The organism is Pseudomonas sp. WJP1 (assembly GCF_028471945.1).
GTDB lineage: Bacteria > Pseudomonadota > Gammaproteobacteria > Pseudomonadales > Pseudomonadaceae > Aquipseudomonas.
The window spans coordinates 5,107,253-5,164,923 of the sequence record NZ_CP110128.1 but is presented as its reverse complement, the minus strand read 5'-3'; the positions used below and the strand labels follow the sequence as shown (position 1 = coordinate 5,164,923).

Below are 57,671 nucleotides of genomic sequence, written 5' to 3'. Positions count from 1 at the left end.
CTTCGACGTCGCCACCAGCCAGCGCTTCAGCGACTTTGCCCGGCAGCAGAAAGTGACACTCAACACCCTGGTGCAAGGTGCGTGGGCACTGTTGCTGCAACGCTACAGCGGCCAACGCAGCGTGGCGTTCGGCGCCACGGTGGCGGGGCGTCCGGTGGACTTGCCGGGGGCCGAAAGCCAGCTCGGCCTGTTCATCAACACCTTGCCGGTGATCAGCAGCCCGGACGCCATCGAAAGTGTTGAGCAATGGCTGACGCGTTTACAGGCGCAAAACCTGGAACTGCGCGAGCACGAATTCACCGCGCTGGGCGACATTCAGCGTTGGGCCGGACGTGCCGGCGAGCCGCTGTTCGACAGCCTGCTAGTGTTCGAAAACTTCCCGGTCGCCGAAGCCCTGCAGCAGGGCGCACCGGCTGGCTTGAGCTTCTCCATCCCACAGAACCACGAGCGCACCAATTTCCCGCTGACCCTGGCGGCCACCGCCGAAAACCAGCTCAGCATCCACTGGAGCTACCAGTGCAGCCACTTCAGCCGCGAAGCGATTGCACGCATGAGCGAGCACCTGGCCGCGCTACTGGCGGCAATGGTCGCCGCGCCACAGGCGGCCTTGAGTGAGCTGGACCTGCTGACTGCCGCGGAACGCACCCAGCAATTGCTGGAGTGGAACCCGCCGTTCAGCGCAGAAGAAAACCCGCTGTGCGTGCATCAACTGATCGAGGCCCAGGCCGAGATTCGTCCAGATGCCACGGCGCTGATCTTCAACGACCTGGAACTGAGCTTCGACCAGCTCAATCGCCGCGCCAACCAGTTGGCCCATCGCCTGCGCGCCTTGGGCATCGGCCCGGAAGTGCGGGTCGGCCTGGCCATGCAGCGTTCGCCAGAAATGATCATCGGCCTGCTGGCGATCCTCAAGGCCGGTGGCGCCTACGTGCCGCTGGACCCGGCCTACCCGGCGGAGCGCCTGCGCTACCTGATGCAAGACAGTGGCATTTCCCTGCTGGTCAGCCAATCCTGGCTGCGGGAAAAGCTGCCACTGCCCGAAGGCTTGCCGGTGCTGGAAATCGACCGTGAACCGCTGGCGGCCATGGCTGAAAGCAACCCGGTCAACCTCACTTGCGGCGAGAACCTCGCCTACCTGATCTACACCTCGGGCTCCACCGGCCGGCCCAAAGGCGTCAGCGTGGCCCACGGCCCGCTGGCCATGCACTGCGTGAAGATCGGCGAGTTGTACGGCATGAACCCGGACGACCGCGAACTGCAATTTGCCTCGATCAGCTTCGACGGCGCCCATGAGCGCTGGCTGACGCCGCTGGTGTTCGGTTCGGCGGTGATGCCCCGCGACGACGAGTTGTGGAGCGTGGAGCGCACCTGCGCCGAGATCGAAAAGCACGGCATCACCATCGCCTGCTTCACCCCGACCTACCTGGGGCAGATCGCCGATTTCATGGGCGAAGCCGGGCGTGACCTGCCGATCCGCTCCTACACCCCGTGCGGTGAGGGGATGGCCAAGCATGCGTTCGACGAGGTGCAGCAAGTCCTGCAACCCAAGCGCTTGATCAATGGTTATGGCCCGACCGAAACGGTGATCACGCCGCTGATCTGGCTGGCCTATCCGGATACCGAATTCGACTCGGCCTTCATGCCGATCGGCCGGCCGGTGGGCAACCGCAGCGCCTACATCCTCGACGGCGGCTTGCAGCCGTTGCCGGTTGGCGTGGCGGGTGAGTTGTACCTGGGCGGCGAGGGCGTTGCCCGTGGTTACCACCAGCGTCCTGACCTGACTGCCGAACGCTTCGTGCCCGATCCGTTCGTGCCGGGGGCGCGTCTGTACCGCAGTGGTGACCTCGCGCGGTTCCGTGCCGATGGCGTCGTCGAATACCTCGGCCGTATCGACCAGCAAGTGAAGATTCGCGGTTTCCGTATCGAACTCGGCGAAATCGAAGCCTGCCTGCTCGAGCATGAAGGCGTGCGTGAAGCCTTTGTGATTGATCGCGAAGGTCCGGTGAGCCGTCAACTGGTGGGCTACGTGGTGCCGCGCGATCCACTGGCTGACGAGCAGGCGCTGCGTGACGCGTTGACGGCGCACCTGCGCAGCCGTTTGCCGGCGCACATGCTGCCGGCGCATCTGATGTGCCTGGCCGCGTTGCCGCTGACGCCTAATGGCAAGCTCGATCGCCAGGGTTTGCCAGCGCCTGAAGCGACTCGACAGACTCAGGATCAGGTGGCCGCCGCGTCGCCTGCCGAAGCGCTGTTGGTGGAAATCTGGCAGGACTTGCTCGGTCTGGATTCGGTGGGCGTCACCGAGAACTTCTTCGAACTGGGCGGTGATTCGATCATCTCGCTGCAAGCGGTAAGCCGTGCCGGGCAGCGCGGGCTGGTGTTCAGTCCGAAGCAGTTGTTCGAGCAGCAGACCATTCGCGCCCTCGCAGCCGTGGCCGGCAGCCGTGAAGCCGCGCTGGTCGAAGCGCCGAAGGTCGAGGCTTTTGCGCTGGTGCCATTTATCGACGTGTCTGCCCGCGAAGGTCTACAAGACCTGTATCCGTTGTCGCCGATGCAGCAGGGTATGCTGTTCCACTGCCTCGAATCACCGCAGCTCAACCCCTACGTCAACCAGTTGAGCGTAGCGGTGGACGGCTTGCAGGTGCCGCGATTCCGCGCGGCGTGGCAAGCGTTGATCGAGCGTCATGAAGTGCTGCGCGCAGCGTTCCGTTGGCGTGACGGCCTGGCCGATCCGCTGCAAGCGGTGTTTGCCAGCGTCGAGTTGCCGGTCGAGGAATTCGACTGGCGCGACCGCACGGACACCGAACAAGCGCTGAGCGAACTGGCGGCTGCCGAACAGGCCAAGGGTTTCGACCTGAGCTGCCCACCGCTGATGCGCTTCATCCTGGTGCGCCTGGGTGAAGAGCGGTACCAGATGATCTGGATCTACCATCACCTGCTGCTCGATGGCTGGAGTGCTTCGCGCCTGCTGGGCGAAATGCTGCGCCTGTACCACCACGACAGCCTGCCGGCGCTGACCGGGCGTTACGCCGACTACATCGCCTGGCTGCAGCGCCAGGACGAGACGCAAGCGGAAAGCTTCTGGCGTGAGCGCCTGGCGTTGCTCGAAGCACCGACCATCCTGGCCACGGCCTCGGGTGCCACAGGCTCCGGCCACGGCGTGATGTACAGCGACCTCGACGCCGAGGCGACGCGCAAGTTGCACAGCTTCGCCAAGCGTCAGCGCGTCACCCTCAACACCCTGGTCCAAGGCGCCTGGCTGTTGCTGCTGCAACGTCACAGCGGCCAACGCAGCGTGGCGTTCGGGGCCACGGTGGCGGGGCGGCCGACGGGGCTGGCCGGTGCCCAGCACATGCTCGGCCTGTTCATCAACACCTTGCCGGTGATCCAGACCCTCGACCCGCAACAGCCGCTGGGCGAGTGGCTGCGTGACTTGCAGGACTACAACCTGGCCGTGCGCGACTACGAACACACGCCATTGTCCGACGTGCAGCGCTGGGCCGGGCAGGGTGGCCAGGGCCTGTTCGACAGCATCATCGTGTTTGAAAACCATCCGGTGGACCGTGCCTTGAAAGGGGGCGAGGAAGGTGAGTTGCGCTTCGCCGAAGTCGGCAGCGGCGGCGTCACCAACTTCCCGATGGACTTGATGGTCAGCGCCAACGACCAGGGGCTGGAAGTCGAGTACCTGTACCTGCGTGATCGCTTCAGCGAACAGGAAGTGCAGCGCATTCGCGCACAGATGGAAGGTTTGCTGCGGGCGTTGCCAGAGGATGCGGAGTGCCTGCTCGGCAACATCGGCCTGCCCGAAGCACGCGTGAGCCTGCCGCAAGCCTGCAGCGACAACGCCGATCTGCTGCACCGCTTCAAGCAGCATGTGTGCAGCCAACCGCAGAAAATCGCCTTGTTCTGTGAGGAGCGTGAAGTCAGCTACGCTGATCTTGAACACCAGGCCAATGCGCTGGCGCAGCGGTTGATCAGTCGCGGCATTGGCCCGGAAAGCCTGGTGGCGGTGGCCTTGCCCCGTTCGGAACGCACCATCGTCGCGTTCCTCGCCGTGCTCAAGGCCGGTGCGGCGTATCTGCCGCTGGACCTGTCATACCCGGCCGAGCGCCTGGCCTACATGCTCAGCGATTCGGCCGCCAGCCTGCTGCTGTGCGACAGCGACCTGGGCGATCGCCTGGCACTGGCTGACAGCCCGCCACGCTTGTTGCTCGATCAGACGAGCCTGGTTGGCAGCACCGAATGCCCGGTTGCCCATCCATTGCCGGGGCACCTGGCGTACCTGATCTACACCTCCGGCTCCACTGGCCAGCCCAAAGGCGTGGCGGTGGAACGTGGACCGATTGCCCGGCATTGCCGCGGTATCATCGACCTCTACGAACTGGCACCCCGCAGCCGCGAACTGCACTTCATGTCGTTCGCCTTCGACGGTGCCCAGGAACGCTGGCTGAGCGTGCTGTTGGCCGGTGGCAGCCTGGTGATCCGCGAAGACAACCTGTGGACCCCGGAATACACCCTGGAGGTGCTGCACCGCCACAGCGTCACCGTCGCCTGCTTCCCGCCGGCGTACCTGCAACAGATGGCCGAAGTCGCCGAGCGCCTGGGCAATCCGCCGGCGGTCGAGGTGTACTGCTTTGGCGGTGATGCGGTGCCGGACGCCAGCTTCGAACAGGTCAAGCGCGCTTTGCGGCCGCAGCGCCTGGTCAACGGCTATGGCCCGACCGAAACCGTGGTCACGCCGTTGCTGTGGCGTGCCGAGGCCAGCGAAACCTGCGAGGCGGCTTATGCGCCGATTGGCCGTGGTGTGGCGGGCCGTGGCCTGTACATCCTCGACGCCGATCTCAATCCGTTGCCGGTTGGTGTCAGCGGCGAGCTGTACCTGGGCGGCGAATGCCTGGCCCGTGGTTACCATCAGCGGCCGGGCATGAGCGCCGAGCGTTTCATGGCCGATCCGTTCGCGGCCGGTGGCCGCATGTACCGCACCGGCGACCTGGTGCGCCAGCGCGAGTGCGGTTTGATCGACTACCTCGGCCGGCTAGACCAGCAAGTGAAGATCCGCGGTTTCCGTATTGAACTGGGCGAGATCGAAGCGCGTCTGCGTGACTGCGCCGGGGTGCAGGATGCCGCCGTGGTGGTGCACGACACGCCCACCGGCAAACAGCTGGTCGGTTATGTCGTGGCCGCCGCTGCCGCCGGGCTGGATCAGCGCTTGAAGGCCGATCTGCAGGCACAGATGCCGGACTACATGGTACCGGCGCGGATCCTCGTGCTGGAGCGTTTCCCGCTGTCGGCCAACGGCAAGCTCGACCGTCGCGCACTGCCTGTGCCGCAGTGGGCGCTTGGCGGTTACCGCGCGCCGCGCAACGCCCTGGAAAGCGCGCTGGCGACGATCTGGCAAGAGGTGCTGGGTGTGCCGCAAGTGGGCATCGACGACAACTTCTTTGAACTCGGCGGCGACTCGCTGCAGGTGCTCAAAGTCATCTCGCGGGTGCGCAGCCAGCCGCAACTGGGCTTCGAATTGAAACTGCGCGACCTGATGCAGAAACCCTGCATCGCCGAACTCAGCGGCTATCAGGCTGCCGAGACTTCAAGTGCGCCGGACCCGTTGCTGGCCTTGAATGGTCGGGTGGCGAACGCGCCGGCGCTGTTCTGCCTGCACGCCGGGTTCGGCACGGTGTTCGACTACGAGCCGCTGGCCCGGCGCCTGGAAGGGCGGCGCACGGTGTACGGACTGCAATGCCGCATGCTGCTCGACCCGCAGTGGCAGGATCAGTCGTTGCTGGCCATGGCCCAGGCTTACGCGCAGCGAATTCGCACGCAACAACCGGAAGGCCCGTATTACTTGCTCGGCTGGTCGCTGGGTGGCGCGTTGACGCAACTGGTCGCCCATGAACTGGAAAGCCATGGGCAGACGGTGGCGTTTGCCGGGCTGGTCGACAGTTATGTGGCGGGTACCGCCGAAGCGGGGGACTGGCGCGAAGATTTGGCGGATTTCCTGAAGTTTGTCCTCGGTCAACCGTCTGAAGAAGCACAGGCATTGATTGCCTTGAAAGCCGCAGGCCTGAATGAGCGAGAAGGTGCCGGCGCGGTGATCGAGGCGGCCATGCACGGCGCTAATGACCACGCGGCGTTGGGCTCCAGTGAACTGACACAGATCTTCGCCACCGGCTCGTCGCTCAAGCAGCTTGCCTTGGCGCAGAGGCAATTGCCGAAGGTACAGGTTGGCACCCATCGCTGGTGGGTAGCAGGGCGCGACGACGAACGCCGGGTGTTCGAGGCCCAGGTGGGGCGTCACGGTGTGGACTGTCTGTTGGCCGGTGGGCACTACGAGTTACTGCGTGGTGATGAGTTACTCGATGAACTTGAACAGCTGTTGGAGTACGGCCCAGCCATAGCCTAAAACGCAGGCCCCCTGTAGGAGCTGGCTTGCCAGCGAAGGTCGTTAACGATAACGCGTGCTTATTGGATAAACGCGGTGCTTTTGAATCCTTCGCTGGCAAGCCAGCTCCTACAGGGACCGCGTTGATTACAAGATTTTCTACCTTGAAACGTAAAGGATTCGTCCAATGGCCCTACTGCCAGAACTTGAAGCTTTCCTCGAACTCGCCGAGTTCGGCCGCCTCACCGGCAAGAGCCGCCCGATGCACGAACAGACCCCGCAACAGGCGCGGATCGACTTCGAAGCATCCTCCGGGTTCCTCGATGTGCCGCTGGACCACATCGCCTGCGACCACTTCACCATCACCGCCCGCGACGGCCACAGCCTCGCGGCGCGCCTATACCGTGACGGCCAAACAGCCGACGCCCTGCAACCGGTAATCCTGTATTTCCACGGCGGCGGCTACGTGGTCGGCAGCCTCGATTCCCACGACGCGCTGTGTCGACGCCTGGCGGCCCAGGGCGGTTTTGCCGTCTTGACCGTGGATTATCGCCTGGCCCCCGAATGGCGTTTCCCGACCCCGGTGCAGGACGCCTGCGACGCCGGCAACTGGCTGGCCCGCGAAGGCGCGTCCCGTGGCCTGGATGCCGCGCGAGTGGCCCTGGCCGGTGACAGCGTCGGCGCGACACTGGCCACAGTGTTGTCGATCATCGCCGTTCGCGAGCCTGCGGAACTGGCGCTGCAACCCAAAGCCCAACTGCTGGTGTACCCCGTGACCGACGCCACCACCCACCGCGCCTCGCACCGGGATTTTGCCGAGGGCTACCTTCTGGAAACCCCTACCCTGGACTGGTTCTACGCCCACTACGCACGCACCGTGCAGGACCTGGCCGACTGGCGGTGCTCGCCGCTGCTGGCCGATGACCTGTCGGGTTTGGCACCGGCGTTGTTGTACCTGGCCGGGCATGACCCGCTGCATGACGAAGGGTTGGCCTACGCCGAGCGCTTGCGTTCTGCGGGGAATGAGGTGACGTTGCTGGAACAACCGGGCATGACCCATGACTTTTTGCGGATGGCGGGGTTGTTGAGTGAGGTGGAAGGGATTCATGCGCAAGTGGCGGGGTGGATGCGATCGTGGTTTTGACGTAAACGAACACACGCGTCACAGCGCGGAGGATGGGAACGATCAAATACATCCTTTTTTCGTTCTCAGTTTCAGCGCTCAAGACATCACCATACCCGCTCGGGAAACTCGGCTTTGCGCAGCGGATGTACGTTGTTCGGCAACGGTTCAGTTCGCCCATTGAGCTCGGTCAAGCCCCGGAATACCTGATCGTTTTCGCCGATCAGTCGATAGAAGTACGACGGCAGTGTGTTACCCCATTCGTCCGCAACTACGTAGCGCCCGTAACCTGGTTTACCAGGCTCGGGCAGCCAATCGGACAGTAACTGTGGGCGGCGGTCTGGGCAGTTGGCGTAACGCCCGACGGTGAAACAATCGCGGGCGCGTCCAGTCCGGATTGTTTGTAGTTTCAAGAAATCCGGTTTGGCACGAGCCACAAATTCACTGCTGCCATCGGGATAGGTGAAACCTGCGAAGTTACCTTTTTCCTTTACTTTAGGCCCTACCGAACTAACCAGAAAAGCGGTGTGCAGGATCGGCTCAAAATAGACTTGGCGTGCCTTCGGTGCCTGATAACTCAAGAAGTAATATTGACCTTCGCTTAATAGACTGACGTCCTTTTTATACTTCCCAATAAATGATTCATTCACCCAAGGGTAGTAGTCCTTCTTGATCGTCAGTTCCCCATCGACCTTGATGTTTGCTCCGCCTCGCGGCGAGTTGTTGTGGGCGAATATCACGATCACCCCACCATCCGCTCCAAAGTTAACGTTCTGGCAAAAAACGTCGGATCTCCATATTTAACGCCAAAGGTCAGGTTGCTCAAACGCCATTGACATGCGCCACCACCATTCATCGGTAACTTCGCTTCATAAAGATCGCTCTGACCCTTCCGTATGGGCTCTACATCGCTACGTTGGTATCCATCGCGTTAATAAGATTTTTCACTGGCCGTGTGATCGGTAAACGTGCATCGGGTTGAGCGATATATACCTAGCAGGGTTCTCGCTTCGAGCTCTTTCGGCAGTTTCACTGTAACGGTTAAGGGGGCGCCACAATCATGACACCGTCAGAAGGCAGCTCGTTTCTGTCTGGATCCAGTGCCAGTCCATGGGACTCCATGATCTGCGGTGCCGCCAGATCCGCGATCACCGAAGGGCGTTTTCCGACGTAGAAAAACAGGCGTTTTGATTCGGGCTCTCGATGACTATTTCCAGGAAGCTGCACGAAATATGAATAAAACACCCAGCCTTGATTCAGACCTTTTAGCAATGCATTGGGGAATGTCACTGGGCGCCCGTCGGGCTCAAGCACCCCATCAATCGGCCATTCTTCAGTTGGGTCGTTATCTCCTGCCTCACCTTGCGCGTTACATCCCCACCAGCGGGGGAAGATTTTACCGCCCCGTGCCTGTTCAATACCCGGGAAGTGAACATGGGTAGTCAAGTTGTTGTTGCCTAACTGCTCAAGGTCGAGTGCATTGCCAGGCCCCAGGGGGACTTTCGGTGCGGGGGTAGGTATCCGCCATATCCTGAGCTCCATCACGTATGATTTGTTCGGGGTTCAAATCGGCTCATGGGTGAGAGCCCTTTCATGGAAGTGTTTTTACGCCTGAATAATCGACTTGCCTACCTAGCAGAACTGCTAGGTTGTCTACGACTGAAAAGAGGTTATGGTTAATACGAACGGGCGGTCGATATTGCCGCCATCCATGAAAGGTACTATGTACGGAAGCATTTAGATGAACACTTTCAAGAAGAGCTTTTTCAGGCTTTTGGTTACAATTTTCTTTTTTCAGTCTGTACTGGCAATGGCCACAGAACCTGACCCTGGCACCCTAACCATTTATGTCGCTGGCGACCCAGTGTGCTCATTGAAAATAGAGGAAGGACAGGTAGACCTCTATCTAAAAGAAAAAGGCTGCCGCGGCGGATGGAATAGGAGACCATCAATACATCTTCAAAATGCTCGATCGGCCGCAACCATACAACTAAGCACTTACAGAACGCAGGGCAACGACATTAACGGATGTATGAACACCGACAATTACACTGTTACGCTCAGAACCACAAAAGACAACGTGACAACCAGCCTCGATATCTGGGACCTTATTAAACACGATGCTGGCACTGTCGTTGTACCGGGGTTGCGCTTGATCCATAAGGCTTTCCATCACCCTGAATTCATAACAGGCATTAGCTGCGTTCGCATAAGATTTGACTAACTCTCACCTACGTTAAAATTTTCTCTTCCTTGTGAGCACTGTCACGCTACCTTTCCGCCATAAGTATTTATTTCAACTGCCCCCCAACACCCTGCATGTTATCGAGGAATCCCAAGAACATTTCACCGCCAGCTTATACATTCCCCTACTCGCCTCAACATTTCTCAGCCTGCCCTACGCTTTCGCTGAAGATACAACCAAAATTGGCAGCCCAGGCCAGGACGAGGTGGCTCGGGCCGTACGGCACGCAGGCGGCGAGCCTGCATCTGCTCGAGCAGAGGAGCGGCCTCGATCTTGAGTGTGATGGCCAGCGGGTGCAGGCCGTCAAGGCGGATCACGCCTTGAGCATCGCTCTGGCCAGCGTATTCAGAAACATAACCGGTACGGGTGGCCTCATTAATCGCCCGATAGGGCATGTTCGCGACGGGCTCACCCAGTAATCTTTCTGTCTGCCGCATATAACGTCTTTGAAAGGGTTGAGTGTGTCCGTACGGCGCAGGGTGTCGTTCATATCGGTCCTTGAGTATTTGAATTATTGGAACAGCAGCTCGATAGCTTTCAAGAAACCGACAAGGGTCGAAATAGGATTCTTCCATTACAAACGTAGGAAGCATCCGAGATGGTTGTGCGCCGGATCTGTAGGAATGGTGCCGGGTTTGGAGAGGGGTGTTGCGCGGTGGAATCGGACGGCATTCAAGCGTTCGGGTCGAGGGTTGTTGGGCCTCTATTTGCGGCGCTTTTTCGAGCAATTTGTAGCGCGTTTAATTGCCAGACAGGTTACTTCCAGAAAGCTACAGCACCTTGCGTCGTTGCCTACAGTTACTCCAGAATCCACCGGCTTGTGCGACTTGGGGGCGCTCGGTAACTTGGATCGGGTCACTGATTGTCAGTGATCGGGTTTAGTAGCCCGAGGGTTGTTAGTTAGGTGCATAGCGCTCCCTTCAGTCAGGTATTCATATGCCTGCACTTGATGGTGGCTGTGCGCAGGGCGCTTCGGCGCGCCGGTTAATGCTAACTCCCCCGGTCTACTAACCTGCGCACAGCCGCCACCCTTCGTTTAGTAGCAAGGTGGTTGCGGCTCCATTCAGGGAGTTTGCAAATATGTTCAAAGTGACACCGAATCCGCCGGATTCCGATCCGACATCCTCGTCGGAAGATTCCGATTCAGACAATTCCAACGACCGCATCCCCTCAGCCGCCGATATCCAGTCCACCCCGCGCAAGCTCTGCAGCATGTTCATCGTCAACCCTGAACTCGATGTCGAAACCCTGCTGGCCCACGCCTGTGAGTCGCTGGCTTCGGCCAACGTCATGGCGTTGGATCTGGCGGATCATATGCAAGGGACTGGTCGTAACTCGTTGTTGGGGATTGCCCAGGTGATCATGTTGGGGGAGTTGGCGGTGAATCGTGCACTGGACCGGATCGATCCGCCTGAATAGTCAATGTTGGGGCGACTGTCGCCATCGCGAGCAGGCTCGCTCCCACAGTTGACCGAGGTGAACTCGGAATTTGTGCACACCGAAGATCCCCTGTGGGAGCGAGCCTGCTCGCGATGACGGCATCACAGACACCGCAAATATCGGCCAATACAAAAATGCCCGCATCTCTCGATACGGGCATTGTTCATTTCAGCTCAGCCTCAGAAGTCGTACTTCGCGGTGATCTGCATGTTGCGCGGTTCGCCGTAGAAGGTGGTGCCGAAGTTGCCAAGGCCGGTCAGGTAGCGCTTGTCGAAGACGTTGTAGGCGTTGACGGTGAAGCTCAGGTGGTCGTCGTACTGGTAACGGGTCATCAGGTCGACGAGGGTGTAGCCGCCTTGCTTGAGCATGGTGCTGCCGCCTTCGCCGCCGCCTACGTTAGGGCTGTAGCTCTGGCCGTAAAACGCGCTCTGCCAGCTGACACCGCCACCGACGGTGAACTGGTCCAGCGCGCCGGGCAGGCGGTAAGTGGTGAAGGTGCGCACTACGTGTTCCGGTTTGCTGGTGGCCAGTGGGAAACCGAAGATGCGTTGATGGTCCTGGTCGCGGGTACGGGCGTAGGTGTAGCCGGCAGACAGGTTCCAGCCTTCGGCCAGTTCACCGGCGAGTTCCAGTTCCACACCCTTGGTCTTGGCACCGGAGATGGGCTCATAGACGTCCTGGCCGTTGTCGGTGTTGGTGGTGACGTACTGGGCGACGTTGTCTTGCTCGATCTGGAACAAGGCCAGGCTGGCGTTCAGCTTGCCTTCGAAGTAGGCCGCCTTGATGCCGGTCTCGTAGCTGTCGCCTTCAACCGGTTCCAGGGTCTTGCCGCTCGCATCCTTGTAGATCTGTGGCTGGTAGATGCTGGTGTAGCTGGCGTAGACCGAATAGGTATCGTCCAAGTCATAGACCACGCCGGCGTAAGGCGTAACCACGCCGTGTTCCTTGTAGCTGGCGTGGGTATCGGACAGGCCGGCGCCCGGGTAGTAGGTGTAATCCTCGTTGTACTTGTAGGTACTTACGCGGCCGCCAAGGATGAACGACAGGTCATCGGTCGGGCGCAGGCGCGTGGCCAGGTAAGCGCCGTTCTGGCTCTGGGTGCGCTCGTATTTGCCGTTTTTCGGGAAGTCCGGTTTAGCGATATGGCCTGTCCAGTCGAAAATGTCGCCCGGGACCAGCCCGAACTCGCTGGTGTCGTAGGTCGCACCGGTCTGACGGGAATGGGAGGTCATGAAACCCGCCACCAGTTCATGCTCGCGACCGCCCAGGGTGAAAGGGCCGGAGACGTTCACGTCAGCGGTGTTCTGCACGCGATGGCCTTCCCAGCGCCCCCAGTAGAAGAACATGCCTTCGCCGGTGTTGCGGTCCGGGTAACCGCCGCTCGCCGAGGCCAGTTGGGTATCGTGGTCGGTGGTTTTCTGGTCGAAGCTGGCCTTGAGTTTCCAGTCGTTGGCCAGGGCTTGTTCCAGGGACGCGAAGTAGGTGGTGCTGTCGAAGTCACGACGACTCCAGTCGGCGCCCGGGTTGAAACCGCGAGAGAAGTCGGTACGACCGCCGTCGCTGTAGTACGGCGAGTTACCGGTCCAGGAGCTGCCGCGTGGAGTGGCGCTGGACTTGTCGACGCCAAGGGTCAGCAGCGTATCGTCGGTCAGGTCGGCTTCGAGGATGCCGTAGTACAGGTCTTTCTTCTGGCTGTAGTGGTCGATGTAGGAATCCTTGTCCTGCAAGGCACCGACGAAACGGCCGCGCACGCTGCCGCTATCGTTGAGCGAGCCGGAGATATCGCCTTCGGTACGGTAGTTGTCCCAGTAACCGGCAGTGGCGCTGACCGAGGCCTTGAATTCCTTGGTTGGTTTCTTGCGGATCAGGTTGACCGTGGCTGCCGGGTCGCCGGCGCCAGTCATCAGGCCGGTCGCGCCCTTGATGACTTCGATGTGGTCGAGGCTGGCAGCGTCATCGCTGTTGTTGGGGTTTTCACCGTACACGCCGTCGTAGGGAATGTTGACGCCATCGTACTGAAAGTTGGTGATGGCAAAGCCTCGGGCGGAAAACTCGGTACGGTCACTGTCGTACTTCTGGGTGGTGATACCCGGGGTGTTGCGCAGCGCATCGGCGACGCTCGTCACACCGCGGTCGTCCATCTGCTGGCGAGTCACCACGGTAACCGACTGCGGCGTTTCGCGAATGGTCAGCGGCAACTTGGTGGCGGTGGTGGTCGCACCCGTGGTGTAGGAGTCGGTGCCTTCGGTGGTCAGGCCCAGGGCCTGGCCGGAAATGGTCGTGGCGCCCAGTTGCAGGCTCGATGAGCCACCCGACACCAGCGTCACGCTGTTGCCGTTGATCTGGAACGAAATGCCGGTGCCCTTGAGCATCTCGGCCAGGGCCGCGGAAGGCTCCAGCGAGCCGGACACGGCGCGGGACTTGATGCCGGCCACCTGATCCGGGCTGTAGAGGATTTGCAGGTTGGTTTGCATGCCCAGTTGGGTCAGCGCGCTGGACAGCGGCTGCACGGCAATACTCACTTTTACAGGTGCTGCGTTGGCCATCGTGCTCCCCAGCAACGTGGCGGTCAGCAGGACGCTGGTCAACAGCGTCTTGTGCAATGACGGGCGCTGTACGGCCAGCGCGAGAGGGGTACGGCGTGGAAGAGATCGCATTACTTGCCTGTGCTCCTGAAAAGTGTCGTGCAGAGTTTTTGTTAATAGGAATGATTATTAAGACGAGATGCGATTATGAAACCGGAAAAGAAATGTGAAAAAAATGTTATTTGGGGTCAGGCAGCCGTCAGCTCGGTGACGACCCGGCCGCTTTCCATGCGCACCAGTTGGTCGGCGACATCGAAATAACGGTCATCGTGGGAGATCACGATGATGGTCTTGCCCAGGCGCTTGAGGTCCGGCAGCAGCTCGGTGTAGAAAATCCGCCGGAAGGTCGGGTCCTGGTCGGCCGCCCACTCGTCGAACACCAGCACCGGCCGCTCTTCCAGCCAGGCATTGACCAGCGCCAGGCGCTTGCGCTGCCCGGTTGAAAGGTCGGTGGTGGTGAAGTTGCCGTCCTTGACGCTGACCTTGTGCGCGATCTCCAGGCGCTGCAGGTATTTGTTGGCGTCTTCGGGGATCTGCGTGTCGCCCTGGACCACGTCGTCGAACAGGTAGTAGTCGGCGAAGATGGTGGTGAACAGCTGGCGATAGTCGTCGCGGTTGTGCGCGTCGATGGCCTCGCCGTTGACCCGGATCTGCCCCTGTTGCGGTGTGTACAGGCCCAGCAGCAACTTGATCAGCGTAGTTTTGCCGCAGCCGTTCTCGCCGACGATGAAGGTGATGTCCCCCTGCTTGATCGACAGGTTGACCGGCCCGAGCTGGAACGGCGCGGCACCCTCGACCGAGGGGAAGGCGTAGCGCACGTCCGCCAGTTGCAGTTCATGAACGGCTTGTTTGGCGTTGCCCTGGTCGCTGAGCAGCAGGTGCGGTTCCGGGGTGGAAAATTGTTCCGACAGTTCAGCGATGCGGCGAAAAGCGATCTGCGCGCGGCTGACGATCGGCAGGGTGCCGATCAAATGTTCCAGCGGGCCTTTCATGTACAGCAGCACCAGCACGAAACCGCTCATGACCGTCTTGTCGGCGCTCGGCCAGAACGTTTGCAGGGCCAGGGCCAGGCCGATGACCACGAAGAACAGCATCGAGCCGAAGGTCTTGGCGATGACGAAGGTGTTGATCGAGCGCACCTGGGTGTTGCAGATGAATTCGGCGGTGCCCTTGATGCCCGAGGTGAACATGCGCTGGCGGCGTGGGCGGTGGATGCGCAGTTCCTTGGCGCCTTCGGCAATTGCGTTGTAGTGCTTTTGCAGCTCGTCTTCAGCGTCGCGGGCGGCCATGAAACCTTGCACGCCCTTGCTCTGGGCGTAGGCCTGGATCGCGCTGCCGATCAGGATCGCGGCCACCATGATCAGGAACATCGGCCACGACAGGATCGCCAGGTAGCCCATGCAACCCAGGGTCACGGTCAGGGAAATCGCCAGCGGTGCGAAGGCGAAGGCGAAATCGCTGATGGTGTCGACGTCGTGGGTCAGCACCGGGATCAGGCGATGGCTGCGGTAGCGCTCGATCTGCTCGATCGGCGCCGACAGCACCTTCTCGCCCAACTGTTTGCGCAGCTTGGCTATGATGTGCTGGCCGACGTAGTTGGTGCCGATGTCGGAGCAGATCGAACTGGCCAGCGCCAGCAGGCACAGGCCGGCGAACAGCGCGACCACGCCCTGGGTCAGGCCGCTGTCCGAATGCAGGGCATTGTTGATGGTCGCCAGCAACACCGTGACGCTCAGGCCGCCGACCATGCCCAGGAATATGGACGCGGCGACAATGAGTCGAAAGGGTTTGAGCAGGGCGAACAATTCGCCGATGGCGCCTCGGGTAGGCTGGGTCATGGAAGACGGTTCCTTGGGTCGGAAGGCAGATACCCAGTAGAACGTCTGGTCGAGGGGTTAATTTAGAGGGTGGGCGATTGGTGGTGACAGGCATCACATGGAACCCTGTAGGAGCGAGCATGCTCGCGATGGACTTCAGGACACCACGGGGTACCTGGCCCCCCCGCGTAATCGTTAACGTCCATCGCGAGCATGCTCGCTCCTACAGGGGGGGCGGGGGTGGGTTAGAGCTCGCGCACTACGCGAAAGCCCATCCAGTCCCCGCGTTCCTGCGGGTACTGGCTATTGCGGTTACCGGAGCGGGAGAACACCGGGGCTTCCCCCCAGTCGTTGCCGCGGATGCGCACGGCTTCGCAATTGGGTTCCAGCCAGGCGCTGCCATCGGTGGGGGCGCCGACGTAGTCCGGGTGTTCGCAGTCTTCGACCCATTCATAGACGTTGCCGTGCATGTCGTACATACCGAAGGCGTTGGGCGGGTAGCTGCCCACGGGCGAGCTGTAGCTGTAGCCGTCCGCCGGACCGTAGGTGTTGGCGTGTTTGGCGATGCTGTATCCCTTGCCTTCATCGAACGGGAAGGGGAACGGACCCTGGGTGCCGCCGCGTGCGGCGTATTCACGCTGGGCTTCGCTGACCATGCTGTATGTCTGCCCGGTTTTCTTCGACAGCCAGGCGACATAGTTCTTCACATCGTCGAAGTTCATGCACACCGCCGGCTGGCGCGGGCCCTGCGGGTAACGCGGCTTGCTGGCGACGCACTCGCGACCTGGCCGGGTATCGCCGTTGGCGATGGTCACGCCGCTTTCCTTCACATAGCTGTCCCACTCACCGGCGGTGATCTGGAAGCGGCTCATGGCGAAGGGTTTGGCGAAGGTGACGGCATGCATCGGACCTTCATCGGGCTCGCGACCGACTTCGTCATCCGGGGTGCCCATGGTGAAGGTCCCGGCGGGCAGCACGACCATTTCCGGGCAGTTCTTGCAGTCCTTGAATACCTTGCCCGCTGGCGGGGCAGTGGCGGCCTGTGCGGCAGACGGCAGCAGGCTGGCCATGAGGGCGGTCAGGGCCAGGGCCTTGAGGGGAGACAGCAGATCACTGTTCATGAGACATCTCGATCAAAGAAAAAACGGGTGCGAAACCGGGACCAAAACCGGAACCGGAACTGGAGCCGGAAGCGGTATCTGTAGGAGCCAGGCTTGCCGGCGAAGGCGTCCTTGAGATCGCCTTCGCCGGCAAGCCTGGCTCCTACAAAAAAGCAATCGGCACCAAGGATTGCAGACGGCGTCAGGCGGTTTTGTTGAGCAACGCCATGAAACGGTCGATTTCGTGTTCGCTGTTGAGCAGGCCGGGGGCGATGCGCACCACCGGGCCGGCGTCACGCTCCACCGAGTCGCAGACCACACGGTTCTGCATCAGTTGGCTGGCGACCTTCTCGCAGTCCTGGTCCTTGATCCGGAAGAAGGTGAAACCGGCGGACAGTTGCGGGCTTTTTGGCGTGACCAGTTCGATCCGCGGCTGTTCCAGCAGGCGATCCTTGGCATAGGTGTTGAGCTCATGAATGCGCGCCTGGACCTCGGCCTTGCCCAAATCCAGGTGCAGCTTGAACGCTTCATCCGCGGCCCAACGGTGTTCGAAACTGTGATAACCGCCGGGGGTCATGATGGTCGCGAAGTCGGTGGATTCGCTGAAGGTCGGAATGATCGGCGTGACGTTCTTGAGCTCGGCGGAGCGGGCGCAAATGATTCCGGTGCCACGGGGGCCGAACATCCATTTGTGCGTGCCGGCGATGAAGAAGTCGCAGTGCATGTCGGGAAACTCGAAGTCCTCGACACCAAAGCCGTGCACCCCGTCGACCACATACAGGATCTGGTCTTTCTCGTCGCGCTTGCGGTTCAGCTCTTCGACCAGTTTGCCGATGTCGCCGATCGGCAGTTTCACGCCGCTGCCCGATTGCACCCAGGTCATGCCCAGCACGCGGGTCTGCGGGCGGATGCCTTTGGCGATCGAACCCAGCACTTCGTCCACGGAAATGTCGCGGCTGTTCTCGAACAGCTTGAGCTTGCGCACGTTCGTGCCCTGGCGTTGCTGACGAAATTCCAGGGTGTAGTTGGTCGAGTAGTGCTCATGTTCGCTGACCAGGATTTCCTGGTCGGGCCGCACATGAATCCCGCCATAGATCATCGCCAGGCCTTCCGTGGTGCTGCCGGTCAGCGCGATCTGCTCGGGTTTGGCATTGAGGTAACGCCCGGCCCAGACCCGCACGTTGTGCTCGCGTTTCTCGGTTTCCTGCAGGTCCCAGTCCATGGCCCGGCCAGGGTTGCGGTCGATGTTGGCGCGGTGCATCTCGATCGCGTTGCGCACCGGCGTGGGGTGGGAGGTGACGAGGAAGTTGGCGAAATGCAGGTAGTCCGGGTCCTGATTGAACAGCTGGCGCAATTGCGCCCATTTGCCCTTGGGCAAAGGCGGCGGATTGCCGGCTACCGCTGGCAGGTTCACGCCAGCAGCCAGGGGCAGGCCGGCGGCGAGAATGCCGGCCTGCTTGAGGAATGAGCGACGGTTGGTCATGGCTTCGGGTTCGCTTGGCAAAAGTGGCATCAGTTTTTGGCGACGGGCCTGGAGGATTTTTCGACCTGGTCCCAGACCCGCAGGAAGTTGCCGCCCCAGAGTTTGGCGATATCGGCTTCGCTGTAGCCGCGGCTGATCAGCTCTGCGGTCACGTTGCGCGCCTCGCTGACGTCCTTCCAGCCGTCCAGGCCGCCGCCATCGTTGAAGTCGGAACTGATGCCGACGTGATCGATGCCGATTTTCTTCACCGCGTAGTCAATCGCGTCGCCGTAGTCCTTGAGGGTGGCCTTGGGTTCTTCGTCGACAATCGCGTAGAGCTGGCTGGCGTATTCGCCGAAACGTTGCTCAGACCATACGGTGATGATCGGGTCGCCCGGCATCAACGCCATCTCCAGGCCTTGCAGCGGTTGCAGGTCGAAACGCGCACGCAGGGCGTTGAGTTTGTCCTGGGTGGCCTGGCTCAGCGGGCGGATGTAGGTCGGGAAACCGACAATCTGCACCACGCCGCCGCTGTCCTTGATCAACTGCATTTCGTGGTCGCTGAGGTTGCGCGGGATGTCCACCAGGGCGCGCGGGGCGGAGTGCGACGCCACCATCGGCGTGCGGCTCAAGCGGGCCACTTGTTCCAGGGCCTTGGTCGACATCTGCGACACATCAATGATCACGCCAAGGTCGTTGAGACGCTGTACAGCCTGCTTGCCGATGTCCGAGAGACCGCCGAGGGCATCCCGCGAATCGTTGAAGAACGGCAAGGGCCTGGACGAATCGGCCCAGGCGTTGTTGCCCACGTAGCTGAAACCGAACATACGCATGCCCCGCGCAGCCCATTTGTCCAGGGCATTGAGGTCGTTGCCCAGGGGGTAGGCGTTGAGCATGCTGAGGAAGATCGCGAACTTGCCTTCGCCATGCAGGCGCCGGAAATCGTCGGGGGTGTAGGCGATGGCAGCCTGGTTGGGGAAGTCGCGCACCAGGGCGCTGATGATCTTGTAGCGGGTTTCCTGTTCGAAGCGTGCCTCTTCGATGAAGCCGGCGGTGGGGCGATGCGGCGCGTTGGGGCCGTTCCAGATTTCCGGCCAGCCGAAAATCGTCAGGGCCGCCCCGGACAGGCGTCCGCGCCCGGTCTTGACCAGGTCGAACTGGCCGCTGCCGTCCTTGTCGGCTTCATTGCCGGCGGTGCCGAAATCCATGGGCACGGTGATGTGGCTGTCGAACGAGAGAAGGCGCTCATGCAGTTCATCGGCCTGCTTCATCACCTTGACCGGGTAGCCGGGATTGTCCTTGAACCAGTAATCCCAGGCCGCAAAGCCTGCACCCGCGCTGATCGCCAGGGCCAACGGCAGGCCGATGAAAAGAGCCTTTTTCGAACGTGGTTTTGTCATTGCCTTCTCAGTCAGGGAGCCTTTGCTATCTGGGAGGAACGAGTCAGCGGGGGAGGAATTTAGTGTTTGTGCGGGCCTCTTCGCGAGCAGGCTCGCTCCCACAGGGGATCTTCAGTGTTCACTCGGTCAATGTGGGAACGAGCCTGCTCGCGAAGCTTTTAAATTTGTGAGAGCAACAAACGTTCTAGCTTGGATAAAGCCTGCTTCATGGCTGACACAGGTAGGGCAATGAAGATTTCTCGACGATGGTTCATGGCAGGCCTGGCGCTGACCGGTGCTGCCGTGCCCGCGGCTTTTTATGGGCATCGCCAGTGGACGAAGCCGGATCCGACGATCACCCCCGGCGAAGCGTCGTTCGATGTGGCGGATGTTGCCGGTCAACGCTTGGCGAATACGCTGCGCGGTGTCTGGCAGATCCGTTTCGAAGGCCGTGATGCCGGGCTCGAAGGCTTGCCACGGGACGGACTGGAGCTGTTTCTCGACATCGGCCACAAGGGCCGTGGTCTGGTTGGTTTTCTCGACACCGCCGAGCGCTTGCGTTCACACGAAGTGCCGCGCTATCAGGTGCTCGGTGATGTGGCCGGGGTCAAGCCGGCGCAGTTGAGTTGGCGCTTGCTCAGCGCCCGTGGCAGCTGTGACTACGAGTTCAGCATGGCGCTGGACGAAGTCTGGGCCGGTTTCGGCAATGCCGGTAGCGGCAGCCTCAGTGGTCGCGTGCTGGACCTGGATCGTCCCTTGATGATGACGGCCCAGGACAATCGTTTCGTTGCGGTCAAGAAAGTGTTCCCCGAAGCCCGCGAACGCACCGGTCTGAATCCGCCTTTGCTGGCCTGGCTGACATCCCAGGAGCATCGGTTGTTCCACCAGCTCTGGCATGCGTCCAGGGATAAATGGCACACCTTGCCCGAAGACAAGCGCAACGCCTTGCGCGGTATTGGCTGGCAGCCCGGGCCGCGGGACAAGGAACGTGACGCCCGTGGCACGCGCAAGGATCGCAACGGCTCGGGCGTGGACTTTTTCTTCATGCACCGGCACATGCTCGGCACCGCACGTTCGATGCAGGATTTGCCGTCGTGGACGCAGTTCCCCTTGCCGCAACCGGAGTTGCTCCGGGACCGCATCGGCTTCGCCCATTATTTCGACAACCACGACGGCACGGCGCTGCCGCCGACCTGGCTGGCCGAAGACGATGACGAGTATTCGCAATGGGTCAGCGACATCAAGACCGCCGAGACCTACCACAGCAATTTCCAGGTCTGGGAGTCGCAGTACCGCGACCCGCGTTACCTGTCGAAGTTGACCCTGGGGCAGTTTGGCTCGGAGGTCGAGCTGGGCTTGCATGACTGGCTGCACATGCGCTGGGCCTCGGTGCCGCGCGACCCGTCCAACGGTCAGCCGGTGCCGTTCGCCCGCGATCCGGCGGACTTTTCCGCACGCTGGTATGCGCCGGAAAACGACTTTCTCGGCGATCCTTTCTCGTCCCATGTGAACCCGGTGTTCTGGCACTTCCACGGCTGGATCGACGATCGCCTGGAAGACTGGTTCCGCGCCCATGAACGCTTTCATCCGGGGGAGGTGAGCCGGCTTGAGGTCAATGGCGTGCAGTGGTTCGCACCGGGGCGCTGGGTCGAGATCGACGATCCGTGGCTGGGTCCGGGCACCCATGGTTGCAACACCACGCCGGGGTTGCAGGCGGGCAAGTCGGTGGAGATGGATCCGGAGACCATGAAGCTGGCGCTGCGGATTACCTTTGGTGAGGATGAGAAGAAGCTGGCGGATCTGTTCAGGAAGGTGCCGCAGCGGCCTTGGTATGCGCGGAATTTGAAGGCCAAGCAAAGTCAGGTCTGACGACCGCGTTATCGTTCTTCGCTGGCAAGCCAGCTCCCACAGGGAATAATGCGTGGCACATGATTTCGGCTCGACACATAACCTGTGGGAGCTGGCTTGCCAGCGATGGCGGCCTGACAGGCGCAGCAATTACAAAACCTGCCACCCACCCCCAAGTGCCTTGTACAACGCAATGCTCGCCTGCATCCGCGACAGCCTCAGCTGCACATTCAAATCCTGCGCCGCATACAGCGTGCGTTGCGTCTCCAGCACCGTCAGCAAGTCCTCGGCACCGGCTTCATAGCGGCTTTGGGCGATGTTGAACGCGGTCTGCGCCTGGCTCAGTTCCTCGCTTTGCCACTGGCGCTGTTCGTCCAGCCCGCGAATGCTGTTCAAGGCTTTTTCCACGTCGGCGAAGCCATTGATGATCGCGCCGCGGTAGGTTTCCAGCAGTTCTTCCTGGCGCGCGGTGGCCTTGTCGCGCTCGGCGCCCAGGCGCCCGTTGTTGAACACCGGGGCGAGCAATCCGGCGGTGAGGTTGTAGAAGGGGCTGCGCAGGATGTCGCCGGCACGGTCGGCACCGGAGCCGATTTCCGCGCTCAGGGTCACGGTCGGCAACATCGCGGCGCGGGCCACGGTGACGTCGGCCTGGGCGGCGGCCAGTTGCGCTTCGGCCCGGGCGATGTCCGGGCGGCGGCTGAGCAATTCGCTGGGGACACCTGCGTCGATGGCGGGCCAGGACAATTGATCGAAGTGTTCCTGGCCCAGCGCCAGTTCCTGCACCGGGCGACCGAGGAGGGTGGCGAGGCTGATCTGCGCGTCGATGGCCTGCTGCTGCACCAGTGGCAATTGCCGTTGTTGCGCGGCCACCAGGCTTTTCTGCTGGGCCAGCTCCAGAGCTGTTGCCGAACCTGAGTCGTAGCGGGTCTGCACAAGTTTCAAAACATTCTGGGCGTTGGCCAGATTAAGCTCGGCAATTCGGCTCTGCTCCTGCAGCGACAAAGTTTGCGCATAGGTGCTGGCGACACCGCTGAGCAGCGTCAACTCGACGGTCGCCTGATCGAACTCGCTGGCCCGCAAGGCGAATTGCGCACTGTCACGGGACGCGCGCTGGCCGCCCCAGAAATCGATTTCGTAGCTCGCAGTCAGGTTGGCGGTGAAGTAGTCGACCGCGTTGTTATCGCTGTCGGCGTCGAGTTGACTGTAGCCATTGCCGCGCAGCAACTTCTGCCGGTTGGCGTTCAACCCGGCCTTGACCTCAGGTAACTGCGAGCCGCCAGCGACTACTGTTTCGGCCTGTGCCTGGCGTACTCGGGCAATAGCGGCGGCTAAATCGTAACTGCCGACTCGGGCCTGTTCGATCAGGCGACCCAGTTGCGGACTGCCGAAGCGGTTCCACCATTGCTGGTTGTCGCGGGTGGAACCCGCTGTGTGCGGCGATTGCCAGGCGGCGGGCGGCGCAATGCCGCTGTCCGGGCGCTGGGCAGGGCTGCCGCAGGCGCCTAGCAACAGGCAAAGGGTCAGCAAACTCAATTGCGGCTTCATCAAGAAATCATTCACTGGTAAGGGCCGTGACCGGGTCGAGTCGGGCAGCTTTGCGGGCCGGCATGAAGCCGAAGACAACACCGGTGACCAGGGCGCAGCCGAAGGCGCCCAGCACCGCTATCAAGGAGAACGCGACGGCGACTTCACTGAGGATCAGTACGCCGCCGACAATCAGCGCCAGGGCGATCCCGGCCAGTCCGCCGACCACCGAGAGCATCACCGCTTCGGTGAGGAACTGGCGCAGGATGTCGCGCTGGCGGGCGCCGGTGGCCATGCGGATGCCGATCTCGCGGGTCCGTTCACGCACGGTCATGAGCATGATGTTCATCACCCCGATACCGCCCACCAGCAACGAAATCGCGGCAATCGAACCGAGCATCAGCGACAGGGTGTTTTGCGTGCGCGCTTCGGCCTGGATCATCGCCGCGTTGTTGGTCAGTTCGAAATCCTTCTTGCCGTTGTGCAGGCGCAGCATCAATTGCTCAATGGCCTGTTCCGTCTCCTTGACCTTGCGCGCATCGGCGGCGGCAATCGCGATGTATTCCGGGTTATGGGTGCCGAACAGCCGCACACTGGCCGCGGAGTAGGGGATGGCGATGCGGTCGTCGCTGTCGGAGTCGCCGGAGCTCGCACCTTTTTCCGCCAGCACGCCGACCACCTGGAATGGCACGTTTTCGATGAGGATGTACTGGCCGATGGGATTGGCCACGTCCTTGAGCAGCTTGGTCCGCACCTTGTGCCCGATCACCGCGACCGCCGCGGCGTTTCGTTCATCGGCCTCGGTGAAATAGCTGCCTTGCACCACCGGCCAGTTGAAGATCGCCGGGAAGTTGGTGTCGTTGCCGCCGACGTAGCTCAGGTGGTCGAGGTTGCCAAAGCGGACCCCGGCTTCCTGGCCGTTGACGGGCATGATGCGCATGACCTGGGGCAGGCTCGCCACTGCCTTGACTTCGTCCAGGGTGACGATGCCCAGCGGTGTTCGCGGGTTGGGCGACGAGCCGCTGAGGTAAATGATGTTGGAGCCGAACGCGCCCATCTGGGCCATGACCTGGCGCTTGCTGCCTTCGCCGACGGCCAGCATCACCACCACCGAAGCGACGCCTATGATGATCCCCAGCAGGGTCAGCGCGGTGCGGAACTTGTTGATCCACATCACCCGCCAGGCAGCTTGCACCGCATCGACCAGTTCGCCTTTCCAGGCGCCGCTGGCTTGCGCGCCTTCGGTCAGGCGCTTGCGCAGGTCCACCGCTTGCAACGCGCCGGGATTGGCGCAGGTTTGCGCGGCGGGGTTGTCCCGGGCGCTGTCGCTGATGATCAGGCCGTCGCGGATCTCGATGATGCGCTTGGCCCGCGCCGCCACCTCGCGGTCGTGGGTGATGAGGATCACCACGTGGCCCTGGCTCGCCAGCTCGTCGAGCAGCGCCATGACTTCCTTGCCGCTGTGGCTGTCGAGGGCGCCGGTGGGTTCGTCGGCGAGGATAATATGGCCGCCGTTCATCAAGGCGCGGGCAATGGACACCCGCTGCTGCTGACCACCGGAAAGCTGGTGCGGACGATTGCCAGTGCGCGTGGCCAGGCCGAGGCGCTCGAGCAGGGCGGCGGCGCGGGCATGGCGTTCGGCGGCCGGGGTGCCTGCATAAATTGCCGGCATCTCGACGTTTTCCTGGGCCGAGCCGGACGGAATCAGGTGGTAACCCTGGAACACGAAACCGAAGGCTTCGCGGCGCAACCACGCCAGTGCATCACTGTCCAGGGCGGCGACGTTTTCTCCGGCGAAGCGGTATTCGCCCGAGGTCGGCCGGTCGAGGCAGCCGAGGATGTTCATCAGTGTCGACTTGCCGGAACCGGAGGCGCCGACGATCGCCACGAACTCACCGGCATGGATCGACAGGTCGATGCCGCGCAATACGTGGACTTCAGGGGCGTCGCCGCCGCCGTAGGCTTTGCGGATGTCCGAAAGGTCGATCAGGGGCGTTTGCATTCAACCGCCACTCCCGTCGGCCGGGCCGATCAGCAAGTGATCGCCTTCCTGCAGGCCGTCGAGGATCTGCACCCGCAGCCGATCGCTGATGCCGGTGCGGACGTTGCGCTGTTCGATGCTGCCATTCCTGGCCACCACTTGCGCGGTCTGGCTGTCGGCTTGCACGCCGGCCTGCAGGGCGGCGATCGGCGCGGTCAGGACGTTCTGCGCTTGGTCTGCGACGAAAAATACCTGGGTGGTCATTTCCGCCATCAGCGCGTTGTCGGCGTTGTCGACGTCCAGCAGCACGGTGTACAGCACCACCCGCGCGCTGCCGCTTTTGCTCGAACTGGCCGGGCTGCCGCCGCCCTGGCTGGTCTGGTCCAGGGGTTTGGGCGGGACCGGCAGAATCTGCCGTACGGTGCTTTTCCAGCGTCGGGTGCCGCCGCTGAGGGTGGTGAACCAGGCGTTCATGCCGGGTTTGACGTGGCCGATGTCGGCTTCGGAGACTTCGGCCCACACGGTCATTGGCGACAGCTTGGCGATGCGCAGAATCAGCGGGGTCTGTTGCTGGGCGTTAAGGGTCTGGCCTTCCCGGGCATCCAGCGCGACCACGGTGCCGGACATGGGCGCATAGATCCGGGTGTAGCCGAGCTCGGCCTGATCGCTGCGCAGGCTGGCCTGGGCCTGGCGAATCTGCGCCTGGAACATGTCGATGCGCGCCTGGGTGGCGCGCAGTTCGGCCTGGGCGGTCTGCACGTCTTCTTCGCGGGTGGCGTTGCCGGCCTTGAGGTTTTGCTGACGCTGGTATTTCTGTTGGGCGAGGTCGTGTTGCGCGCGTTGTTCCTGAAGCTGCGCCTTGAGGTTTTCGATGGAGAAACGCCCGGCATCGAGCTTGGCCTGTTGCGTGGAGGGATCGATTTCCACCAGCAGCTGGCCTTCCTTGACCACGTCCCCGACTTCCACATGGATCTTTTGAATCTGCCCGGACGCCTGGGCACCGACGTCGACATAACGCCTGGGTTGCAGGGTACCCAAGGCCGTGACGCTGCTTTCGATGTCGGCGCGGGTGACTTGCACGGTGGCGAACTGGTCACGCCCGGGCGGGATGAACTGCCAGGCCGCGACGGCGACAACGGGAATCAGGCTGAGTGCTACAAGCAGGGCGCGTCGGGTGTGACGGGGACGATTCATGCAGGGTTCCAAAGCAGTTGAACACTGCCGTGGAGCCGGCAGGAACATGGAGCTGTCCTTGTAGACGAGGACAGCAGCAGGGAATTTAGCCGCGGACACACGGCGTAACACTGTGGCTTGCCTCAACTGATCGTTCCCACGCTCCGCGTGGGAATGCAGCCAGGGACGCTCCGCGTTCCACTGCCGACGCAAGGCTCGGATCTTGCGCAAGGGTGACGCGGAGCGTCACGGGCTGCATTCCCACGCAGAGCATGGGAACGATCAGCGGTAGCCCATGACTATTTGTCGGGCAAGACAAAGCAACACTTTAAATCTATATGAGAATTACTATAAATTACGCACTTCAATTGCCACTATCGTGCCACTGTCTGTTTTTGTGGTCGATGAGCGGGCTCAAGGACAGAAACCGCACCCCTGCGGACGGGAGTCATGTTGGAAAACTACTATCGAGAGCTGGTGTGTTTCCTCAACGCCAAGCTCGGCAACCGCCAGGTGGCCGAAGATGTGGTGCATGACGCTTATCTGCGAGTCCTGGAACGCTCCAGCGACACGCCGATCGAGCAGCCCCGGGCATTCCTTTATCGCACGGCCTTGAACCTGGTGATCGACGATCACCGACGCAATGCATTGCGCCAGGTCGAGTCGCTGGAGGTGCTCGACAACGAAGAGCGCTATTTCAGCCCATCGCCCCTCAGCAGCCTCGATCACGGCCAGCGCCTGGACATGCTCCAGCGCGCCCTGGCGGAATTGCCCCGACTGTGTCGCGAGAGTTTCCTGCTGCGCAAGATCGAAGGCCTTTCACATCCGCAGATCGCCGAACACCTGGGCATCTCCAAGGCCCTGGTAGAAAAGCACATCGTCAACGCCATGAAGCATTGCCGGGTGCGGATGCGCCAATGGGATGCGCATTGATCCTCGCGCTGACCTGTTCTTGTTAAATTTTATTTCACTGTCCTCGTTCCTAATCAACAGACGACCTGCTGTCCTGCTCAAGGCCGGCCAGGTCACTTAGGCTTATCTCCCCGCCGCTCGGGGGTTCATCCAGAGGACACTGGAAATGACACAGGCAATTGCATCGCCCATCGTTCACGACCTGATCGGCGTCGGTTTCGGCCCTTCGAACCTGGCACTGGCCATCGCCCTGCAAGAGCGCGGGCCGAGCCAGGGCGAACTGGATGTGCTGTTTCTCGACAAGCAAGCCCACTACAGCTGGCATGGCAACACCCTGTCGACCCAGAGCGAGCTGCAGATTTCCTTCCTCAAGGACCTGGTGACCCTGCGCAACCCGACCAGTCCTTACTCGTTCGTCAATTACCTCAAGGCCCACGGTCGCCTGGTGGACTTCATCAACCTGGGCACGTTCTATCCCTGCCGCATGGAGTACAACGATTACCTGCGCTGGGTAGCCGCGCAATTCGAGAATCAGAGCCGTTATGGCGAAGAAGTGCTGACCATCGAACCGGTGCTGCACAACCAGCAGGTCGAAGCGCTGCGGGTGATTTCTCGCGATAGCACTGGGCATCAACATGTGCGAACCACCCGCTCGGTGGTGGTCAGCGCGGGCGGTACGCCGCGGATCCCCGAGGCGTTCAAGGCGCTCAAGGGCGACAATCGGGTGTTTCACCATTCGCAGTACCTGGCGCAGATGGCCAAACAGCCGTGCGTGAACAACCAGCCGATGAGCATCGCGATCATCGGTGGCGGGCAGAGCGCAGCGGAAGCCTTCATCGATCTTAACGACAGCTTCCCGTCGGTGCAGGTCGACATGATCCTGCGTGGTTCTGCCCTGAAACCGGCGGACGACAGCCCGTTCGTCAATGAGGTGTTCTCGCCGGAGTTCACCGACCTGGTGTTCCAGCAGGAAAGCAGCGAGCGTGAGCGCCTGGTCAACGAATACCACAACACCAACTATTCGGTGGTGGACATCGACCTGATCGAGCGCATCTACGGCATTTTCTACCGGCAGAAAGTCTCGGGCATTGCTCGCCATGCGTTCCGTACCTTGACCACTATCGAAAAAGCCAGCGCCACCGAGCGTGGCATCGAACTGGCGGTGCGCAACAACGCCACCGGCGAAGTCACGGTCCGTCACTACGACGCCGTGGTGCTGGCCACCGGTTACGAGCGGCAGATGCACCGCAAGCTGCTGGCCCCGCTGGAGCAGTACCTGGGTGATTTCGAGGTGGATCGCAACTACAAACTGATCACCGACGAGCGCTGCAAGGCCGGCATCTATATGCAGGGCTTCTGCCAGGCCAGCCATGGCTTGAGCGACACGCTGCTGTCGATCCTGCCGATTCGCGCGGACGAGATTGCCGGGTCGCTGTATGACCATGGCAAGAAGCGCGGGCATCGCTCGATGGCGGATTTGCTCCTGGCGACGGCCAGCTGAGAACTTCGGCGGCTGTGAGGCCGCCTTCGTCGCATCTCCATGACCCGCGTCAGACTTGGCGGGCGGTATTTCGGATTTTTCCTACAGAATGCGCTGTAGGTCTTCCGTAGCCTTGCCCCCTCATCAATCTGACCCGGGGGGCCACGTTGCCCAGCAAGTCCTTACGCATCCTGATCGCTGACAATCAACACTTCAACCGGATGAAAATCGAGCGGTTGTTCAACCAGCTCGATTACTTCCGGGTGGCGCCGGTGCAAAGCCTCGAGGAGCTTCTGAACCTGGTCGAATATGGCTGCGAGCCATTCGATCTGCTGGTCATCAATGCTGGCCTGGCTCAAGGCAAGCTGAACCTTCTGGATTTCTGTCTCGACAACGAACAGCTGGCGCACGCCCTGATCTTCGACGGCAAGCACGCGCAGCTCCCCATCATTGCAGCCTCTGAGCGGCACAAGGTGCAGGTGAGCCACGCCTTGCTGCCAGACCTGGCGACGATCCAGCGGTTGATGGCGATCATCGATCGACCCAAACCGTTCGTCGGCACTGTCATTTCTGTCAGGTAGTTCAATCGGGTTTTACGTGCAAGAGTCTATGCGCAGCCATGTGCGTGTTCTTGCCCATGGGCCGTCAGTGTCCGAATGTCGTGTTTATGCATAGGGAGTTGCCATGAAGTGCGCGCTGGTTGTGGACGATCATCCGGTGATTCGCGGTGCAGTCAAAATCGTGCTCAAGCTTGAGGGATACAAACGTATCTTTGAAGCGGCCTGCGGTAATGAAGTCCTGTCGATGATCCGCGAGCATAAACCTGAACTGGTGGTGCTGGACCTCAACATCCCGAAGCTCGACGGCCTGGATGTACTGGCACGAATCCAGATGGAAGAGGCGCACTGCCGGGTGGTGGTGTTCACGGCCCAGGAACCGGCGTTTTTCCAGGATCGTTGCATGCGTGCCGGTGCCGTGGCCTACGTCGCCAAGACCAACGATCTGCAGCATTTGCACAAAGCCGTGCACGCCGTGATGGCGGGTTACACATACTTCACCCGGTTGCCCTCGAGCTCGGTGTCGGTGAGCCAGGTACTGCGTAGTGAAAAACAGTTGATCAACAGCCTTTCGGACCGCGAGTTATCCATTTTCCTGCATCTGGCCCGGGGCACGAGCAACAAGGAAATCGCCGAAATCCTGCACGTGAGCCACAAGACCGTCAGCACCTACAAAACCCGCCTGACTGAAAAACTCAACGTGAAGTCGTCGGTGCATCTGCGCGATCTTGCCCAGCGTCATCACTTGATCTGAATGAACACTCTTCGATACCTGCTGTTGGCGCTTTGCCTGGGGGCATCGAGTGTCTTTGCGCAGCCGCAAACATTGACGTTACTGGGCCGTTCCAGCGTGGACGGCCAGGTGCTGTCGTTGTCAGCAGCCGATTGGCGCTGGTTGCGGCAAAAAGCCCGATTGGTGCTTGCCGTTTCGGCCCCGGACTATCCGCCTTTCGACATCACCACCGATCACGTGCTGGAAGGGGTGACAGCCGACTATGCCGATCTGCTGCGGCAACTGCTGCGGGTGGAGATCGAAGTGCGGCGCTATGCATCCCGCGAAGACGCCGTCCGAGCCGTCAAGCAAGGGACGGCAGACTTGCTGGGAACGTCCAACAGCTACGAGTCCCAGGACCGCCAATTACAAATGTCCCACGCCTATGCGGTGGATCAGCCGGTATTGGTGACCCGCATTGATTCGCCACAGGTACTGGACCCGACCTTGGCCGGCAAGCGCCTGGCAACGCTCTACCACTACTTGCCTGAACAAAACGTGCAGCAATTTTATCCCCAAGCCCAGGTTCAGCTTTTTCCCTCGACACTGGCGGCGGTCGGCGCAGTCGCCTTCGGCCAGGCGGATGTCTACCTGGGCGATGCGATCAGCGCCCATTACCTGATCAGCAAAAACTACCTGAACAACGTCCAGTTGGCGGATTTCTCGCCCATGGAATCGGGGCGCTTCGCCTTTGCCATGGCCCGCGACAACCCAGCGCTGCTGCGCATCGTCAACAAGGCCCTGGCGGCGATAACGGCCAATGAACAGATGAACATCCTGCGCCGCTGGGGGGCGAGCGGGGTGTCCATGCCGGGCACGCAGTCACTGCAATTGAGCGTGGCCGAGCAACGTTGGCTCGACCGGCACCCGCGCGTGAGTGTGGCGATCAACGAGAACATCCCGCCGATCACCTTCATGGACAGTGAAGGCAGGTTTCGCGGCATCGGTGTCGATGTGTTGGCGAAAATCAGCCTGCGCACCGGCTTGCAATTCGACATCCGGGGCATGCGCTCAGTGGCCGAGATGCTGCAGGCAATCAAGAGCGGCCAGGTCGATGTGCTGGCCGGCATCGGCCTGAGTTCCCGGCGCGAGGAAGACTTGCTGTTCACTCGGCCGTTTCTGACCAGCCCCTCGGTGCTGGTGACGCGCATGGCGCCGGACAGCCCCAGGACCCTGGATGATTTGGCCGGAAAAACCCTGGCGCTGACCGAGGGCAATATCGCTGGCGAGTTCATTCGCCAACACTTCCCGTCAATCGGTTTCGTGGATGCGCCACTGTCGGCCGATGCCATGGAAATAGTCGCCCAAGGCAAGGCACAAGGTGGCATCAATTCGTTGATCAGCGCCCGCTACCTGATCTCCCGGCAGTATCGTGATCGTCTCCATGTCACCAGCACGGTGGGTATTGATCCCGCGCGCAGTACCCTGGCGACCGGTCGCGACGACACGGAGTTGCATTCGATCCTGGACAAGGCTTTGCTCAGTATCCCTCCCGAAGAAATCGACGACCTGATACAGCCTTGGCGCAATGACCTGATGGTGGAGCAGAGTTATTGGCTGCGTCATCGACAGACGATTTTCCAGGCGTTCGCCGCCGCTGGCGCCTCGCTTCTGCTTGCCCTGGCGTGGATCGCCTGGCAGCGCCGGCAGATCCGCCAGCGCCAGCAATGGCTCGCCCGATTGCAGGAGGCCAAGGACGCCGCCGACGATGCCAACCGGGCCAAGACCACGTTCCTGGCGACCATGAGCCATGAGATCCGCACGCCGATGAATGCCCTGATCGGCATGCTTGAGCTGGCGCTGAAATCCGCCGACAAGGGCGTTACCGACCGTGCGGCCATCGAGGTGGCGTCTAATGCCGGGCAACAGTTGCTGGCCTTGATCGGCGACATCCTGGACATTGCCCGTATCGAGTCCGGGCATTTGTCGCTGACGCCGGAGCGGGCCAATCTGCAGGCGCTGGTGGTGTCGGTGTGCCGGGTCTTCGAAGGCCTGGCCCGGCAGAAGAACCTGCACTGGCGCATCGACCTGGACGAACACAGCGACCGCGATGTGTTGATCGACCCCACGCGTTTCAAGCAGGTGCTGTCCAATCTGTTGAGCAATGCCATCAAGTTCACCCACAAAGGCGAGGTCAGCCTGAGGTTGCGGGTTGTGCCCGTGTCGCCGGATCGTTTCGCGGTCAGTGTGCGTATCGAGGACAGCGGCAGCGGTATCAGCACCTTTGACCAGCAACGCCTGTTCAGCCCGTTCGTGCAGGCCGGCAACCGTCAGGCCTCGGGCCGGCAGGGCTCCGGCCTGGGGCTGGTGATCAGCCGCACGCTGTGCGAAATGATGGGGGGGCGCTTGCAACTTACCAGCGTCCTGGGGCGCGGTACCTGCCTGGACATCAGCCTTGAACTGCTGGCATTGCAGGCGTTGCCCGCCTCTGAAACAACACCGGGTGAAGCGCCGGCAAGGACTCGGCCGCTGACGATTTTGGTGGTGGACGATTACTCGGCCAACCGGTTGCTGCTTTCGCGACAACTGACTTACCTCGGGCACCAGGTGCTGCTCGCCGAGGATGGCCAGCAAGGTTTCGAGCAATGGCGCGAACACGTCTGCGATCTGGTCGTCACCGACTGCAACATGCCGGTGGTCAGCGGTTATGAACTGGCGGGTGCGATCCGCGATGCGGAGCGTTTTCAGGTGGGACCGTCGACCTTGATCCTGGGCTTCACCGCCAGCGCGCAGCCAGAGGAGAAAATTCGTTGTATTGAAGCGGGCATGGACGATTGTCTGTTCAAACCCATTCGATTGGTCGACCTGAGCGCATGGTTGGCCAGCAGATTTCCCGGCGAATCGGCAGGCGTGCCCGAAGCGCCGCCCATCACCGAAATCGATCTGAGCGGGTTGCAACGCTACACGGGGGCCGACAGTGAGCTGATCGTGCAACTGCTGCAGGATCTGGCCGTGACCAACCGTGAGGATCGCGAACGCCTGCTGCAAGAACATGCCAGCGGTAATCGCCATGGCTTGAAAGACCTGGCGCACCGCATCAGGGGTGGGGCGCAAATGGTCCGGGCACAGGCACTGGTGGTGTGTTGCGAACAACTGGAGCGTGCCTGTGTCGAGGACGATGCCTCACTGATCGACGCTGCCGTCGATCAGTTGCACCAGGCCATGACGCGCCTGGAAAAAACGCTTGAACAGGGCTGAGGCTTGAACCCGGCTGTTTAGTCCCAGGCTGGCGCAAGGCCCTTGGGGCTGGTCAGGCGATGGCCGCGATCCAGGCTGGCGATCGATGCCATGTCGGCATCGCTCAACGTGATGGCGCTGGCCTGGAGGTTGCCGGCGAGGTTGGCGCGTTTGGTCGACGAAGGAATCACGCCATAGCCCAATTGCAGTGCCCAGGCCAGGGTGATTTGTGCCGGGGTCGCTTGAAGGCGATCGGCGATCTGCGCAATCACCGGATGCTTGAGCACTTCACCGTAGGCCAGGGTCATGTACGAGGTGATGTGGATGCCCTGGCTTTGCGCGAACTCGACGACCTGGCGGTTTTGCAGGTAAGGGTGCAGTTCGATCTGGTTGGTGGCGATGTTCTCGGCGCCGACAGCGGCAATCGCCTGTTTCATCAGGTCGATAGTGAAGTTGGAGACACCGATCTGCCGGGTCAGGCCCAGCTGTTTGGCTTCGAGCAAGGCCCCCATGAATTCTTCGACCGGCACCTGGTCTTCCGGCGACGGCCAGTGAATCAGGGTCAGGTCCAGGTAGTCGGTCTGCAGTTTTTGCAGGCTCTCCTTGAGGCTGTCGATCAGGCGATCCTTGGCGAAGTTGGCGACCCAGATCTTGCTGGTGATGAACAGGTCTTCGCGGGCAACCCCGCTGGCGGCGATGGCCTGGCCGACGTCGGCTTCGTTTTCGTAGATCTGCGCGGTGTCGATGACCCGGTAACCCAGTTCCAGGGCGGTGCTCACCGAATCGATGACCACCTGGCCTTGCAAGCGAAACGTACCCAGGCCGAAAGCGGGGATAGACATGAATGACTCCAGAGGTTGCAGTGGGAATGGCCGCGAGTATCCACGCCCGTATCCGTGAGAAAAACCGCTGGATGGGCAAAGCAATGTTTACCGCAGATCAAAAATCGATGGGCAGTCTGGGGATTGAAGGTGTCTGGGCAGACGCCTTCGCGAGCAGGCTCGCTCCCACATTGGATCGCTGTCCCCTGTGGGAGCGAGCCTGCTCGCGAAGAATGCGACTCGGTTTACAGACTTACCCCAGCGCCTCAAGAATCATGCAAGTCGTCGTCCCCGTCGCATACAGCCGCCCATCCACATCATAAATCCGCCCCTCGGCCAACGCCGTCGAACGCCCCAGATGCACGATCTTGCCCTCGGCCCGCACCGGTCCGCTGGCGTTGTTCAGGGCCCGGACATAACTGATACGCAGATCCAGCGTCGTATAACCCTGGCCTTTTTTCAGTTGCGTATGGACCGCGCAGCCCATGCACGAATCCAGCAAGGTCGCCGCATAACCGCCATGCACGGTGCCCAGCGGGTTGTAATGCCGCGCATCCGGTGTGCCCTGAAAAATGAACAGCCCGGCGGACCATTCAATAGGGATGAAATCCATCAGGGCCCCAATGGGCGGCGAGGGCAGTTCACCGTTGCCGATGCCCTCGAAAAACTCGGCGGGCGACAGGGCGCTGACTTCGGCCAGGGACAAACTGCCAGGCCCGGCAAGGCGGGCGCGCATGGCCTGTTCCTGGGCGATCCATTGGGCGAGGGTGGCTTCGCGGCTTGGGCTTTGCATGTACAGATCCTCAGCTGAGAAAATATTATGATTGTAATTTTTCAGCATGTTATGCCCAAAGTAAAATCTGCGCTACCCCTCAAACCAGCTTGCCGCTGAAAGCTTGCAGCTGCCCTCAGGCAATATCACTGCGGCTGAACTCCTCGCCAAGAAAGTCGATCAAGGTCCGCACCGACGGCAGCAGGCCACGGCGTGACGGGAAGATCGCATGGATAACGCCACTTTTGGGCGCCCAGCCCGGCACCAGTTCGACCAATTGGCCGGCGGCGATCTCATCGCGCACCACCACGCTGGGCAGGTGGACAATCCCGATGCCGGCTACCGCCGCGTGACGCAAGGCCAACAGGTCGTCGGTGACCATTCGCGGCGCATGCCTGATCATCGCGCTGCTGCCATCGGAGCCGAACAACTCCCACTGGTACTCGCGTTGCACCGTCCCCCAGTGCAGGCTCGGCAAACCGCTTAGGTCAGCCGGGGAGGCGGGTGTCGACAGGCGCGGTAAAAAGGCCGGGCTGCCCACCACGCTCTGGGTGCTGTTACCCAGCACCTTCATCACCATGTCGGTGTTTTCCAGCGGCGGAAATCGCACCCGCAGCGCGATGTCGAAACCCTCGTGGATCAAGTCGACCCGGCGGTTGGTGCTCTCGATGAACAACTCCACCAGTGGATATTTGAGCAGGTAGCGGGTCAGCATCGGCCCGACCCAGGAGTTGAGCAACGCCGTCGGACAACTGATGCGCACCACGCCCTGGGGTTCGGAGCGGTTACGTTCGATCAGTTCGGCGGCGCTTTCCGCCTCCACCCGCATCGCCAGGCAACGCTGGTAGTAAGCCTGGCCGATTTCAGTCAGCGAACAATGCCGGCTGCTGCGATGCAGCAACCGTACGCCGAGGCGTTCCTCGAGTTCGGCAATGCGTCGGCTGAGCTTGGACTTGGGCATGTCCAGGGCCCGCCCGGCCGCGGCGAAACCCTGATGTTCCACCACTTGGGTGAAGTAGTAGAGGGTGTTGAGGTCTTCCACCATCGTTCTCCAGATAGAACGCTAAAGCTGATTTTTGCAGTCTAGCGCAGCAAAGGTCACGGTTTTAAGCTCTGTCCATGGCTTCACCCACCTCATCAGGAGACACCATGAAAAACATCATCGGTATCTACACCAGCCCGCGGGCCCATTGGGTCGGCGACGGTTTTCCGGTTCGCACGCTGTTTTCCTACGACAACCTGGGCAAGCACATCAGCCCGTTCCTGCTGCTGGATCATGCCGGCCCCGCTGAGTTCACCCCGACCACCGCGCGACGTGGCGTTGGTCAGCATCCGCACCGCGGGTTCGAAACCGTGACTATCGTTTACAAGGGCGAACTGGAACACCGCGACTCCACCGGCAGTGGCGGCAAGATCGGCCCCGGCGACGTGCAATGGATGACCGCCGCCTCGGGGATTCTCCATGAAGAGTTTCACTCCGAAGGTTTCGCCAAGAGCGGCGGCACCCTGGAAATGGTGCAGTTGTGGGTCAACCTGCCGGCCAAGGACAAAATGGCCGACGCCGGTTACCAGACCATCCTTGATGGTGACATCCCGAGCATTGCCTTGAAGAACAACGCCGGCAGCTTGCGCTTGATCGCCGGTGAATTTGAAGGCCACAAAGGGCCGTCGCGCACCTTTACCCCAATCGACGTCTGGGACCTGCGCCTGAATGCCGGCAAGTTGCTCACACTGGATCTGCATGAAGGACGCAACACCGCACTGGTGGTTTTGCGCGGCACGATTGAGGTCAACGGCCTGGAGTCGGTGCGTCAAGGGCAGTTGGCCTTGTTCGACCGCGAGGGCGATCAGATGACCCTCCAGGCCAGCGAGGACGCGGTGGTGCTGCTGCTCAGCGGCGAACCGATCGACGAACCGATCGTCGGCCACGGACCGTTCGTGATGAACACCGAGCAGGAAATCCACCAGGCGTTCGCCGACTTCCAGTCCGGTCGCTTCGGCCAGATGCACGGTTAATCCGCTTCGCTCCAACAACCCGCTCTACACAGGATGAGTAGGCCGGTTCCCAGGCCAGGGATGGCTGTTGCCTGTCAAAAGAGGAAACACTGATGAACACCGTCAATGCGGCCAACTTCAATGGCCAGAAACCGACGATCGACCCCAATGACAGCGCCATGCTGTTGATCGATCACCAGAGCGGACTGTTCCAGATCGTCAAGGACATGGATGTACCGCAACTGCGCGCCAACGCCATCGCCCTGGCCAAGGCGGCAACCTTGCTGAAGATGCCGGTGATCACCACCGCTTCGGTGCCGCAAGGGCCGAACGGGCCGCTGATTCCGGAAATCCACGAGGCGGCACCGCATGCCCAATACGTGGCCCGCAAGGGCGAAATCAACGCCTGGGATAACCCGGAGTTTCACGCGGCGGTAAAAGCCACCGGCAAGAAAACGCTGGTGATCGCCGGCACCCTGACCAGCGTGTGCCTGGCGTTTCCGTCCATTGCGGCGGTGCATGAAGGCTACAAGGTGTTCGCCGTGGTCGATGCCTCGGGCAACCACTCCAAGTTGGCCACTGATCTGACAGTTGCCCGCCTGGCCCAGGCCGGGGTGGTGCCGATCGACATCATGGCTACGCTCTCAGAGCTGCAAGGCTCGTGGAACCGTCCGGACGCCGAGCAGTGGGCCGCTGTCTATGCCCAGGCCATGCCGCATTATCAATTGTTGATCGAGAGCTACCTCAAGGCTCAACAAGTGGCGAACGAACATGAAGTGCTGGATTCGCAGCGCTAACCGGGAAAACCACGCCGACTTTTTCGGCATCGATAACACGCGAGGACTACTGCCATGACAACTTCCTACAAGCGTCTCGACAAGGACAACGCCGCCGTTCTGTTGGTGGATCATCAGACAGGCCTGCTGTCGCTGGTGCGCGACATCGACCCGGATCGTTTCAAGAACAACGTACTGGCCCTGGCCGATCTGGCCACGTACTTCAAGCTGCCGACCATCCTCACCACCAGTTTCGAAACCGGCCCCAACGGCCCACTGGTGCCCGAGCTCAAGGCACAGTTCCCGGATGCCCCGTACATTGCGCGTCCCGGTCAGATCAATGCCTGGGACAACGAAGACTTCGTCAAGGCGATCAAGGCAACCGGCAAGAAGCAATTGATCATCGCCGGTGTGGTCACTGAAGTCTGTGTAGCGTTTCCGGCACTCTCGGCGCTGGCCGAAGGCTTCGATGTCTTTGTCGTCACCGATGCTTCCGGTACGTTCAACGAACTGACCCGTGAATCGGCGTGGAATCGCATGTCCACCGCCGGCGCGCAGCTGATGACCTGGTTCGGCCTGGCCTGTGAGCTGCACCGCGACTGGCGCAACGACGTCGAAGGCCTGGGCACGCTGTTCTCCAACCACATCCCGGATTATCGCAACCTGATGACCAGCTACAGCACCCTGACCAAGTAACCCGGCACGCATCGCCCTCTGTAGGAGCGAGCCTGCTCGCGATTTTCGTCAACGATAACGCGTTCTGTCTGGATCAACGCGTCGCTCTCTGGTTATTCGCGAGCATGCTCGCTCCTACTACACTCTGGCCAATGTGTGAGATCTTTCGCACATTGTCCCGCGCCGGAGTTGCTTGATGCTGTCGTTACTGACCGAACACCCGCTGGTTTGCGCCTTGGTCCTGATCCTCACCGATCTGGTGTTGTGGCGCCTGATCGGTACCCGTGGCCACAACGTGAAACTGCTGGTGCGGGTGGTGATTTTCTCGCTGTTCAGCCTGGTGCTGTTCAACGAAGGCATGAACCCGCTGGAGCCTGCGCCCTGGGTCGACAACGTGCCGTTGCATCTGGCGGCCACCGGGTTGCAGATCGGCTGGTGGCTGTTCGCTGCACGCACCCTGACCGTGCTGATCGGTGCGGGCATGATGCAGCGGGTAGGGCACACCGGGCGACTGTTGCAGGACTTGCTCGGCGCCGTGATTTTCCTGGTCGCGGTCATCGCCGCCCTGGCCTACGTGCTCAATCTGCCGGTCAAAGGCGTACTGGCTACGTCCGGCGCCTTGGCGATCATCGTCGGCCTGGCCTTGCAAAGCACCCTCAGCGACGTGTTTTCCGGGATCGTGCTGAACACCACCAAGCCCTATCAACTGGATGACTGGATCGCCATCGACGGCACCGAAGGCCGGGTCATCGACATCGATTGGCGGGCCACGCGCTTGCAGACCTCCCAGGGCAGCATGATCGTGATCCCCAACTCGCTGGCGGCCAAGGCCAAGATCACCAACTTCAGCCGGCCCAGCGATATGTTCGGCCTTTCGATCAGCTTGCAGGTCAGCCCCCATGTCCGTCCGCAGATCGTGATCGATGCCCTTGAGCGGGCAATGCAGGGCTGCCGGACCTTGTTGACGTCACCCGGCGGCAAAGTCGCGCTCAAAAGCTCCAGCGCAGCCGGCAACGAATACGAAATCAGCGGGTTTGTCGCCTCGATGAGCGAAAAGCGCTCGGTACGCAATCAACTGTTCGATCTGGCCTACCGGCATTTGCGCGCATCAGGGATCCATTTGCTGTCGAGCGTCGAAGCCAACCCGTCGAGCGACCTCACCCGGCCACGGGCGCTGCTCGACAGCTCGCCGCTGTTCTCCACCCTGCGCCACGAAGAGAAGGAAACCTTCAGCCAGAACATGTCCCTGCAATCCTTCCGCACCGACGAGACGATACTGGAGGCGGGGGAGGTCAGCGATCACTTGTTCATCATCGAGTCCGGGGTGGTTTCGGTCACGTTGAACCGTCATGGCACGCCCATCGAATCCGGGCGCATGGGGCCGGGGGAGGTGATCGGCGAGGCCGGCATCCTGACCGACAGCGCGCTACCCGCCCAGTTCACCGCGAAAACCCCGTGCACGCTTTATCGCATCGAAAAGCAGTACCTCAAGCCCTGCCTGGATGCCCGTCAGGACATCAACGATGCGATGAAGACCTTGCTGGATTTCCGCCTGAACAAGGCAAAGTCGCTGATCGCCGATGTGCCCGTCATTGTGCCGAAGAAAGGGTTCTTGCACTGGCTGCGCAGTCGAGTGTGAAGGGGGAATAGTCACTACGCGGGCCATTGGCCTCCTCGACTTCGGCCGGATTGGCTATTTGTGCGCGCAGGCCTTGGGGCTAACTTAGTGGCACACCCACTTGCCCAGGAGCATGCCATGCAACCGCGTATCGATTTCTACACCGCTTCCCCTGACGCCCTCAAAGCCATGATCGCCCTGGAAACCGCCGTTTCCAAACTGCCGCTGGAAAAGTCCCTGATCGAACTGGTCAAGTTGCGCTCTTCGCAAATCAACGGTTGCGCCTTCTGCATCGACATGCACACCGCTGACGCGATCAAGGCCGGCGAAACCCCGCGTCGCCTGTTCGCCGTGACGGCCTGGCGCGAAGCACCCTTCTTCACCGAGCGCGAACGCGCCGCACTGCTCTGGACCGAATCGCTGACCCAGCTCAGCCTGACCCATGCGCCAGACGAAGACTACGAAGTGGTCGCCGCCCAGTTCACCCCCAAGGAAATGGTCGACCTGACCGTCGCGATCAACACCATCAACGGCTGGAACCGCCTGGCGGTGGGCTTCCGCAAGACGCCTCAGGCCTGATTTTCGCCTATGACGAGTGCCGAGCCTCAATGCGCATCGGCACTCGGCGCAGCCGGTGGTTGCACCTTGCGCATCAAGGGCACCATCGCCGTGGCGACGATGAAGCAGACCATGATCATCAGGAACGCATCGCCGTAGGTTTGTGTCTGCGCCTCGCGGTAGGTCAGCAGCCAGAGCTGACGCAGGCTGGCGGTGACACCCAGGTCGCCGCTCTGGCCAAGGGCGGCGAAGTTGTGGCCGACCTGGGACAGCCACTGGTTGAGGGCTTCGTTGGTGCTGTTGAGGTTCTCCGCCAGCCGGGTGAAATGCAGGTTGGTGCGGTCATTGAGGATGGTCGCGCAGGCGGCGATGCCGATGGCGCCGCCCAGGTTGCGCATCAGGTTGAACAGCCCCGAAGCGTGTTTCAGTCGCGCTGGCGCGAGGCCGCCGAGGGTCAGTGTCACCGCGGGCGGTACCGCCAGTTGCTGGGCGATCCCGCGCAGCGCTTGTGGCAGCATCAATTCCCTGGCCCCCCAGTCATGGGTGATCGGGCTGAAATCCCACATCGACAAGGCGAACAAGCCGAGGCCGGTCATCATGATCCAGCGCAGGTCGACGCGGTTGGCCAGAAAGGCGTACAGCGGAATCGCCATGATCTGGAACACGCCGGTGGAGAAAACCGCCAGACCAATGTCCAGCGCGCCATAGCCACGTACCCGGCCGAGGAACAACGGGGTCAGGTAAATGGTCGCGAACAGGCCGATGCCGGTGACGAAGGAGAAGAAACAGCCGAGGGCGAAGTTGCGGTCTTTCAAGGCCCGCAGGTCGACGATCGGGTTGGCCACGTGCAGGGTGCGGCCAATGAATGCCAGGCCCGCCAGGCCGCTGATCCACGCCGTGGTCAGGATCGTGCGGTCGCTGAACCAGTTCCAGCGCGGGCCCTCTTCGAGGGTGTATTCCAGGCAGCCGAGAAACAGCGCCAGGAACACCATGCTCAGATAGTCGGCGCCCTTGAGCAGCGACAGTTCCGGTTGGTCGATCTTCACCAGCATCGGCACGGCCACGGCCACGAAAATTCCCGGCACCAGGTTGATGTAGAACAGCCAGTGCCAGGACGATATGTCGGTGATCCAGCCACCGATCACCGGCCCCAGGGTAGGGGCCAGGGACGCCACCGCGCCGATGGTTGCAGCGGCGATCACCCGTTGCTTGCCGGTGAAGAAAACGAACGCCGTGGTGAACACCATCGGGATCATCGAGCCGCCGAGAAAGCCTTGCAGGGCGCGGAAGGCGATCATGCTCTGGATGTTCCAGGCCATGCCGCACAACAGGCTGGTCAGGGTAAAACCCACCGCTGAGGCGCAGAACAACCAGCGTGTGGAAAACACCCGGGACAGCCAGCCAGAGAGGGGGATCACGATGATTTCGGCGATCAGGTAACTGGTCTGCACCCAGGCGGTTTCATCGGTGCCGGCGGAGAGCCCGCCGCCGATGTCACGCAGCGACGCCGAGACGATCTGGATATCCAGCAACGCAATGAACATGCCGATGCACATGCTGGCGAAGGCGAACACCTTGGTCGCCGTCGCCATGTTCGCGGCATTGAACGGTTGTGCCGGGGCGGCGAGGGCGCGGCTCATGGCGCGCTGGCCACGGCTGGCGTTTCAGGCGCCTTGCGCGTGTCCACTTCGGCGGTGACCGACAGGCCGGGGCGCAGGTGGCCAAGCACGCCGTCGGCCGGGTCGAGGTGGATGCGCACCGGTACCCGCTGGACGATCTTGGTGAAGTTGCCGGTGGCGTTTTCCGGTGGCAGCACGCTGAATTGTGAGCCGCTGGCCGGTGCCAGGCTGTCCAGATGACCATGGAATTCCTGGCCCGAAAGCACGTCGGCGTGAATGATCACCCGCTGCCCAGGCACCATGCGTGCCAGTTGATCCTCCTTGAAATTGGCATCGACCCACAGGCCGCTGGACGGCACGACCGACAGCAGCTGCGAACCGGCCTGGGCATAAGCGCCAACCCGTGCCCGTCGATTCCCGATCACCCCGTCCACCGGTGCGCGAAGTTCGGTGTAGCCGACGTTCAACTGCGCCAGGTCGCGTTCGGCACGGGCCTGAATCAGGGCCGCGCGGGCTTGTTGTTTCTGTGTGGCGATCACGTTCAGCTGCCGTTGCGCGGCCAACAGCTCAGCCTGGGCGCGGTTGCTTTGGGCCTGGGCGGTCTTGAACGTGGCGTTGGCCCGTTGCGCGCTTTCCACTGAAACGGCGTTGGTGCTGACGAGCTTTTTGTAGCGTGCATCGTCATCGCGTGAACGGGCGGTTTCGGCACCGGCGGCATCGATGCCGGCGCGGGCCTGGCCGATCACGGCCTGTTGCAGTTGTTCGGTGGCGTCGAGGTTGGCGAGCAGGGCTTCCTCAGCCGCCACCGCACCCTCGGCCTTGGCCAGGTTGGCGCGGTAGTCGCGCGAATCGAGGCGGACAAGCACATCACCGGCCTTGACCTTTTGATTGTCGGTCACCAGCACTTCATCGATGTAACCCGCCACTTTAGGCCCGATCACCGTCACGTTGCCACCGATGTAGGCATCGTCGGTTTCCTCGATGAAGCGGCCGGCGGTCCACCAGTGCGCGGCGTACACACCAGCGAGTACCAGCGCGGCGATGCCCAGTGTCGGCAGGAGCAGGCGTTTGAGCAGCGGCTTGCGAGTGTTCACCGGGACAGCAAGGTCGGGCTCTACGGTGGGCATGCTGGTCATGGAGGATTACCTGTGGGAAGCGTTTAATTACGAACGTAATATGACGCATGTAATATTTAGTCGCAAATGATTTTTGCTGCCGGCTGTCAGGTTCTATTTCAGCCAGTCGCCCGGGGTGATTCCGGTCATGTCCTTGAAGAACGCGATGAAGGCGCTGTCACTGGCAAAGCCGAGTTCGAAAGCGCTGTAGCCGATGTTGCGTCCGGTTGCGAGCAGTTCGATGGCGCGCATCAGGCGCCACTGTTGTCGCCATTGCTGATAACTCATGCCGGTTTCACGCTGGAAGATTCGTCCGATGGTGCGGCCGCTGGCACCTAGTTGTTGCTGCAGGACCTGAAGTCTGGGTGGCAGTTTCTCGGGGGTGGCCAGTAGGGGTGCCAGGCGTTTATCCGACGGCAGTGGCAGCAACATCGGTTGGCGGGCGGCGTCGCGTATCTCGCTCATGCACAGGGCCAGCAGATGAAGGTGTTTTCCCTGCTGCCAGTCGGTGGCGAAGTCGGCGTTGGCGATCGACTCCAACACCACCCGCAGCAACGGGCTGACTTCGATGACGCAAACCTGTTGTGGCAGCTCTGCGCAAAGCGCGGGGGAGAGGTAGATGGAGCGGTAGTCGACGCTTTTATGCATGACGGCGCGATGGGCAACGCCGGACGGTATCCAGGCCGCGCGGGAGGGCGGTAACAGGCACAGCTGCTGCGCCAGGGTAATGCGCATGCAGCCCTGACGGGTAAACAGCAACTGCCCGCGTCGATGCTGATGCATGCCCGAATCGTGATCGCCGAGTGTCGCGGCGATGCCGATGACGGGCGCGTCATGGCGATCGGGATCGAAGGGTGTGTGGGCTTCCAGCCAAGCCATGCTTTGTCCGATTTCATTGATAAGTTGGCAGGGTTTCGATAGTACGCCACTTGCGGCTGCTTAAGCTGTTCAGCGGATTTCTTGCGAGTGAAGTTGTGATGAACGGAAAAAAGCTCCTCCTCTTGGCCGTTGCCCTGCTGATGTTTCCGCAGATCGCCCAAACCCTCTACAGCCCGGCGTTGGCGGATATCGGCCAGGCCTTTTCTGTCGGCCCACAACAAGCGGCGCAAACCTTGTCGGTGTTTTTCCTGGCTTTCGCGTTCGGTGTAGTGGTGTGGGGACGGCTGTGTGATCGCATTGGGCGTCGACCATCGATGCTCGCCGGCCTGGTGTTGTACGCCGTTGCGTCGACGATGGGGCTCAGTGCCGGCACCTTCGATGCGCTGTTGGTCGCGCAAGGCCTGGCCGCGTTCGATGCGGCGGTGGGTTCGGTGGTTACGCAAACCGTGCTGCGCGACCGCTTCCAGGGTGCGCAACTGGCCCAGGTTTTTTCGGTGATGGGCATCGCGTTGGCGGCCAGCCCGGCGATTGGCTTGTTTACCGGTGCGAGCTTGGTGCAGGCCTTCGGTTATCGGGGTGTACTGGCCTGTCTTTTAGCGCTGTCGCTGGGGCTGTGGCTCTGGTGCCTGCGAGACCTGCCGGAAACCCGACCACGGGTGGTGAAAACCCCGGCACTGTTCGAGACGCTGTGCGCAATGCTGCGCGACCGTGACGTCTGGTGGTCGACGCTGTTGGTCGCGGCATTCAACATTGCCCTGTTCAGCTACTACAGCCTCGGCCCCTTCGTGTTCCAGCGCCTGGATTTGGGCGCGCAGTGGTTTGGTTATAGCGGCGTTGTCCTGGCCCTGGGCTCCGGCCTTGGCGCCTGGTTCAACAAACGGCTGTTGCAACGTGGACTGAGCGGGCATCAACTGATCCAGGTGGCTGCCGCGATGATGGTGCTGGGCGCGAGCGGTGTGTTGCTGCTGGAGCACAGCGTTCTGTTTGTCCTGCCGATGCTGTTGGTGGTGCTGGCGTTCGGCATGGCGATCCCCAACATCCTTGGCTCGGCCCTGGTCAACTATGGTGATCGACTGGGCACGGCGGGCGCGTTGTTCGGATTGCTGTATTACCTGTTGATCGGTGGCGGGCTGATGCTTGCAGCCTGGGGGCAGGCCTTGGGGCAGACACTGTTGCTGTGTGCTGTATTGGCGCTGATGTTGTCGGCGATCAAGTGGCGGGATGCGCGCGTGACGAGCCGCGACGGAAAGGATGTTGCCTGACCGTAGCACTGCCGGTGTAGGAGCTGCCGCAGGCTGCGATCCTTTGACCTTGATTTTTCAGGATCAAAAGATCGCAGCCTCGTTTCACTCGACAGCTCCTACAGCTCCTACAGCTCCTACAGAGGGATCAGGCGCGTTCGAAAATCGCCGCAATGCCCTGGCCACCGCCGATGCACATGGTCACCAGCGCGTAACGGCCATTGACGCGGTGCAGTTCGTGGATGGCCTTGGTGGCGATGATGGCGCCGGTCGCGCCCACCGGGTGACCCAGGGCGATGCCCGAGCCGTTCGGGTTGACCTTGGCCGGATCCAGATCCAGTTCCTGGCTGACTGCGCAGGCTTGTGCGGCGAAAGCGATGTTGGCTTCGATCACATCCATGTCGGCGACAGTCAGGCCGGCGCGCTTGAGCGCCAGGCGTGTGGCCGGGATCGGGCCCAGGCCCATCAGTTCCGGTTCTAGGCCGGCGTGGGCGTAGCTGACCAGTCGGGCGAGTGGGCGCAGGTTGTTGACCTGTACCGCAGCGCCGGTGGCCATGACCAGTGCGGCGGCACCGTCGTTGAGGCCCGAGGCGTTGCCGGCGGTGACCGAGCCGTCCTTCTTGAACGCCGGCTTCATCGCAGCCAGCTGTTCCAGGGACGTGGCGCGTGGATGCTCGTCGACGTTGAACAGCTTGGTGCCCTTGCGATCCTGGATTTCCACGGTCGCGATCTGGTCATTGAAGTAGCCGTTGGCAATCGCATGGGCTGCGCGTTTCTGGTCTTCCAGGGCCAGGGCATCCTGCATTTCACGGGTGATGCCGTTGCGTGCGGCGACGTTTTCCGCGGTGATGCCCATGTGGATGTTCTGGAACGGGTCATGCAGGATGCCGAGCATGTAGTCGACGGCCTGGACATTGCCCATGCGCGCCCCCCAACGGGCGGATGGCAGCAGGTACGGGCCGCGGCTCATGGATTCGGCACCGGCGCCGATGGCGATGTCGGCATCGCCCAGCAGCAGGGTCTGCGCCGCGCTGATGATCGCTTGCAGGCCCGAACCGCACAGGCGGTTGACGTTGTAGGCCGGGGTTTCCTTCGGGATGCCGGCGTTCATCGCGGCAACCCGGGAGATGTAGGCGTCGCGGGTTTCGGTCGGGATCACGTGGCCCATCACCAGATGGCCAACCAGCGCCGGGTCTACGCCGGCCCGTTGCAGGGCGGCTTTCACGGCGGTGGTCGCAAGCTCCGACGGTGGCACATCCTTGAGTGAACCACCGAAGGTGCCAATGGCGGTACGGGCGGCGCTGACGACGTAAATTTCCGGGGTGTTCATGGTTGTGTTCCTTTCGCTGGATTCTTATCTGTACTGCGATTGAGCAGGGCGTTCAAGGCCGTTTTCGCCTCGACGGTGTTGAGGCGCTGGATGAACAGCAGGTTTTCTTCGCGCAGGGTGGCTTGCAGTTCGGCCATGCCGGCCTGCGTCATCAATTGCCGGGATTGGCGCAGGGCTTGCTGGGGCATCGCCAGAAAGCGTTGGGCAATTTTGTTTGCCGCAGCCATGCACTGTTCGCCGTCATCAAAGGCTTCGTTGGCCAGGCCCCAAGCCACCGCCTCGTTGCCATCGAGGCTGTCGCCCAACAGCAGCAGGCGCGCCGCACGGGCCTGGCCCAGCCGGCGTGGCAACAGCAGGCTGGCGCCGAACTCGGGGCACAGGCCCAGATTGACGAACGGCGTACGCAGCTTGGCATTACGGGTCACCAGCACCTGGTCGCAATGCAGCAGCAAGGTGGTACCGATGCCGATGGCGGCCCCGCACACTGCCGCGATCAACGGCTTTTGCAGGTGGGTCACGGCGCGCATCAGGCGGAATGCCGGGCTGTCCAGGTGCGTTGGCGGCTCTTGCAGAAAGTCCACCAGGTCGTTGCCACTGGTAAAACAGTTCGGGCCACCGGTCACGATGACCACCTGGATTTCGTCGTTCTCGTCAGCCGCAAACAGCAGGTCGGCCAAGCGCGTGTACATGCCGTTGGTCAGTGCGTTGAGCTTGTCTGGGCGATCGATGGTCAGTGTCAGCACGCCATCGCGCAGTTCTTGTTTGATCAGGTCGGTCATGGATGGCTCTGGCAGAGTCGGTTCAACGGACACTTTAAGCGTCAGGCAATCCCCGCAGCTATGACAAAACGGGTCAACCGACCTGATGCTTTTTGCCATATCGCGCCGTGAAAACAACCCACACACCCATTCGGGGTATGGTGCGGTCCGGCGAATCCACCAATAGTAGGGTCATCGCTCATCCAGAGCCGAACTCGCTTGATAAGGTGCATTTGCTATGGGCAAGACACTGCTTAAGGTGATTTCCAGTCTGTTTGTTGTACCGCTGACCCTGAGTGCCCACGCCGGTGAGGTGAACGACAGCAATACGCTGCGGCTGTACAACTGGGCGGACTACATCGGTGAGAAAACCCTGGCCGATTTCGAAAAGGCCACCGGGATCAAGGTGATCTACGACACCTTCGACGCCTATGAAACGGTGCAGGCCAAGTTGCTCACGGGTCACTCCGGTTATGACCTGATCGTGCTGAATGCCTCACTCGCGCCGCCGCTGATCCAGGCCAAGGTGTTCCAGCCTCTGGACAAGAAACTGCTGCCGGGCTGGAGCAACCTGGACCCGAAGGTCTTGCACGACCTGCAAGGGTTCGATCCGGGCCCGACCTACTCGGCGCCTTATACCTGGGGCAGCAACGGCATCACCTACAACGTCGACAAAATCAAGGAGCGCATGCCGGATGCGCCGATCGGCTCGCTGGCGATGATTTTCGATCCGAAGATCGTCTCGCGCTTCGCCGACTGTGGTGTGACCCTGGTGGATGCGCCCACCGAAGTGATCCCCCTGGCGCTCAAGTACCTGGGCCGCGATCCGCGTAGCGCCAAGCCGGAGGACCTGAAAGCAGCGCAGGAACTGTTGCTGTCGGTGCGCCCGTATATCCGCAAATTCGACTCGGTCAATTACCTGACCAGCCTGCCCAACGGCGACGTGTGCATGGCCATGACCTGGTCCGGCGACTACGCGACGGCCATGGCCCGCGCCGAAGAAGCCAAGTTGAACATCAACCTGTCCTATTTCATTCCCAAGGAAGGCTCGCTGATCTGGTTCGACAACATGTACATCCCGGCCGACGCGCCCCATGTCGCCAACGCGCACAAGTTTCTCGAATACCTGATGCAGCCGCAGGTGATGGCGGACGTCACCGATTACATCCATTACGCCAACAGCAACGCGGCAGCCACACCTTTGTTGAATGCCGATGTGCGCAACAACCCGGCGATCTACCCCGATGACGCCACCCGCGAGCGCCTGTTCCCACAGAAAACCCAGGACGCCAAGGACATGCGCGCCATGACCCGGGTCTGGAGCACGGTGAAAAGCGGCATCTGATTCGTTCGATCGTTAGTCAATCCGGTTAGAGGTTTATTTATGGCGACGCCAACACGCACCGTTTTTTCCCCAGCGGACGAGTCCCGGCTGGTCAAGGCCGACAAGGCCCACCATATGCACGGCTATCACGTGTTCGACGAGCACGCCGAACAAGGCTCCCTGAACATCGTCGCAGGCGACGGCGCCTACATCTACGACACCCAGGGCAACCGCTTTCTCGATGCGGTGGGCGGCATGTGGTGCACCAATATCGGCCTGGGCCGTGAGGAAATGGCCCAGGCCATCGCCGATCAGGTGCGGCAACTGGCCTATTCGAATCCGTTTTCCGACATGTCCAACAACGTGGCCATCGAGCTGTGCGAAAAGCTCGCCAGCCTGGCGCCCGGCGACCTCGACCACGTGTTCCTCACCACCGGCGGCTCAACCGCCGTGGACACCGCGTACCGCCTGATCCAGTACTACCAGAACTGCCGCGGGCTGCCTGAAAAGAAGCACGTCATCGCCCGTTTCAACGCGTACCACGGCTCCACCACCCTGACCATGTCGATCGGCAACAAGGCCGCCGACCGGGTGCCGGAGTTCGATTACGCCAACCCGCTGATTCACCACGTGTCCAACCCCAATCCCTACCGCGCGCCGCAGGGCATGGACGAGGCGCAGTTCCTCGAGTTCCTGGTCAAGGAGTTCGAAGACAAGATCCTGTCGATTGGCGCGGACAAGGTCGCCGGGTTCTTCGCCGAACCGGTGATGGGTTCGGGCGGGGTGATCATTGCGCCCAAGGGCTACCTCAAGCGCATGTGGGAAGTCTGCCAGCGCTACGACATCCTGTTCGTCGCCGACGAGGTGGTCACGTCGTTCGGGCGCCTGGGCAAGTTCTTCGCTTCAAAAGACGTATTCGACGTGCAGCCCGACATCATCACCACCGCCAAAGGCCTGACCTCGGCGTACCTGCCGCTGGGCGCGTGCATCTTTTCCGAGCGCATCTGGAAGGTCATCGCCGAGCCGGGCCAGGGCCGCTGCTTCACCCACGGCTTTACCTACAGCGGCCATCCGGTGTGCTGCACGGCGGCATTGAAGAACATCGAAATCATTGAACGGGAAAACCTGCTGGCCCACGTCGACGATGTCGGCGGTTATCTGGAACAGCGCCTGGCCACGTTGCGCGATCTGCCACTGGTGGGTGATGTGCGATGCCTGAAATTGATGGCGTGCGTGGAGTTCGTCGCCGACAAACGCACCAAGGCGTTGTTCGCCGATGAGATCAACATCGGCGAGAAGATCCATGTGCGGGCCCAGGCCAGGGGATTGCTGGTGCGGCCGATCATGCACCTGAACGTGATGTCGCCGCCGCTGATCCTGACTTATGCCCAGGTCGATGAAATCGTCGAGATCCTGCGCGAATGTATCCTCGAAGTGGCGGCCGAGCTCGAGGCGAGCGGGCAGTACGCCGGCCAATGATTTCGTCAGTCGGGTTGTTACCAAGGGCGTGTGCAGCCGCTAGACTGCGGGGCATGAGCAAACCAGACGACGATACGCTGATCGCAATGCCCTTCGGGGCGTTGCACAAATGGCATGGGGGAATGCGCGAGGCATTCGCCCATATCGATGAGCCCGACGCCCTGCAATACCTGGCGTCGGCGTTGGCGCAGCTGGTGTCCATCGAGTCGATGATGATCAGCCTGGAGCGCAAGGACCGCGCGCCGCAGCTGCTGTATCAGCGCGGGATTGCCCAGGAGTATCAGGTCTCGATACTCGAACGCTATTTTGCCGGTGGGTATTTGCTCGACCCGTTCTGCCTGGCGGTGGAGCAGGGGTTGGCGCAAGGCTTTTATCACCTGGAAGAAATCGCGCCGGACAACTTCTTCGACAGTGATTACTACAAGGCTTATTACCTCAATGCGGGCTGCTCGGAAGACAGCTACTACATCGTCGATACCGGTAATGACACCAAGATCTCGGTGAGCCTCTATCAAGGTTTCGGCGGTGCATGCCTGCGGGCCGACCAATTGAACTTGCTGCGCGCCGTCGAACCGCTGGTGCGTGAATTCATCAGCGAATTCAGCCAGCGTGGCCTGCTGCGCAGTAGCGAGATCCAGGGCAATAACGATCAAGGCCTGCGCGATGATCTCAAGCATCGGGTGCAATCGGCGTTCGAGCAATTCGGTTGCGACGTACTGACCGACCGCGAGCGCGAAGTGGCGCACATGGTGCTGCGCGGGCACTCGGTGAAATCCACGGCCAGCCAGATGAACATCTCCCCGGAAACCGTGCGCATGCACCGCAAGAATCTGTATTTGAAGCTGGAGGTGGGGTCGCAGTCGGAGTTATTTGCGCTGTTTATCGAGTGGTTGCGCGGGCATTGATTGCCTGACACAACCGATACACTGTAGGAGCGAGCCTGCTCGCGATGAGCGTCCAGGCGGCGCGTTCAGTCAGACAGCCTGCGTTATCGTTGACCACCATCGCGACGGTGCGACGATTCGACAGGCTCGCTCCTGTAGGGCTGGTCAGCGCGCCCGTAACCGTCGCCCGACCACATCCAGCACATCACAGCCATCGCGCAACGGGATGGCGCAAAGCAATGAAAAGTCGCTGAGGATGAAGGATTCGCATTCGATCGAACCACGCATGGACAGGTTTTCGAGTACCTGGGTCACGGTTCGGATTCGGTAGTTGGCGGCGTCCATCAGGATGTCGAGCGGTGCGTGGGTGTCGACGAAGAGGGTGGGCATGTCAGTGCAGTTGCTGGTCAATGCCATGAAGCGGTTGTCGGGGTGAGGGGTTGGTTTTTCGTAGGGTGGATCGGGATGAATGGTTTTCATGGTTTCGAGCTCTCATTTAGAAAATGGAGCTGCCAAAGGCCTTTCCTACGGGCCTGGGTGGCAGCCATGTACGGGGTAGGAAATCGAGATCTGAGAGCACCTCTCGACCACGCCGAAGCATGCCCGTACATGGCCACCGCGGCTGATCTTACGGACGCATTCGAACGGCCGCAAACCAGGCAATGACGCCATAGTGTGCATCTCAGATTCTGGAGGCTCCTACACCCCATCACTGAATTTCAGTGACCCCCAAAGACTATCGAATGAGCACCTTCCAAACCAGTTCACGCAAATCGCCACAATTCGAAGGAAATCTCCGAAGACCTTGTCCAGAAATGTCCTAGGACCTACGCAATGAATATCCGCAAAACGGGGCAGTTGATTGTGGGTGAGGGACAACGGGCATACCCTAAGCCTAGGAAAAACAGAAATTTCCTACGTCAATTGACGCCTGAACCACCTCAATCCGTGGGGGAGCGAGCCTGCTCGCAATGGCGGTGTTGATCCACTCAAGAGTTTGAGTGATTGATGACATGACCCGGTTGCGCACATAGATCGATACCCAGTGCGTGAATCACTTTCAAAACTGTATTGAAACGTGGTTTTGCGCCAGGAGCGAAGGCCTTGTACAAGCTTTCGCGACCCATTCCGGAATTTTTTGCTACCTGTGTCATGCCGCGGGCTTTTACAACGTACCCGACGGCACGAAGAAACTCCTCATTGTCACCGTCTGCCAGCACCTGGGATAGGTACTCGCTGATGGCCTCGTCGCTGTCGAGCAGAGCCGCCATATCGAAAGTCGTCAAAGTCTGGCTCATGGCTAGACCTCCTTTGCCAATTTTTTTGCACGTTTGATATCAGCGTTTTGTGATGACTTGTCGCCCCCTGCAAGCAAGACGATGACGACAGTCTTGCGCATCGTGAAGTAAATCCGGTATCCGGCACCTACATCCACGCGCATTTCGGAAACGCCATCACCTACTGGTTTGATATCGCCCAAATTTCCCGCGCAAGCGCGTTCAATGCGACGAGCAATGGCAATCCTGGCCCGCAAATCACGGATGGAGGTGTGCCATGCGGAGAAAATCGCTGTTTGCTGGACAAGATAATTCATTGCGTGACTGTATCCAAATGGATACGGATGAACAGTCAGACATTTCTTGGATTACCGATGGTTTTTTCCGCGAAATATGTGGGACTGTGGGGCACGGCGGGGATCTTTTGTGGGTATCAGTGAACGCAAATTTGAAGTTCGACAGAGAACGAAATGTGGGAGCGGGCTTGCTCGCGAATGCGGTGTATCAGTCAATGATGATGTCGACTGGCATTCCGCATTCGCGAGCAAGCCCGCTCCCACATTTGATCCTGGTTGACCACAAGATTTGTGGTCAACCAGGAGGCTTGATCAATCCTCGCGTTTGACCACCAAGGTCAAAATGTCATAGCTGGCCACCAGCTCACCGAGCTGGTTGGTGACTTCCACATCCCACGCCACCACCCCTTGCGGGATGCCTTGCGGGCTCTTCTTGCCCTGGTCGATCTTGCGTTTGCAGGTCAGGCGGGCCTGGATGGTGTCGCCGATGCCCACCGGGTTGATGAAGCGCAGGGTGTCGAGGCCGTAGTTGGCCAGGACCGGGCCGACGCCTGGAGATACGAACAGGCCGGCGGCGGCCGACAGCACGAAGTAGCCGTGGGCGATGCGCTTGCCGAATTGCGATTCCTTGGCCGCGATGTCGTCGAAGTGCATGTAGAAGTGGTCGCCCGACAGGCAGCCGAAGTTCACAAGGTCCGCTTCGGTGACGGTGCGACGGTGGGTCAGCAGCGACTCGCCGATCTGCAGGTCCTGGAAGTAGCGACGGAACGGATGCACTTCGGTTTCGATGACCTTGGCACCGCGTACGTACTCGCCGGTGACCGCCGCCAGCATGGTTGGCGAACCTTGTACGGCTGCGCGTTGCAGGTAGTGTTTCACTGCACGCAGGCCGCCGAGTTCTTCACCGCCGCCGGCACGACCCGGGCCACCGTGCTTGAGCTGTGGCAGTGGCGAGCCGTGGCCCGTCGATTCACCGGCGCAGTTACGGTCCAGCACCAGCAGACGGCCGTGCAGTGCAGCGGCCACCGGTACGGCTTTGGCCGCGATTTGTGGGTCCTTCGTCACCAGGCTGGCCACCAGGCTGCCTTTGCCGCGTGCGGCCAGGGCCAGTGCTTCGTCCAGATCGTCGTAGGCCATCAGAGTGCTGACCGGGCCGAACGCTTCGATGTCGTGAGCGCCGCCTTCGGCATGCGGGTCGCGGGCCTGCAACAGGGTCGGGGCGAAGAATGCGCCCTTGTCGACGTTCTCGCCGCGCGGTTCGAAACCGTCGCGGGCGCCGAACAGCAGGTCGCTGCTCTGCAACAGCATTTCCAGGCGCTCGGCAACGTCTTTCTGTTGATCGTGGGACGCCAGCGCACCCATGCGCACGCCTTCCACCGACGGGTCGCCGACCACGACTTTGGCCAGGCGATCACGCAGGCGCGTGGCCACCGCATCGATGTGCTTGGCCGGGACGATGGCGCGGCGGATGGCGGTGCATTTCTGCCCGGCCTTGGTGGTCATTTCCCGGGCGACTTCCTTGATGAACAGCTCGAACTCTTCGTCGTCCGGGGTGACGTCCGGGGCGAGGATCGCGCAGTTCAGCGAGTCGGCTTCGGCGGTGAACGGCACCGAGTTGCGGATCAGGTTCGGGTTGACCCGCAGCTTGGCGGCGGTGTCGGCCGAACCGGTGAAGGTCACCACGTCCTGGCCTTGCAAGCGGTCGAGCAAGTCGCCGGTGCCGCCGATGATCAGTTGCAGGCTGCCCGCAGGCAGCAGGCCGGATTCGTCCATCAGGCGTACCACGGCTTCGGTCAGGTAGCTGGTGGCGCTGGCTGGCTTGACGATGCACGGCATGCCGGCGAGGAAGCTCGGGGCGAATTTTTCCAGCATGCCCCAGATCGGGAAGTTGAAGGCGTTGATGTGCACCGCCACGCCACCGCGCGGCACGAGGATGTGGGTGCCGGCGAAGGTGCCCATCTTGCTCAGTTGCAGCGCCGGGCCTTCGTGGACCACGTTGCCCGACGGCAGCTCACGGGAACCGAGGCTGGCGTAGGTGAACAGGGTGCTGTTGCCGCCTTCGATGTCGATCCAGCTGTCGGCACGGGTCGCGCCGCTGTGGTGGGAGATCGCGTAGAGCTGTTCCTTGCGCTCGGCCAGGTACAGGGCCATGGCTTTCAGGCGTTGGGCGCGTTGCTGGAAGTCCAGCGCCATCAGGCCGCTGACGCCTTGGCGGCGACCGTGTTCGATGGCTTCGGCGAAGTCCGGGCGCTCTTCATGAGTGCGGAAGATTTCATGGCCGTCGACGGCGCTGCGCAGGATTTGCGCGCCTTGTTGGCCGATCCAGCGGCCGGCGATGAAACTCTGCAGGGTAGGGGCGTGGGACATTGCAAATGCTCCGGGTTTGGTCAGTGTCTGGCGCAGCCGCAGCCGCGCCGGTCATAAAGGATTAGTGTTGGCTGGCGCCCGAGGCGCCGATGCCGGTCATGGAACGAATGAACTGCGCCAGATAACGGCCGCGCTCAAGGGCGGCACGTGGCGAACGGTCGGTGACGGAAAACAGCCAGGCGCTGAAGAAAGCGAGGCTCATGGAAAACAGGGCCGGGTTGGAGTACGGGAACAGCGCCTTGTCGTGATGCATGACGTTGACCCATACCGCCGGGCTCAACACCAGCAAGACGATGGCCGACACCAGCCCCATCAGGCTGCCGATGACCGCGCCACGGGTGGTCAGGCCTTTCCAGTACATCGAAAGGAACAGCACCGGGAAATTCACCGACGCGGCGATGGCCAGTACCAGGCCGGACAGGAAGGCGATGTTCTGCGATTCGAACAACAGGCCAAGGATGATCGCCAGCACACCGATGCACAGCGTGGCGATTCGCGATACGCGCATTTCCTGCTGTTCGCTGGCCTGACCCTTGCGCATCACGCAGGCATACAGGTCGTGGGAAACCGCCGAAGCGCCGGACAGCGCCAGCCCGGCCACCACCGCCAGGATGGTGGCGAAGGCCACCGCCGAGATGAACCCGAGGAACAGGTTGCCGCCGACAGCCTGGGCCAAATGCACGGCGACCATATTGCCGCCACCGATGATCGCGCCAGCTGCGTCGCGGTACGCCGGATCGGTGCCGACCATGACGATCGCGCCGAAGCCGACAATGATCAGCAGCAGGTAGAAGTAGCCGATGAAACCGGTGGCGTAGAACACGCTTTTACGCGCTTCCTTGGCGTCGCTGACGGTGAAGAAGCGCATCAGGATGTGCGGCAGGCCGGCGGTGCCGAAGATCATGCCCAGCCCCAGGGAAATCGCATCGATCGGGTTGGACAGCAAGGCGCCGGGCGCCATGATCGCGCTGCCCTTGGCGTGCACGGCGGTGGCACCGGCGAACATCGCTTCGGTGCTGAAACCGAAATGCTTGAGCACCATGAACGCCATGAAACTGGTGCCGAACAGCAGCATCACCGCCTTGATGATCTGCACCCAGGTGGTGGCGAGCATGCCGCCGAAGGTGACGTAGAACACCATCAACACGCCGACCAGCATCACCGCATAGAGGTAGTCGATGCCGAACAGCAATTCGATCAGCTTGCCGGCGCCAACCATCTGCGCCACCAGGTACATCAGGGCGACGGTCAGGGTGCCGAAGGCCGAGGTCAGGCGCACGGGTGTCTGTTCCAGGCGATAGGAAACCACGTCGGCGAAGGTGTATTTACCGAGGTTGCGCAGGCGTTCGGCGATCAGGAACAGGATGATCGGCCAGCCGGCCAGCACGCCCAAGGCGTAGAGCAAGCCGTCGTAGCCGTTGAGGAACATCATCGCGGAAATGCCGAGGAAGGATGCTGCCGAAATCATGTCGCCGGCAATCGCCAGGCCGTTCTGGAAACCGGTCATGCCGCCACCGGCGGTGTAGAAGTCACTGGCCGAGCGGGTGCGCAACGCGGCCCAGCGCGTCACGCCGAGGGTGAACAGCACGAACAGCATGAACATGCCGATGGCGTTCCAGTTCAGTGGACGGGAGGCGCCGTCTGCAGCCACGGCCATGTCCGTCACCACTGCCAGCGGCAGCAGGAACAACGCGAGAAGGCGGCTCATCGGATGCACTCCTGCTTGAGTTTTTCGTTCAGCGGGTCGATCACGTTGTTGGCGCGATAGACATAGAAACCGGTCAAGGCAAAGGCCAGCACCACGATCACCACGCCCACCAGCATGCCCACGGTGGTCACGCCGCCGCTCAGGGACTGGCCGAGCGTGGAGGGGGAGAACGCCACCAACAGGACAAAGCCGAAATAGATCACCAGCATGATCAGCGACAGCGACCAGTACAGCGCCTGCTTGCGGCGTACCAGCTGGATGAAGTCGGGGTGCTGGTGGATGAGTTCTATGTCTTTGGGGCTCATGGTGGTGTCCTTTGTTGTTTTTGTTGTGGGCGCAGCTATGGGATACAACACAGATCATTGTGGGAGCGGGCTTGCCCGCGAAGACGGAATATCAGGCGACATCAATGTTGAATCTGATGGCCTCATCGCGGGCAAGTCGAATCGTCGCACCGCCGCTCCCACAGGGTTTTGTGTAAGTCCGGTAGATCGGATATCAGAGCTGATCGAAATCCAGTACCACCTTGTCGGTGATCGGGAAGGCCTGGCACGACAGCACATAGCCGGCGGCCACTTCGTAGTCTTCCAGGGCGTGGTTGCTGTCCATTTCCACTTCGCCTTCGATGACCTTGCATTTGCACGTCGAGCACACGCCGGCCTTGCACGAGTAGGGCAGTTCGGCGCCCTGGGCGTTGCCGGCATCGAGGATGCTCTGGCTGTTGCGCGGCAGGTCGAAGGCCAGGGCACGGCCATCGCTGATCACGGTGATCTGGCTGACCGCCGCATCCACCTGGCGGGCGGCTTCGCGGGCTTCACGTTTCTGCTGGCTGCCGGCGGCGGCGAACAGTTCGAAATGAATGCGTGCAGGCTCCATGCCCTTGGCCTTGAGGCTGTCGCGCACGGTCTCGGTCATTTCCTGCGGGCCGCAGATGAAGGCGGCGTCGAGGGTCTTGACGTCGAGCCAGCGGCTGAACAGCTGCTCGCATTTCTCGGCGTTGATCCGGCCGTTGTACAGGTCCACATCCTGCTGCTCGCGGCTGAACACGAAGATCAGGTTCAGGCGTTGCAGGTAGCGGTTCTTCAAGTCTTCCAGCTGCTCGCGGAACAGGGCGCCGGAGCTGGAGCGGTTGCCGTACAGCAGGGTGACGCGGCTGCTGGGCTCGGTTTCCAGGGTGGTCTTGATGATCGACAGGATCGGCGTGATGCCGCTGCCGGCCGCGACC

Annotated in this window: 45 protein-coding genes (2 of these 45 running past the window's edge); 19 read left to right on the top strand and 26 right to left on the bottom strand. The window is 61.4% G+C overall.

Annotated elements, in window-relative coordinates; genetic code table 11:
- On the top strand, window positions 1–6,400 hold the 3' portion of the coding sequence (locus tag OH720_RS23245) for a non-ribosomal peptide synthase/polyketide synthase (RefSeq protein WP_272603061.1). Its footprint begins 5,354 nt before the window's first position; 6,400 of the gene's 11,754 nt are visible here — the last part of the coding sequence; its start codon lies beyond the left edge, outside the window; its stop codon occupies window positions 6,398–6,400.
- A 166-nt stretch (window positions 6,401–6,566) separates the two neighbouring features.
- Complete coding sequence (locus OH720_RS23240; RefSeq protein ID WP_272603060.1) at window positions 6,567–7,523, top strand: alpha/beta hydrolase; 957 nt, start codon at window positions 6,567–6,569, stop codon at window positions 7,521–7,523.
- A gap of 86 nt (window positions 7,524–7,609) precedes the next feature.
- Here the strand turns inward: OH720_RS23240 and OH720_RS23235 are convergent, their stop codons facing one another.
- A complete protein-coding gene (locus tag OH720_RS23235; protein ID WP_272603059.1) occupies window positions 7,610–8,248 on the bottom strand; it encodes a hypothetical protein in 639 nt (212 codons plus the stop codon).
- 295 nt (window positions 8,249–8,543) lie between these two features.
- Window positions 8,544–8,948 carry a hypothetical protein gene (locus tag OH720_RS23230; protein WP_272603058.1) on the bottom strand — a complete coding sequence of 135 codons (405 nt, stop codon included), beginning with the start codon at window positions 8,946–8,948 and terminating at the stop codon, window positions 8,544–8,546.
- A gap of 295 nt (window positions 8,949–9,243) precedes the next feature.
- Between OH720_RS23230 and OH720_RS23225 the strand changes: the two genes are divergently transcribed.
- Window positions 9,244–9,726 carry a hypothetical protein gene (locus OH720_RS23225; protein ID WP_272603057.1) on the top strand — a complete coding sequence of 161 codons (483 nt, stop codon included), beginning with the start codon at window positions 9,244–9,246 and terminating at the stop codon, window positions 9,724–9,726.
- 164 nt (window positions 9,727–9,890) lie between these two features.
- Here OH720_RS23225 and OH720_RS23220 read toward each other — a convergent pair whose 3' ends face one another.
- Window positions 9,891–10,184, bottom strand: coding sequence for a hypothetical protein (locus tag OH720_RS23220; RefSeq protein ID WP_272603056.1), 294 nt, complete (start codon window positions 10,182–10,184; stop codon window positions 9,891–9,893).
- A 643-nt stretch (window positions 10,185–10,827) separates the two neighbouring features.
- Between OH720_RS23220 and OH720_RS23215 the strand changes: the two genes are divergently transcribed.
- Window positions 10,828–11,166 (top strand): DUF6124 family protein, encoded by a 339-nt coding sequence (locus OH720_RS23215; protein WP_272603055.1) that lies wholly within the window; start codon window positions 10,828–10,830, stop codon window positions 11,164–11,166.
- A gap of 200 nt (window positions 11,167–11,366) precedes the next feature.
- Here the strand turns inward: OH720_RS23215 and OH720_RS23210 are convergent, their stop codons facing one another.
- The 5 genes from OH720_RS23210 to pvdM form a co-directional block, all read right to left on the bottom strand.
- Complete coding sequence (locus tag OH720_RS23210; protein WP_272603054.1) at window positions 11,367–13,844, bottom strand: TonB-dependent siderophore receptor; 2,478 nt, start codon at window positions 13,842–13,844, stop codon at window positions 11,367–11,369.
- A gap of 116 nt (window positions 13,845–13,960) precedes the next feature.
- The gene (locus tag OH720_RS23205; RefSeq protein ID WP_272603053.1) at window positions 13,961–15,610 is read right to left on the bottom strand and encodes a cyclic peptide export ABC transporter; all 1,650 of its coding nucleotides are present in this window, start codon (window positions 15,608–15,610) and stop codon (window positions 13,961–13,963) included.
- Between the two features lie 224 nt (window positions 15,611–15,834).
- Window positions 15,835–16,710 (bottom strand): dihydropyoverdine dehydrogenase, encoded by an 876-nt coding sequence (pvdO, locus tag OH720_RS23200; protein ID WP_272603052.1) that lies wholly within the window; start codon window positions 16,708–16,710, stop codon window positions 15,835–15,837.
- Between the two features lie 181 nt (window positions 16,711–16,891).
- A complete protein-coding gene (pvdN, locus tag OH720_RS23195) occupies window positions 16,892–18,172 on the bottom strand; it encodes a pyoverdine-tailoring periplasmic protein PvdN (RefSeq protein ID WP_272603051.1) in 1,281 nt (426 codons plus the stop codon).
- Window positions 18,173–18,201: 29 nt separating this feature from the next.
- Window positions 18,202–19,551: a pyoverdine-tailoring dipeptidase-like protein PvdM gene (pvdM, locus tag OH720_RS23190; RefSeq protein ID WP_272603050.1), complete on the bottom strand. Its 1,350-nt coding sequence runs from the start codon at window positions 19,549–19,551 to the stop codon at window positions 18,202–18,204.
- Window positions 19,552–19,779: 228 nt separating this feature from the next.
- Here pvdM and pvdP point away from each other — a divergent pair, with 228 nt between their 5' ends.
- Window positions 19,780–21,399, top strand: coding sequence for a pyoverdine maturation tyrosinase PvdP (pvdP, locus tag OH720_RS23185; protein WP_272603049.1), 1,620 nt, complete (start codon window positions 19,780–19,782; stop codon window positions 21,397–21,399).
- 129 nt (window positions 21,400–21,528) lie between these two features.
- Here the strand turns inward: pvdP and OH720_RS23180 are convergent, their stop codons facing one another.
- The 3 genes from OH720_RS23180 to OH720_RS23170 are packed head-to-tail and all read right to left on the bottom strand — an operon-like array spanning window position 21,529 to window position 26,077.
- Complete coding sequence (locus OH720_RS23180; protein ID WP_272603048.1) at window positions 21,529–22,923, bottom strand: efflux transporter outer membrane subunit; 1,395 nt, start codon at window positions 22,921–22,923, stop codon at window positions 21,529–21,531.
- Window positions 22,924–22,930: 7 nt separating this feature from the next.
- Entirely contained in the window at window positions 22,931–24,904 is a 1,974-nt protein-coding gene (locus OH720_RS23175; RefSeq protein WP_272603047.1) for a MacB family efflux pump subunit, read from the bottom strand.
- On the bottom strand, window positions 24,905–26,077 hold the full coding sequence (locus OH720_RS23170; RefSeq protein WP_272603046.1) for an efflux RND transporter periplasmic adaptor subunit: 1,173 nt from the start codon (window positions 26,075–26,077) through the stop codon (window positions 24,905–24,907). It abuts the gene before it with no gap.
- A gap of 429 nt (window positions 26,078–26,506) precedes the next feature.
- On the opposite strand from OH720_RS23170, the gene OH720_RS23165 reads away from it, so the two are divergent.
- The 5 genes from OH720_RS23165 to OH720_RS23145 all read left to right on the top strand — a co-directional run bounded on the left by OH720_RS23165 (window position 26,507) and on the right by OH720_RS23145 (window position 32,975).
- Window positions 26,507–26,989 carry a sigma-70 family RNA polymerase sigma factor gene (locus OH720_RS23165; protein WP_008056197.1) on the top strand — a complete coding sequence of 161 codons (483 nt, stop codon included), beginning with the start codon at window positions 26,507–26,509 and terminating at the stop codon, window positions 26,987–26,989.
- Between the two features lie 145 nt (window positions 26,990–27,134).
- Window positions 27,135–28,469 carry a lysine N(6)-hydroxylase/L-ornithine N(5)-oxygenase family protein gene (locus tag OH720_RS23160; RefSeq protein WP_272603045.1) on the top strand — a complete coding sequence of 445 codons (1,335 nt, stop codon included), beginning with the start codon at window positions 27,135–27,137 and terminating at the stop codon, window positions 28,467–28,469.
- Between the two features lie 146 nt (window positions 28,470–28,615).
- The gene (locus OH720_RS23155; RefSeq protein WP_272603044.1) at window positions 28,616–29,029 is read left to right on the top strand and encodes a response regulator; all 414 of its coding nucleotides are present in this window, start codon (window positions 28,616–28,618) and stop codon (window positions 29,027–29,029) included.
- 103 nt (window positions 29,030–29,132) lie between these two features.
- On the top strand, window positions 29,133–29,759 hold the full coding sequence (locus tag OH720_RS23150) for a response regulator transcription factor (protein ID WP_272603043.1): 627 nt from the start codon (window positions 29,133–29,135) through the stop codon (window positions 29,757–29,759).
- Window positions 29,760–32,975, top strand: a complete 3,216-nt coding sequence (locus OH720_RS23145; RefSeq protein WP_272603042.1) for a transporter substrate-binding domain-containing protein — start codon at window positions 29,760–29,762, stop codon at window positions 32,973–32,975.
- 17 nt (window positions 32,976–32,992) lie between these two features.
- Here OH720_RS23145 and dkgB read toward each other — a convergent pair whose 3' ends face one another.
- From dkgB to OH720_RS23130, 3 genes are all read right to left on the bottom strand, one after another.
- Window positions 32,993–33,796: a 2,5-didehydrogluconate reductase DkgB gene (dkgB, locus tag OH720_RS23140; RefSeq protein ID WP_272603041.1), complete on the bottom strand. Its 804-nt coding sequence runs from the start codon at window positions 33,794–33,796 to the stop codon at window positions 32,993–32,995.
- Between the two features lie 232 nt (window positions 33,797–34,028).
- Window positions 34,029–34,568: a PaaI family thioesterase gene (locus OH720_RS23135; RefSeq protein ID WP_272603040.1), complete on the bottom strand. Its 540-nt coding sequence runs from the start codon at window positions 34,566–34,568 to the stop codon at window positions 34,029–34,031.
- Window positions 34,569–34,683: 115 nt separating this feature from the next.
- Window positions 34,684–35,592, bottom strand: coding sequence for a LysR substrate-binding domain-containing protein (locus OH720_RS23130; protein WP_272603039.1), 909 nt, complete (start codon window positions 35,590–35,592; stop codon window positions 34,684–34,686).
- 104 nt (window positions 35,593–35,696) lie between these two features.
- Between OH720_RS23130 and OH720_RS23125 the strand changes: the two genes are divergently transcribed.
- The 5 genes from OH720_RS23125 (at window position 35,697) to OH720_RS23105 (ending at window position 40,190) form a co-directional block, all read left to right on the top strand.
- Window positions 35,697–36,563, top strand: coding sequence for a pirin family protein (locus OH720_RS23125; RefSeq protein ID WP_272603038.1), 867 nt, complete (start codon window positions 35,697–35,699; stop codon window positions 36,561–36,563).
- 92 nt (window positions 36,564–36,655) lie between these two features.
- A complete protein-coding gene (locus OH720_RS23120; RefSeq protein WP_272603037.1) occupies window positions 36,656–37,339 on the top strand; it encodes an isochorismatase family protein in 684 nt (227 codons plus the stop codon).
- A 54-nt stretch (window positions 37,340–37,393) separates the two neighbouring features.
- On the top strand, window positions 37,394–38,014 hold the full coding sequence (gene ycaC / locus OH720_RS23115) for an isochorismate family cysteine hydrolase YcaC (protein WP_180203651.1): 621 nt from the start codon (window positions 37,394–37,396) through the stop codon (window positions 38,012–38,014).
- A gap of 175 nt (window positions 38,015–38,189) precedes the next feature.
- The gene (locus tag OH720_RS23110) at window positions 38,190–39,632 is read left to right on the top strand and encodes a mechanosensitive ion channel family protein (protein WP_272603036.1); all 1,443 of its coding nucleotides are present in this window, start codon (window positions 38,190–38,192) and stop codon (window positions 39,630–39,632) included.
- Window positions 39,633–39,749: 117 nt separating this feature from the next.
- Window positions 39,750–40,190 carry a carboxymuconolactone decarboxylase family protein gene (locus OH720_RS23105; protein WP_180203649.1) on the top strand — a complete coding sequence of 147 codons (441 nt, stop codon included), beginning with the start codon at window positions 39,750–39,752 and terminating at the stop codon, window positions 40,188–40,190.
- Between the two features lie 26 nt (window positions 40,191–40,216).
- On the opposite strand, the gene OH720_RS23100 is transcribed toward OH720_RS23105, so the two are convergent.
- The 3 genes from OH720_RS23100 to OH720_RS23090 form a co-directional block, all read right to left on the bottom strand.
- Window positions 40,217–41,809: a DHA2 family efflux MFS transporter permease subunit gene (locus tag OH720_RS23100; RefSeq protein WP_272603035.1), complete on the bottom strand. Its 1,593-nt coding sequence runs from the start codon at window positions 41,807–41,809 to the stop codon at window positions 40,217–40,219.
- Window positions 41,806–42,924: an HlyD family secretion protein gene (locus OH720_RS23095; RefSeq protein ID WP_272603034.1), complete on the bottom strand. Its 1,119-nt coding sequence runs from the start codon at window positions 42,922–42,924 to the stop codon at window positions 41,806–41,808. The genes OH720_RS23100 and OH720_RS23095 overlap by 4 nt, the downstream gene beginning before the upstream one ends.
- Window positions 42,925–43,017: 93 nt before the next feature.
- Complete coding sequence (locus OH720_RS23090; protein ID WP_272603033.1) at window positions 43,018–43,782, bottom strand: AraC family transcriptional regulator; 765 nt, start codon at window positions 43,780–43,782, stop codon at window positions 43,018–43,020.
- Window positions 43,783–43,880: 98 nt separating this feature from the next.
- Here OH720_RS23090 and OH720_RS23085 point away from each other — a divergent pair, with 98 nt between their 5' ends.
- A complete protein-coding gene (locus OH720_RS23085) occupies window positions 43,881–45,044 on the top strand; it encodes a multidrug effflux MFS transporter (protein WP_272603032.1) in 1,164 nt (387 codons plus the stop codon).
- A gap of 127 nt (window positions 45,045–45,171) precedes the next feature.
- Here the strand turns inward: OH720_RS23085 and OH720_RS23080 are convergent, their stop codons facing one another.
- A complete protein-coding gene (locus OH720_RS23080) occupies window positions 45,172–46,353 on the bottom strand; it encodes an acetyl-CoA C-acyltransferase family protein (RefSeq protein ID WP_272603031.1) in 1,182 nt (393 codons plus the stop codon).
- The gene (locus OH720_RS23075; RefSeq protein WP_272603030.1) at window positions 46,350–47,132 is read right to left on the bottom strand and encodes an enoyl-CoA hydratase-related protein; all 783 of its coding nucleotides are present in this window, start codon (window positions 47,130–47,132) and stop codon (window positions 46,350–46,352) included. The genes OH720_RS23080 and OH720_RS23075 overlap by 4 nt, the downstream gene beginning before the upstream one ends.
- Before the next feature lie 217 nt (window positions 47,133–47,349).
- Between OH720_RS23075 and OH720_RS23070 the strand changes: the two genes are divergently transcribed.
- Genes OH720_RS23070 through OH720_RS23060 form a run of 3 tightly spaced genes read left to right on the top strand, consistent with a single transcriptional unit; the run spans window position 47,350 to window position 50,819 of the window.
- Entirely contained in the window at window positions 47,350–48,456 is a 1,107-nt protein-coding gene (locus OH720_RS23070) for a polyamine ABC transporter substrate-binding protein (protein ID WP_272603029.1), read from the top strand.
- Between the two features lie 39 nt (window positions 48,457–48,495).
- Window positions 48,496–49,914 carry an aminotransferase gene (locus tag OH720_RS23065; protein ID WP_272603028.1) on the top strand — a complete coding sequence of 473 codons (1,419 nt, stop codon included), beginning with the start codon at window positions 48,496–48,498 and terminating at the stop codon, window positions 49,912–49,914.
- A complete protein-coding gene (locus OH720_RS23060) occupies window positions 49,911–50,819 on the top strand; it encodes a helix-turn-helix domain-containing protein (RefSeq protein WP_442967222.1) in 909 nt (302 codons plus the stop codon). The genes OH720_RS23065 and OH720_RS23060 overlap by 4 nt, the downstream gene beginning before the upstream one ends.
- Before the next feature lie 144 nt (window positions 50,820–50,963).
- On the opposite strand, the gene OH720_RS23055 is transcribed toward OH720_RS23060, so the two are convergent.
- The 7 genes from OH720_RS23055 to paaE form a co-directional block, all read right to left on the bottom strand.
- The gene (locus OH720_RS23055; RefSeq protein ID WP_272603026.1) at window positions 50,964–51,278 is read right to left on the bottom strand and encodes a hypothetical protein; all 315 of its coding nucleotides are present in this window, start codon (window positions 51,276–51,278) and stop codon (window positions 50,964–50,966) included.
- 509 nt (window positions 51,279–51,787) lie between these two features.
- Window positions 51,788–52,096: an addiction module antidote protein gene (locus tag OH720_RS23050; RefSeq protein WP_272603025.1), complete on the bottom strand. Its 309-nt coding sequence runs from the start codon at window positions 52,094–52,096 to the stop codon at window positions 51,788–51,790.
- Between the two features lie 2 nt (window positions 52,097–52,098).
- Complete coding sequence (locus OH720_RS23045; protein WP_272603024.1) at window positions 52,099–52,392, bottom strand: type II toxin-antitoxin system RelE/ParE family toxin; 294 nt, start codon at window positions 52,390–52,392, stop codon at window positions 52,099–52,101.
- A 291-nt stretch (window positions 52,393–52,683) separates the two neighbouring features.
- The gene (gene paaZ / locus OH720_RS23040) at window positions 52,684–54,738 is read right to left on the bottom strand and encodes a phenylacetic acid degradation bifunctional protein PaaZ (protein ID WP_272603023.1); all 2,055 of its coding nucleotides are present in this window, start codon (window positions 54,736–54,738) and stop codon (window positions 52,684–52,686) included.
- 61 nt (window positions 54,739–54,799) lie between these two features.
- Window positions 54,800–56,446, bottom strand: coding sequence for a cation acetate symporter (locus tag OH720_RS23035; protein ID WP_272603022.1), 1,647 nt, complete (start codon window positions 56,444–56,446; stop codon window positions 54,800–54,802).
- Window positions 56,443–56,751: a DUF485 domain-containing protein gene (locus tag OH720_RS23030; protein WP_008056246.1), complete on the bottom strand. Its 309-nt coding sequence runs from the start codon at window positions 56,749–56,751 to the stop codon at window positions 56,443–56,445. Before OH720_RS23030 ends, OH720_RS23035 begins: the two co-directional genes overlap by 4 nt.
- A 193-nt stretch (window positions 56,752–56,944) precedes the next feature.
- A protein-coding gene (paaE, locus tag OH720_RS23025; RefSeq protein ID WP_272603021.1) for a 1,2-phenylacetyl-CoA epoxidase subunit PaaE crosses the window boundary here: on the bottom strand, window positions 56,945–57,671 show its 3' portion. 350 nt of this gene lie beyond the right edge of the window; 727 of the gene's 1,077 nt are visible here — the last part of the coding sequence; its start codon lies beyond the right edge, outside the window; its stop codon occupies window positions 56,945–56,947.

Excerpts from the sequence above, each read along its gene's own strand:
- OH720_RS23240 (WP_272603060.1), top strand. The coding sequence starts at position 6,567 with ATGGCCCTACTGCCAGAACTTGAAGCTTTCCTCGAACTCGCCGAGTTC.
- OH720_RS23150 (WP_272603043.1), top strand. The coding sequence starts at position 29,133 with ATGAAGTGCGCGCTGGTTGTGGACGATCATCCGGTGATTCGCGGTGCA.
- OH720_RS23175 (WP_272603047.1), bottom strand. The coding sequence starts at position 24,904 with ATGCAAACGCCCCTGATCGACCTTTCGGACATCCGCAAAGCCTACGGC.
- OH720_RS23205 (WP_272603053.1), bottom strand. The coding sequence starts at position 15,610 with ATGACCCAGCCTACCCGAGGCGCCATCGGCGAATTGTTCGCCCTGCTC.
- OH720_RS23110 (WP_272603036.1), top strand. The coding sequence starts at position 38,190 with ATGCTGTCGTTACTGACCGAACACCCGCTGGTTTGCGCCTTGGTCCTG.
- OH720_RS23160 (WP_272603045.1), top strand. The coding sequence starts at position 27,135 with ATGACACAGGCAATTGCATCGCCCATCGTTCACGACCTGATCGGCGTC.
- OH720_RS23060 (WP_442967222.1), top strand. The coding sequence starts at position 49,911 with ATGATTTCGTCAGTCGGGTTGTTACCAAGGGCGTGTGCAGCCGCTAGA.
- OH720_RS23080 (WP_272603031.1), bottom strand. The coding sequence starts at position 46,353 with ATGAACACCCCGGAAATTTACGTCGTCAGCGCCGCCCGTACCGCCATT.
- OH720_RS23085 (WP_272603032.1), top strand. The coding sequence starts at position 43,881 with ATGAACGGAAAAAAGCTCCTCCTCTTGGCCGTTGCCCTGCTGATGTTT.
- OH720_RS23210 (WP_272603054.1), bottom strand. The coding sequence starts at position 13,844 with ATGCGATCTCTTCCACGCCGTACCCCTCTCGCGCTGGCCGTACAGCGC.
- OH720_RS23225 (WP_272603057.1), top strand. The coding sequence starts at position 9,244 with ATGAACACTTTCAAGAAGAGCTTTTTCAGGCTTTTGGTTACAATTTTC.
- OH720_RS23075 (WP_272603030.1), bottom strand. The coding sequence starts at position 47,132 with ATGACCGACCTGATCAAACAAGAACTGCGCGATGGCGTGCTGACACTG.
- OH720_RS23125 (WP_272603038.1), top strand. The coding sequence starts at position 35,697 with ATGAAAAACATCATCGGTATCTACACCAGCCCGCGGGCCCATTGGGTC.
- OH720_RS23215 (WP_272603055.1), top strand. The coding sequence starts at position 10,828 with ATGTTCAAAGTGACACCGAATCCGCCGGATTCCGATCCGACATCCTCG.
- OH720_RS23065 (WP_272603028.1), top strand. The coding sequence starts at position 48,496 with ATGGCGACGCCAACACGCACCGTTTTTTCCCCAGCGGACGAGTCCCGG.
- OH720_RS23070 (WP_272603029.1), top strand. The coding sequence starts at position 47,350 with ATGGGCAAGACACTGCTTAAGGTGATTTCCAGTCTGTTTGTTGTACCG.
- OH720_RS23130 (WP_272603039.1), bottom strand. The coding sequence starts at position 35,592 with ATGGTGGAAGACCTCAACACCCTCTACTACTTCACCCAAGTGGTGGAA.
- OH720_RS23220 (WP_272603056.1), bottom strand. The coding sequence starts at position 10,184 with ATGCGGCAGACAGAAAGATTACTGGGTGAGCCCGTCGCGAACATGCCC.
- dkgB (WP_272603041.1), bottom strand. The coding sequence starts at position 33,796 with ATGTCTATCCCCGCTTTCGGCCTGGGTACGTTTCGCTTGCAAGGCCAG.
- OH720_RS23045 (WP_272603024.1), bottom strand. The coding sequence starts at position 52,392 with ATGAATTATCTTGTCCAGCAAACAGCGATTTTCTCCGCATGGCACACC.
- pvdO (WP_272603052.1), bottom strand. The coding sequence starts at position 16,710 with ATGAACAGTGATCTGCTGTCTCCCCTCAAGGCCCTGGCCCTGACCGCC.
- OH720_RS23055 (WP_272603026.1), bottom strand. The coding sequence starts at position 51,278 with ATGAAAACCATTCATCCCGATCCACCCTACGAAAAACCAACCCCTCAC.
- paaZ (WP_272603023.1), bottom strand. The coding sequence starts at position 54,738 with ATGTCCCACGCCCCTACCCTGCAGAGTTTCATCGCCGGCCGCTGGATC.
- OH720_RS23135 (WP_272603040.1), bottom strand. The coding sequence starts at position 34,568 with ATGCAAAGCCCAAGCCGCGAAGCCACCCTCGCCCAATGGATCGCCCAG.
- OH720_RS23165 (WP_008056197.1), top strand. The coding sequence starts at position 26,507 with ATGTTGGAAAACTACTATCGAGAGCTGGTGTGTTTCCTCAACGCCAAG.
- OH720_RS23050 (WP_272603025.1), bottom strand. The coding sequence starts at position 52,096 with ATGAGCCAGACTTTGACGACTTTCGATATGGCGGCTCTGCTCGACAGC.
- OH720_RS23170 (WP_272603046.1), bottom strand. The coding sequence starts at position 26,077 with ATGAATCGTCCCCGTCACACCCGACGCGCCCTGCTTGTAGCACTCAGC.
- OH720_RS23090 (WP_272603033.1), bottom strand. The coding sequence starts at position 43,782 with ATGGCTTGGCTGGAAGCCCACACACCCTTCGATCCCGATCGCCATGAC.
- pvdM (WP_272603050.1), bottom strand. The coding sequence starts at position 19,551 with ATGACAAAACCACGTTCGAAAAAGGCTCTTTTCATCGGCCTGCCGTTG.
- OH720_RS23145 (WP_272603042.1), top strand. The coding sequence starts at position 29,760 with ATGAACACTCTTCGATACCTGCTGTTGGCGCTTTGCCTGGGGGCATCG.
- OH720_RS23105 (WP_180203649.1), top strand. The coding sequence starts at position 39,750 with ATGCAACCGCGTATCGATTTCTACACCGCTTCCCCTGACGCCCTCAAA.
- OH720_RS23035 (WP_272603022.1), bottom strand. The coding sequence starts at position 56,446 with ATGAGCCGCCTTCTCGCGTTGTTCCTGCTGCCGCTGGCAGTGGTGACG.
- pvdP (WP_272603049.1), top strand. The coding sequence starts at position 19,780 with ATGAAGATTTCTCGACGATGGTTCATGGCAGGCCTGGCGCTGACCGGT.
- OH720_RS23095 (WP_272603034.1), bottom strand. The coding sequence starts at position 42,924 with ATGACCAGCATGCCCACCGTAGAGCCCGACCTTGCTGTCCCGGTGAAC.
- ycaC (WP_180203651.1), top strand. The coding sequence starts at position 37,394 with ATGACAACTTCCTACAAGCGTCTCGACAAGGACAACGCCGCCGTTCTG.
- pvdN (WP_272603051.1), bottom strand. The coding sequence starts at position 18,172 with ATGACCAACCGTCGCTCATTCCTCAAGCAGGCCGGCATTCTCGCCGCC.
- OH720_RS23120 (WP_272603037.1), top strand. The coding sequence starts at position 36,656 with ATGAACACCGTCAATGCGGCCAACTTCAATGGCCAGAAACCGACGATC.
- OH720_RS23180 (WP_272603048.1), bottom strand. The coding sequence starts at position 22,923 with ATGAAGCCGCAATTGAGTTTGCTGACCCTTTGCCTGTTGCTAGGCGCC.
- OH720_RS23030 (WP_008056246.1), bottom strand. The coding sequence starts at position 56,751 with ATGAGCCCCAAAGACATAGAACTCATCCACCAGCACCCCGACTTCATC.
- OH720_RS23100 (WP_272603035.1), bottom strand. The coding sequence starts at position 41,809 with ATGAGCCGCGCCCTCGCCGCCCCGGCACAACCGTTCAATGCCGCGAAC.